Origin of the sequence: Comamonas sp. 7D-2, assembly GCF_022749555.1 — a bacterium.
GTDB lineage: Bacteria > Pseudomonadota > Gammaproteobacteria > Burkholderiales > Burkholderiaceae_C > Comamonas > Comamonas thiooxydans.
The window spans coordinates 2171879-2229549 of sequence record NZ_CP094238.1; the positions used below are offsets into that span (position 1 = coordinate 2171879).

General features: G+C 59.3%; 49 protein-coding genes, 1 pseudogene and 1 riboswitch (2 of these 51 running past the window's edge). Of the genes and pseudogenes, 35 read left to right on the forward strand and 15 right to left on the reverse strand.

Going from position 1 to position 57671, the window contains the following annotated elements:
- The 3 genes from ccoG to MPZ60_RS10050 all read left to right on the forward strand — a co-directional run.
- A protein-coding gene (ccoG, locus tag MPZ60_RS10040) for a cytochrome c oxidase accessory protein CcoG (protein ID WP_034351807.1) crosses the window boundary here: on the forward strand, positions 1–1210 show its 3' portion. 233 nt of this gene lie to the left of the window's left edge; the window shows 1210 of its 1443 coding nt (coding positions 234–1443); the start codon falls outside the window, past its left edge; the stop codon is at positions 1208–1210.
- Between the two features lie 126 nt (positions 1211–1336).
- Positions 1337–1642 (forward strand): FixH family protein, encoded by a 306-nt coding sequence (locus tag MPZ60_RS10045; protein ID WP_003063123.1) that lies wholly within the window; start codon positions 1337–1339, stop codon positions 1640–1642.
- A gap of 257 nt (positions 1643–1899) precedes the next feature.
- Positions 1900–2163, forward strand: coding sequence for a hypothetical protein (locus tag MPZ60_RS10050; protein ID WP_003063120.1), 264 nt, complete (start codon positions 1900–1902; stop codon positions 2161–2163).
- Positions 2164–2226: 63 nt separating this feature from the next.
- On the opposite strand, the gene fnr is transcribed toward MPZ60_RS10050, so the two are convergent.
- Complete coding sequence (fnr, locus tag MPZ60_RS10055) at positions 2227–2949, reverse strand: fumarate/nitrate reduction transcriptional regulator Fnr (protein WP_034351808.1); 723 nt, start codon at positions 2947–2949, stop codon at positions 2227–2229.
- A 268-nt stretch (positions 2950–3217) separates the two neighbouring features.
- On the opposite strand from fnr, the gene hemN reads away from it, so the two are divergent.
- The 5 genes from hemN (at position 3218) to MPZ60_RS10080 (ending at position 10591) form a co-directional block, all read left to right on the forward strand.
- A complete protein-coding gene (gene hemN / locus MPZ60_RS10060) occupies positions 3218–4600 on the forward strand; it encodes an oxygen-independent coproporphyrinogen III oxidase (RefSeq protein ID WP_034351809.1) in 1383 nt (460 codons plus the stop codon).
- A gap of 3 nt (positions 4601–4603) precedes the next feature.
- Complete coding sequence (locus MPZ60_RS10065; RefSeq protein WP_034351810.1) at positions 4604–5317, forward strand: sulfite exporter TauE/SafE family protein; 714 nt, start codon at positions 4604–4606, stop codon at positions 5315–5317.
- 92 nt (positions 5318–5409) lie between these two features.
- Positions 5410–6672 carry an HD-GYP domain-containing protein gene (locus MPZ60_RS10070; RefSeq protein WP_242881754.1) on the forward strand — a complete coding sequence of 421 codons (1263 nt, stop codon included), beginning with the start codon at positions 5410–5412 and terminating at the stop codon, positions 6670–6672.
- Positions 6669–9158, forward strand: a complete 2490-nt coding sequence (locus tag MPZ60_RS10075; RefSeq protein WP_034351812.1) for a bifunctional diguanylate cyclase/phosphodiesterase — start codon at positions 6669–6671, stop codon at positions 9156–9158. The genes MPZ60_RS10070 and MPZ60_RS10075 overlap by 4 nt, the downstream gene beginning before the upstream one ends.
- Positions 9159–9340: 182 nt before the next feature.
- Positions 9341–10591, forward strand: a complete 1251-nt coding sequence (locus MPZ60_RS10080) for a helix-turn-helix transcriptional regulator (protein ID WP_034351813.1) — start codon at positions 9341–9343, stop codon at positions 10589–10591.
- A 1175-nt stretch (positions 10592–11766) separates the two neighbouring features.
- Here MPZ60_RS10080 and MPZ60_RS10090 read toward each other — a convergent pair.
- The 4 genes from MPZ60_RS10090 to MPZ60_RS10105 all read right to left on the reverse strand — a co-directional run bounded on the left by MPZ60_RS10090 (position 11767) and on the right by MPZ60_RS10105 (position 18283).
- Positions 11767–12732, reverse strand: coding sequence for an SDR family NAD(P)-dependent oxidoreductase (locus tag MPZ60_RS10090; protein WP_242607144.1), 966 nt, complete (start codon positions 12730–12732; stop codon positions 11767–11769).
- 277 nt (positions 12733–13009) lie between these two features.
- Entirely contained in the window at positions 13010–14083 is a 1074-nt protein-coding gene (locus tag MPZ60_RS10095) for a linear amide C-N hydrolase (RefSeq protein WP_034351815.1), read from the reverse strand.
- A gap of 555 nt (positions 14084–14638) precedes the next feature.
- Positions 14639–15559 carry a GGDEF domain-containing protein gene (locus tag MPZ60_RS10100; RefSeq protein ID WP_034351817.1) on the reverse strand — a complete coding sequence of 307 codons (921 nt, stop codon included), beginning with the start codon at positions 15557–15559 and terminating at the stop codon, positions 14639–14641.
- Between the two features lie 1845 nt (positions 15560–17404).
- A complete protein-coding gene (locus tag MPZ60_RS10105; RefSeq protein WP_034351819.1) occupies positions 17405–18283 on the reverse strand; it encodes a LysR family transcriptional regulator in 879 nt (292 codons plus the stop codon).
- A gap of 88 nt (positions 18284–18371) precedes the next feature.
- Here MPZ60_RS10105 and MPZ60_RS10110 point away from each other — a divergent pair, with 88 nt between their 5' ends.
- Positions 18372–19172, forward strand: coding sequence for a glutamine amidotransferase (locus MPZ60_RS10110; RefSeq protein ID WP_242607145.1), 801 nt, complete (start codon positions 18372–18374; stop codon positions 19170–19172).
- Positions 19169–19864, forward strand: a complete 696-nt coding sequence (locus tag MPZ60_RS10115) for an aspartate/glutamate racemase family protein (protein WP_034351821.1) — start codon at positions 19169–19171, stop codon at positions 19862–19864. Before MPZ60_RS10110 ends, MPZ60_RS10115 begins: the two co-directional genes overlap by 4 nt.
- Positions 19865–20118: 254 nt before the next feature.
- On the opposite strand, the gene MPZ60_RS10120 is transcribed toward MPZ60_RS10115, so the two are convergent.
- From MPZ60_RS10120 to MPZ60_RS10135, 4 genes are all read right to left on the reverse strand, one after another.
- Entirely contained in the window at positions 20119–21018 is a 900-nt protein-coding gene (locus MPZ60_RS10120; protein WP_034351822.1) for a PhzF family phenazine biosynthesis protein, read from the reverse strand.
- Between the two features lie 232 nt (positions 21019–21250).
- Complete coding sequence (locus MPZ60_RS10125) at positions 21251–21736, reverse strand: thermonuclease family protein (RefSeq protein WP_034351823.1); 486 nt, start codon at positions 21734–21736, stop codon at positions 21251–21253.
- A gap of 411 nt (positions 21737–22147) precedes the next feature.
- Positions 22148–22528, reverse strand: coding sequence for a cell division protein ZapA (locus MPZ60_RS10130; RefSeq protein ID WP_034351824.1), 381 nt, complete (start codon positions 22526–22528; stop codon positions 22148–22150).
- A 40-nt stretch (positions 22529–22568) separates the two neighbouring features.
- The gene (locus MPZ60_RS10135) at positions 22569–22778 is read right to left on the reverse strand and encodes a hypothetical protein (protein WP_003063053.1); all 210 of its coding nucleotides are present in this window, start codon (positions 22776–22778) and stop codon (positions 22569–22571) included.
- A gap of 241 nt (positions 22779–23019) precedes the next feature.
- Positions 23020–23261: riboswitch (cobalamin riboswitch) on the forward strand.
- 67 nt (positions 23262–23328) lie between these two features.
- Here MPZ60_RS10135 and MPZ60_RS10140 point away from each other — a divergent pair.
- The 15 genes from MPZ60_RS10140 to cobT all read left to right on the forward strand — a co-directional run bounded on the left by MPZ60_RS10140 (position 23329) and on the right by cobT (position 38066).
- Positions 23329–25239, forward strand: a complete 1911-nt coding sequence (locus MPZ60_RS10140) for a TonB-dependent receptor domain-containing protein (RefSeq protein WP_034351825.1) — start codon at positions 23329–23331, stop codon at positions 25237–25239.
- A 6-nt stretch (positions 25240–25245) separates the two neighbouring features.
- Positions 25246–26658 (forward strand): cobyrinate a,c-diamide synthase, encoded by a 1413-nt coding sequence (locus MPZ60_RS10145; protein ID WP_034351826.1) that lies wholly within the window; start codon positions 25246–25248, stop codon positions 26656–26658.
- Positions 26659–26705: 47 nt separating this feature from the next.
- On the forward strand, positions 26706–27287 hold the full coding sequence (locus tag MPZ60_RS10150; protein WP_034351827.1) for a bifunctional adenosylcobinamide kinase/adenosylcobinamide-phosphate guanylyltransferase: 582 nt from the start codon (positions 26706–26708) through the stop codon (positions 27285–27287).
- On the forward strand, positions 27284–28195 hold the full coding sequence (locus MPZ60_RS10155) for an ABC transporter substrate-binding protein (protein WP_034351828.1): 912 nt from the start codon (positions 27284–27286) through the stop codon (positions 28193–28195). Before MPZ60_RS10150 ends, MPZ60_RS10155 begins: the two co-directional genes overlap by 4 nt.
- The gene (locus MPZ60_RS10160; protein WP_187771870.1) at positions 28192–29235 is read left to right on the forward strand and encodes an iron ABC transporter permease; all 1044 of its coding nucleotides are present in this window, start codon (positions 28192–28194) and stop codon (positions 29233–29235) included. Before MPZ60_RS10155 ends, MPZ60_RS10160 begins: the two co-directional genes overlap by 4 nt.
- Entirely contained in the window at positions 29232–30029 is a 798-nt protein-coding gene (locus tag MPZ60_RS10165; protein ID WP_034351829.1) for an ABC transporter ATP-binding protein, read from the forward strand. The genes MPZ60_RS10160 and MPZ60_RS10165 overlap by 4 nt, the downstream gene beginning before the upstream one ends.
- A 60-nt stretch (positions 30030–30089) precedes the next feature.
- The gene (cobO, locus tag MPZ60_RS10170) at positions 30090–30659 is read left to right on the forward strand and encodes a cob(I)yrinic acid a,c-diamide adenosyltransferase (protein WP_003080011.1); all 570 of its coding nucleotides are present in this window, start codon (positions 30090–30092) and stop codon (positions 30657–30659) included.
- 36 nt (positions 30660–30695) lie between these two features.
- A complete protein-coding gene (gene bluB, locus MPZ60_RS10175) occupies positions 30696–31448 on the forward strand; it encodes a 5,6-dimethylbenzimidazole synthase (RefSeq protein ID WP_034351830.1) in 753 nt (250 codons plus the stop codon).
- Positions 31445–32527 carry an adenosylcobinamide-phosphate synthase CbiB gene (gene cbiB / locus MPZ60_RS10180; protein ID WP_034351831.1) on the forward strand — a complete coding sequence of 361 codons (1083 nt, stop codon included), beginning with the start codon at positions 31445–31447 and terminating at the stop codon, positions 32525–32527. The genes bluB and cbiB overlap by 4 nt, the downstream gene beginning before the upstream one ends.
- The gene (locus MPZ60_RS10185; RefSeq protein ID WP_034351832.1) at positions 32520–33527 is read left to right on the forward strand and encodes an aminotransferase class I/II-fold pyridoxal phosphate-dependent enzyme; all 1008 of its coding nucleotides are present in this window, start codon (positions 32520–32522) and stop codon (positions 33525–33527) included. The genes cbiB and MPZ60_RS10185 overlap by 8 nt, the downstream gene beginning before the upstream one ends.
- Positions 33528–33592: 65 nt before the next feature.
- The gene (locus MPZ60_RS10190; protein ID WP_034351856.1) at positions 33593–34378 is read left to right on the forward strand and encodes a HipA family kinase; all 786 of its coding nucleotides are present in this window, start codon (positions 33593–33595) and stop codon (positions 34376–34378) included.
- Entirely contained in the window at positions 34365–34766 is a 402-nt protein-coding gene (locus tag MPZ60_RS10195) for a DUF3037 domain-containing protein (protein WP_034351833.1), read from the forward strand. The genes MPZ60_RS10190 and MPZ60_RS10195 overlap by 14 nt, the downstream gene beginning before the upstream one ends.
- Positions 34767–34769: 3 nt before the next feature.
- Complete coding sequence (locus MPZ60_RS10200; protein WP_034351834.1) at positions 34770–36236, forward strand: cobyric acid synthase; 1467 nt, start codon at positions 34770–34772, stop codon at positions 36234–36236.
- Between the two features lie 105 nt (positions 36237–36341).
- On the forward strand, positions 36342–36770 hold the full coding sequence (locus tag MPZ60_RS10205) for a hypothetical protein (protein WP_034351857.1): 429 nt from the start codon (positions 36342–36344) through the stop codon (positions 36768–36770).
- A gap of 183 nt (positions 36771–36953) precedes the next feature.
- Positions 36954–38066, forward strand: coding sequence for a nicotinate-nucleotide--dimethylbenzimidazole phosphoribosyltransferase (gene cobT / locus MPZ60_RS10210; protein WP_034351835.1), 1113 nt, complete (start codon positions 36954–36956; stop codon positions 38064–38066).
- 55 nt (positions 38067–38121) lie between these two features.
- On the opposite strand, the gene nth is transcribed toward cobT, so the two are convergent.
- The 3 genes from nth to MPZ60_RS25170 all read right to left on the reverse strand — a co-directional run bounded on the left by nth (position 38122) and on the right by MPZ60_RS25170 (position 42249).
- Complete coding sequence (nth, locus tag MPZ60_RS10215) at positions 38122–38778, reverse strand: endonuclease III (protein ID WP_034351836.1); 657 nt, start codon at positions 38776–38778, stop codon at positions 38122–38124.
- Positions 38779–38865: 87 nt separating this feature from the next.
- Positions 38866–40575 carry a ShlB/FhaC/HecB family hemolysin secretion/activation protein gene (locus MPZ60_RS10220; protein ID WP_242881752.1) on the reverse strand — a complete coding sequence of 570 codons (1710 nt, stop codon included), beginning with the start codon at positions 40573–40575 and terminating at the stop codon, positions 38866–38868.
- A 132-nt stretch (positions 40576–40707) separates the two neighbouring features.
- On the reverse strand, positions 40708–42249 hold the full coding sequence (locus tag MPZ60_RS25170) for a collagen-like triple helix repeat-containing protein (protein WP_034351838.1): 1542 nt from the start codon (positions 42247–42249) through the stop codon (positions 40708–40710).
- Between the two features lie 299 nt (positions 42250–42548).
- On the opposite strand from MPZ60_RS25170, the gene MPZ60_RS10240 reads away from it, so the two are divergent.
- Together MPZ60_RS10240 and MPZ60_RS10245 are read left to right on the forward strand one after the other, a co-directional pair.
- The gene (locus MPZ60_RS10240) at positions 42549–43745 is read left to right on the forward strand and encodes a PLP-dependent aminotransferase family protein (protein WP_003063017.1); all 1197 of its coding nucleotides are present in this window, start codon (positions 42549–42551) and stop codon (positions 43743–43745) included.
- Positions 43742–43963: a SlyX family protein gene (locus MPZ60_RS10245; RefSeq protein WP_003063015.1), complete on the forward strand. Its 222-nt coding sequence runs from the start codon at positions 43742–43744 to the stop codon at positions 43961–43963. Before MPZ60_RS10240 ends, MPZ60_RS10245 begins: the two co-directional genes overlap by 4 nt.
- Positions 43964–44088: 125 nt before the next feature.
- Here MPZ60_RS10245 and MPZ60_RS10250 read toward each other — a convergent pair whose 3' ends face one another.
- The 3 genes from MPZ60_RS10250 to MPZ60_RS10260 all read right to left on the reverse strand — a co-directional run bounded on the left by MPZ60_RS10250 (position 44089) and on the right by MPZ60_RS10260 (position 46918).
- Positions 44089–44232 carry a DUF3149 domain-containing protein gene (locus tag MPZ60_RS10250; RefSeq protein ID WP_012837967.1) on the reverse strand — a complete coding sequence of 48 codons (144 nt, stop codon included), beginning with the start codon at positions 44230–44232 and terminating at the stop codon, positions 44089–44091.
- 215 nt (positions 44233–44447) lie between these two features.
- Entirely contained in the window at positions 44448–45875 is a 1428-nt protein-coding gene (locus tag MPZ60_RS10255; protein ID WP_034351839.1) for a M20 family metallopeptidase, read from the reverse strand.
- 74 nt (positions 45876–45949) lie between these two features.
- Complete coding sequence (locus MPZ60_RS10260) at positions 45950–46918, reverse strand: tripartite tricarboxylate transporter substrate-binding protein (RefSeq protein WP_034351840.1); 969 nt, start codon at positions 46916–46918, stop codon at positions 45950–45952.
- 87 nt (positions 46919–47005) lie between these two features.
- Between MPZ60_RS10260 and MPZ60_RS10265 the strand changes: the two genes are divergently transcribed.
- The 8 genes and pseudogenes from MPZ60_RS10265 to MPZ60_RS10300 all read left to right on the forward strand — a co-directional run.
- Positions 47006–48093, forward strand: a protein-coding gene (locus MPZ60_RS10265) for an IS3 family transposase (RefSeq protein ID WP_122974783.1) whose coding sequence is annotated in 2 segments (ribosomal slippage) — positions 47006–47258 and positions 47258–48093 — 1089 coding nt in all. Because the reading frame shifts where the segments join, the coding sequence is not laid out codon by codon here.
- A 43-nt stretch (positions 48094–48136) separates the two neighbouring features.
- Positions 48137–48523: a hypothetical protein gene (locus MPZ60_RS10270; protein WP_131324745.1), complete on the forward strand. Its 387-nt coding sequence runs from the start codon at positions 48137–48139 to the stop codon at positions 48521–48523.
- Positions 48524–48687: 164 nt separating this feature from the next.
- Complete coding sequence (locus MPZ60_RS10275) at positions 48688–49917, forward strand: AAA family ATPase (protein ID WP_242881750.1); 1230 nt, start codon at positions 48688–48690, stop codon at positions 49915–49917.
- A 300-nt stretch (positions 49918–50217) separates the two neighbouring features.
- Entirely contained in the window at positions 50218–53970 is a 3753-nt protein-coding gene (locus MPZ60_RS10280) for an ATP-binding protein (RefSeq protein ID WP_034359709.1), read from the forward strand.
- On the forward strand, positions 53957–54646 hold the full coding sequence (locus MPZ60_RS10285) for a hypothetical protein (RefSeq protein WP_052057706.1): 690 nt from the start codon (positions 53957–53959) through the stop codon (positions 54644–54646). Before MPZ60_RS10280 ends, MPZ60_RS10285 begins: the two co-directional genes overlap by 14 nt.
- The gene (locus MPZ60_RS10290) at positions 54643–55890 is read left to right on the forward strand and encodes a hypothetical protein (protein WP_034359710.1); all 1248 of its coding nucleotides are present in this window, start codon (positions 54643–54645) and stop codon (positions 55888–55890) included. Before MPZ60_RS10285 ends, MPZ60_RS10290 begins: the two co-directional genes overlap by 4 nt.
- A gap of 20 nt (positions 55891–55910) precedes the next feature.
- Positions 55911–56693 (forward strand): hypothetical protein, encoded by a 783-nt coding sequence (locus MPZ60_RS10295; RefSeq protein WP_242607108.1) that lies wholly within the window; start codon positions 55911–55913, stop codon positions 56691–56693.
- Between the two features lie 752 nt (positions 56694–57445).
- Positions 57446–57671, forward strand: a pseudogene (locus MPZ60_RS10300) (hypothetical protein); its annotated part runs 460 nt beyond the window's last position; the annotation flags it as partial.

Below are 57671 nucleotides of genomic sequence, written 5' to 3' on the forward strand. Positions count from 1 at the left end.
GGCCCGGCGCTTCTATCTGTTCGGACTGGTGCTGTACCCGCAGGACTTCATCTATCTGACGGGGCTGCTGATCATCAGCGCACTGGGGCTGTTCCTGTTTACCGCCGTAGCCGGGCGTCTGTGGTGTGGCTTCTCCTGTCCGCAGACGGTCTACACCGAGATCTTCATGTGGATCGAAAGCAAGGTCGAAGGCGATCGCAGTGCCCGCATGCGTATCGACAAGAGCGGCTGGACTTTGGAGAAGATCTGGAAAAAGTCGCTCAAGCAGTTTCTCTGGATCGCTCTGTCTCTTTGGACAGGTTTCACCTTTGTCGGCTACTTCGTGCCCATCCGTGAGTTGGGTGTGGAGTTGATGGCCTTCCAGGGCAGCTGGCAGATTTTCTGGGTGGCGTTCTACGGCTTCGCCACCTACGGCAACGCCGGCTATATGCGCGAGCAGGTCTGCAAGTACATGTGTCCCTATGCACGCTTTCAGAGTGCCATGTTCGACAAGGACACCATGATCGTCAGTTATGACGCCGAACGTGGTGAAGCTCGCGGCCCGCGCAAGAAAGACGTTGACTACAAGGCTCAGGGCCTGGGGGACTGCATAGATTGCAAGCTTTGCGTTCAGGTTTGCCCCGTGGGCATCGATATCCGCAAAGGATTGCAGTACGAGTGCATTGGCTGCGGTCTGTGCATCGATGCCTGCAACTCCGTGATGGACAAGATGGAGTATCCGCGTGGCCTGATCCGGTTGACCACTCAGAATGCCGTGGCGAAGGCCTGGAAGCAGGTGCAGGTGATTCGCCGCATTTTCCGCCCGCGTGTGCTGATCTACTCGGCCGTGCTGGTGGCCCTCAGCGCTGCCATGATCGCCAGTCTGGTGCTGCGCGAGCCGCTCAAGGTCGATGTGATTCGCGACCGTGCTGCGCTTTCGCGCATCGTGGCGGGCGGCAAGCTGGAGAACGTCTACCGTCTGCAGATCATGAACGCCACCGAATCCGAGCAGCGCTACCGTATCAGCGCCGTGGGCCTGGAGAATCTGGAAGTCGCATCCGAGCAGGAAGTGAGCGTTGGCCCTGCAGAGACGCGCGGCATTGCGGTGCGGCTGCAGATTCCGTACGGCTCAGCAACTCCCGGCTCGCACCCCGTACACTTCAATGTGGATGCAGTGACTGCCGGAGCAGGGCGTATTTCCGAGAAGACGGTGTTCCTGGTGCCGCGTTAATGCCAGGTCTTGACGGTCTTCGTGAGCCATCACGGAGGCCGGACAAGGGCACCGCCAATCGGCAACAATTTATGCCACCCTGCCGTGTGTGCCTGGGTGGTCAGAATTTTGGAAAGAGGTTTCATCATGTCGGCAGCACAAGCCAAGGTCTCGCAAACGGCCAAGATCATCCACCCCGAGGACGGCAAGCCCTGGTGGAAGTTTGCCCATGTCTGGCTCATCATCGCCGGCCCGGTGATCGTGGTGATTGCCGGCTTTGTCACCGCATACATCGCACTGAGCAGGCCTGATCCCGTGATTGACCCTGACTACTACCGCCATGGCATGGAAATCAACCAGCGCCTGAGCGAAAGTGAAAAAAGCCTGGCCCCAGCAGTCACCGGCCGCAATCATGCGGCCACGCCAGCCAAGGACCATCCGCTGGATCGCTGAGTGCTCTGGCGCTTGCTCCGCCAAGGTCGCTTTTGCGGCCTTTTTTGTTGCCGATATCAAAATCAGAGCGTGTTGCGCATGTTCTGTCTAACGTTGATGTAGAAGTAAATGGTTTTTTGATATCCAGATGGCGCAGGATGCTCCTGAAAAGAGAGTAGTTCAGGGTTTCCCGCCACGGTGCATGCCCGCAGTCCTGCATGAACGGTCACCACTGTTGTGCAAAATATGACCAAGCCCACAGCCCAAGGAGAATCAGGATGGATGCTCGACGCTGGATGTGGATTGTCTGGCCGGCCTTTCTGGCGGCAGCAATCATGGAGATGGTGGTTTTCGCCTTTGTGGACCCGCTGGATGTGCACTGGCTGGGCTCCCCCCTGGACTGGTCGCGCCAGGCCATCTATACGGTCGCTTTTTTTGCCTTCTGGGTCGTGACCCTGATCGGAGGTGCGATGACGGTGATGCTGGGTCGCTCCGTCAGCGATCTCAATGGCGGCATCGTTTCCGAGCCTCTGCCCGATTAATTCGCACAGACAAAAAAGCCCGCTGTCCGCGGGCTTTGTCTTGAGAGTGTCTGTCGACTCGGTTCAGTTCTGGCATTGCTGGCTGTTGACGATGCGTTTGAGCGCCTCGGTATCCAGGATGCGCAGGTGGCGCTGCTTGACTTCCACAATACCTTCCTCTGCAAATTTGGAGAAAGTGCGGCTCACGGTCTCGAGCTTGAGGCCCAGGTAACTGCCGATTTCTTCGCGCGTCATGCGCAGCACCAGTTCCGACTTGGAAAAGCCGCGTGCCGACAGGCGCTGGACCAGGTTCAACACAAAGGCCGCCAGGCGCTCTTCGGCACGCATGCTGCCCAGCAGCAGCATCACGCCATGCTCGCGCACGATTTCGCGGCTCATGACCTTGTGCACATGGTTCTGCAGGGCAGTGACCTCGCGCGAGAGCTGCTCCAGTTTGTCAAACGGCATGACGCAGACCTCGGCGTCTTCCAGGGCCACGGCATCACAAGTGTGGTGGTCGTTGACGATGCCGTCCAGACCAATGATTTCGCCAGCCATCTGAAAGCCTGTGACCTGATCGCGCCCGTCTTCGGTGGCCACGCTGGTCTTGAAGAAGCCGGTTCGAATGGCATACAGCGAGGTGAACTCTTCGCCATTGCGAAACAGCAGCCCACCGCGCTTGACCTTGCGGCGCGTGGCCACAATCTCGTCAATGCGCTCCATTTGTTCATCGTCCAGGCCCATGGGCATGCACAGTTCACGCAGATTGCAGTTGGAGCAGGATGCTTTGATGGTCTGAAGATTCATGGGCTTTTAGCAACGGCGCAGACAGACACAGAGTGGAGAGTCGCGCTGGTCATTGACCTCGTGGTTGAAGATGAGATGGATCAAATTGTCGCAGCACTTGCCTTGAGGTCTCTTGATTTTCATCAAGGACAGGGTGATTGCCTTGGGGCACATTGCCTGTATTCGTTCAAAAACATGCGCTTTTGCCTATTTTGGGCATGATTTTCAGGATCTGATTTCCATTGAAATCTGCTCTATACAGAGTGTGGGCGCACCCTAACTCCCAGTTATGACCGCAGTCACGCCTGAGTTGCTGAGCCGCTTTGATATCCCCGGCCCACGCTACACATCGTTCCCAACAGCCGACCGTTTTGTTGAGGCTTTTGGTGCAGACGACTACATACTGGCACTCAAGCAGCGCAAGACGCATTCTGGCTCGCGCGCTTTGCCCCTGTCCGTTTATGTGCATGTGCCGTTCTGTGAGTCGCTTTGCTATTACTGCGCCTGCAACAAGATCGTGACCAAGCATCATGAGAAGGCTGCCGAGTATCTGGACTACCTGAGCCGCGAGCTGGCCATGCATACCGAGCATTGCGGCAAAGGTCAACTCGTAAGCCAGCTGCATCTGGGCGGAGGCACACCGACCTTTTTCAGCGATGCCGAGTTGCAGCAGCTGATGGTTTTGATGCGTGAACATTTCAAGCTGGATCCCGCGGGCGAGTACTCCATCGAGGTCGATCCGCGCACCGTCAGCAACGAGCGGCTGAGAGCTCTCAAGGACATGGGGTTCAATCGCCTGAGCTTTGGCGTGCAGGACTTTGATCCCGCGGTGCAGAAAGCGGTGCACCGCGAGCAGCCCGCCGAGCAAGTCTTTTCGTTGGTGGCCGAGGCGCGCCGCCTGGGCTTTGTCTCCATCAACGTGGACCTGATCTACGGGCTGCCCAGGCAGACGCCCGAGTCTTTTGCGCGCACGCTGGCACAGGTCAATGAGCTGCGCCCCGATCGCATTGCACTGTATGCCTATGCGCATCTGCCCGAGCGCTTCAAGCCGCAAAGGCGCATCGAATCGGCAGACCTGCCCATGGGACAGGACAAGCTGAACATGCTCTCCGGCGCAATTGACGCATTCATGGATGGCGGCTATGTCTATGTAGGCATGGACCACTTTGCGCTGCCTGACGACTCTCTGGCCATTGCCAAGCGCCAGGGGCGCCTGCATCGCAACTTTCAGGGCTACAGCACCCAGCCTGATTGCGATCTGATTGCACTGGGCGTATCGGCTATCGGCAAGGTGGGTGCGACCTACAGCCAGAACGTCAAGACTCTTGAAGAGTATTACGATGCCGTCGATGGAGGCATGCTGCCCGTGCAGCGCGGACTGGCGCTTTCGCGTGACGATCTGGTGCGCAGAGCCGTCATCATGTCCATCATGTGCCAGGGCTCCGTCCTGTATGAGCCCATGGAGCAGGCCTGGCTTATCAATTTCCGCGAGTACTTCGCTGCGGAGCTGGATGCGCTGGCAGAGATGCAGCGCAATGGCTTGGTCGAGCTGTCCGTCGAGGGCTTCAAGGTCACTGGCCTGGGCTGGTTTTTTGTGCGCGGAGTAGCCATGCTGTTTGACCGATATTTGCAGGCCGACCGGAACCGCGCCCGCTTTTCGCGCATCATCTAGCACATGTTGTTTTCGCTGGTCTGGACTGCTTTGATCATGGGGCTCGTGGGTGGGCCCCATTGTCTTGTGATGTGCGCTGCCCCCTGCAGTGTGGTCACAGCAGCGAAGCCTGTCGGCGGCGGGCAGCCAGTTGTCGTGCTCGGCCTGCAAAAACGCCAATGGCTGCGTACCAGCCTGTTTCATCTGGGGCGCATCGCTGCCTATGCCCTGCTGGGCGGGATCGCGGCCGTGGCCATGGAAAGTCTGGCCTGGCTGACCAGTCAGACAACGGCATTGCAGAGACTTTGGACGCTGATGCATGTGGCGGTCATGGCCTGGGGGCTGGCCATGGTGGTGCAGGCGCGGCAGCCAGCCTGGCTGGAGCGGGCGGGGCGTTCCGTCTGGGCCAGGGTTCAGCCCTGGGTCACCGCGCCGGGCGGCAGTCTGGCAGCGGGCTTTGCCTGGGCACTGATGCCTTGTGGTTTGCTGTATTCGGCGGTGTTGGTGGCGGCCTTGAGTGGCGGCGCCTGGCAAGGTGCTTTGTCCATGGCAGCCTTTGCCGTTGGTGGTGCACTGTGGTTGCTGGCGGGGCCCTGGCTGTGGCAACTGGGGCAGTCGCATGTCAATGCATTGCGGGCCAGGTGGGGCACCAGAGTTGCAGGTCTGATGCTGATTGGCGTTGCGAGTTGGGCTTTGTGGATGGACCTGGTCTACAAACCCAGTCTTTGGTGCCGATAAGTCACACAAGAGGGGGTTGTTGACGCTGTTTGCATCCCAACAGACCCTAGTCATGCTTGAGCAGTCATGGAACTGCGGAATAATGTCTCATCTTGTGTGTAGCGCTCAAAGTGAATCGTTTCGTTGCTATTGATATCGGACAACTGCGTATCGGCATGTATGTCCATCTGGAGACCGGCTGGTTGCGCCATCCGTTTCCCGTCAGCAGCTTCAAGATTGTCAATGACGAGCAGTTGCAGACACTCAGGACCCTGAAGCTCAAGGCAGTTCAGGTCGATCTATCGAGAAGCGATCTGGAGGAAGCGGCAGCGCCTCCGACAGCAGACCCTCAACCCGCTCCTGCCCCCCCCGAGAACGATGCGCATGCCTGGCGTAACAGTATTTTGGGCGTGCAGTCCAGGTTTCTGGGCGCGGTTTCCGTATTTGATGACGTGCAGGCCTTGTTGCCTGTCAACCCCGAGAAGGCGCGGACAACGACGGATATGCTGGTTGCACAGCAAGTCGTCAAACTGGCGCAGGCTCGTGATCTGAGTTTGCATCTGCTCGCGGATACGGGGGGCGCCACCTTTGGCGTACATGGTGTCAATGTCTCCGTGCTGAGCCTGTTGCTGGGTAAGACGCTGGGCCTGTGCGATGACGTATTGAAGGATCTGGGCACGGCGGCCCTGTTGCATGACATCGGCAAGCCGGGGCTTGAGATTTCCGCATCGGCCAATGCACTGAATCAGGGCACGGGCCGCACGCCTCTGCGAGAGACCGTGTATGCGCGTCATGTCGGAGAGTCGGTGGCATTGGCTCTATCCATGGGCTATCCTCCTTCCGTCACGACGGCCATCGCCCAGCATCATGAATGGGCCGATGGGTCAGGCTTTCCACTTGGCTTGCTGGCCGAAGATATGGACATTGCCGGACAGATCCTGGCGCTGGTCAATAATTTTGAGCGCTTGTGCAATTTGCCACTGCAAGGCAACGAAATGACGCCTCATGAAGCCATGGCTGCACTGTACGGACAGTATCGCCAGCGATATGCGCCCGATGTGCTCAAGGCATTCGTGCAGACCTTGGGGGTCTATCCACCGGGCTCTTTGGTGGAACTAAGCGATGGGCGGATGGGCGTGGTGGTGTCTGTCAACACCAGCCAGTCGCTCAAGCCGAAGGTGCTGACCTATGACATGCAGGCGCCGCAGAAGCTGCGGTTCGTAGATTTGCTTGAGTATGTGGGTTTGGGTATTCGCCGGGGCTTGACGCGAAATCAGCTTTCTCGAAATGCGTTAGAAGCTTTACAGCCGCAAAGGCGTCTTTGCTACTTTTTTGACAGTTCTGCAGCACCTGCTGCCGAGAAAGACCTCGCGTGACTTTGCAGCAGAGTTTTCTGATTGACCCTCTGCTTGCCTCCATGCTCGATGGTTTGCAGGAGGCGGTCTGGCTGCTGGATGCGCAGACATTGCGTGTCGTGCATGCCAATGCAGCCAGTATGCAGCTCACGGGCTACACGCCCGAGCAGGCGCAGGAGCAGTATGTCGATGTGCTGTGTGCCTCCCTGGTGCAAAAGGCGTTCTGGCAGGATGCCTCAAACTGGGTGGGTGGGGCGAAATTTCTCACAGAAATCTGTACAGCCAATGGTTCATTGACAGCTGTGGAGATGGGGGTGGGCTCCATCGCCCTGAATCCGCGCTGGTTGATGCTCACCATGCTCGACCGCAGCGAGCAGTTGCGGCACGAGAGCGAACTGGACATGCTGCTTGCAGAGTTGCGGGCGACGCTTGAGTCCGCTGCAGATGGCATGCTGGTCTGTGATCTGCGCGGCGGCATTCGGGCATTCAATCACCGTTTCGCGGAGCTGTGGCAACTACCCGAACCACTGCTCGTGCAGCGAGATGATGCGGCCGTCTTTGCCCATCTGGAAGCGCAGACCATCAGCAGCGAGAGTCAGTTCACTCTTCTGCAGGATGCGCAGGACCTGTCGGCTCCTGAAACCTCGGAGGTACTGCAGCTGCTCAGTGGCAGGGTGCTGGAGCGCCGCTCCGTGCCTCAGCTCAGTCGCGGTGTGGCGATAGGGCGTATCTACTCCTATCGAGACATCACGGTGGAATCCAGCTCGGCGACAGAACTACGTCTGGCTGCAAGAGTGTTCGAGTCCAGCCTGGACGGTATCTTCATTGCCGATGCCAATGGTGTCATCGTTCAGGTTAACCCGGCCGGCGGGCAGTTGCTGCATGGCAAGGCGGTGCTGGGGCTCGCTGCCTGGACTCTGTTCGAGTCCGAGGGAGGGCCTGTGTCCGACCTGCTGGAGCTGGCCGCTGCGCGCTGGGATGTGGGCAGCTTCTGGGAGGGCAATCTTTGGCTCAAGCAGAGTGAAGGTCAGCGCTGCGCGGTCTGGCTGTCCTGGGTGGCATTGCGTGACGGCTATGGGCGCCTGGTACAAAGCATTGGCTTTATGCGCGACATGACCATGCAGCGCAGTGCCCAAAAGCAGATTGAGCAGCTGGCTTACAGTGATGCGTTGACAGGGCTGCCCAATCGCCTGAGTCTGAGCCGTCACGTGCAAGCCGCAATCACTGCTGCGCGCTTCACACAGCAGCCCTTCAGCATTCTGTTTCTGGATCTGGATCGTTTCAAGATCATCAACGATTCATTGGGCCATGACTTCGGCGACCGGGTGCTCAAGCTGGTTGCTCAGCGGCTGAGCGGACTGCTGCGCCCTGCGGATGTGCTGTGCCGTCAGGGCGGGGACGAATTTGTTCTCTATCTGCATGATTGCACGGGGGAAGGGGCTTCGGCCGTGGCTGCCCGTATTCTGGACGAAATGCGCCAGCCCTTCATGCTTGACGGCCTGGGCTTTTCCGTTCAGTGCAGCATTGGGGCTGCGCAATTTCCGGCGGATGGTTTGACGCTGGACGAGCTGATTCGTCAGGCCGATATCGCCATGTATCGTGTCAAGGAGCGTGGACGCGGCAATTTCAGTTTCTACCAGCCGCAAATGAGTGCGGGTCTGCTCTCGCGCATGAAGCTGGAGCATGCCATGCGCCAGGCGCTGGACAAGGGGCATATGGCCGTGCACTTTCAGCCACAGGTACATATCCGTTCGGGTCGCATTGTGGCGGCAGAGGCTTTGCTTCGATGGACGGACCCCGAGCTGGGGGTGATCTCTCCTGCAGCCTTCATTCCCTTGGCGGAGGAGTCCGGCTATGTGGTTGCGCTGGATGCCTGGGTGCTGGAGCAATCAGTACAAGAGGCGGCGCGCTGGCTGGCTATGGACATGCCTGTCAAGGTATCGGTGAATGTCTCCGCGCTGGAGTTCAGGCAGCCGGACTTTGTGGATCGCCTCAAATATGTGCTGGAAGCCAGCGGCTTGCCGGCACAGTGGCTGGAGCTGGAGCTGACCGAGAGCATTTTGCTGCAGGAGGCGCAGGAAATGGCTTTGCGCGTGCATCAGATCGCAGAACTGGGTGTGGGCCTGGTCATTGACGACTTCGGTACCGGCTATTCGAGCTTGGCTTATTTGAAAAAACTGCCGATCTCCAAGATCAAGATCGACCAGAGTTTTGTGCGCGGCCTGCCGCACGATGCGGGAGACAAGGCCATTGTGGGCGCCATCATCAGCATGGGGCAGGCATTGGGCGTGGAACTTGTGGCAGAAGGTGTGGAAACGCAGGAGCAATGCCAGGCAATTGAGCAGTTACAGGGTGACTACTTTCAGGGCTATCTGTGCTCGCCAGCCTTGCCTGCGGAGCAATTCCGAAAGCGCTTGGAGCAGGGTGCATCCGAGCAGGAGCCGAGAGTTCAGCCGTATTCGTCGGGTGACGATGCCAGTGGCATTCATATTGCAGGTCTGCAATAGTTGGAGGACATGCTTTTTTGCTAGGTTTCCTATCGTCTGATTTGACGATGCGCAGTTTGTGGGGGCTCAGCAAAATCAAGGCATTTCTTGGGCCGACTTCCGGGTGCGTGCATCAATGAAGAACGCGCGCAGAGTTGAGTAACTGTGCGGTATTTGATGGGCCGGATTTTTTGAGACAGCAAATGCCCAAAAGCGATTACGCAACTTTTGATTTCTACAACTATCGCTCGGATGCTCTTCAGGCCGTCACCGGCTTTCCCGTCCCGTATGCTGTGGAGCCTGAGGCAGCTTCTTCGCCGGAACAGGTCCCGGTCATCGGTACCGAATCCCTGAGTCAACTGATTACTGCGCTGTACGAGTCAGCCATGGACCCGCAGAACTGGAAGGTATTTCTGGAGCTGCTGCGCTCAAGCGCCAATGGCAACTACGCCTCGCTTGTGGTGCGCGACCCTCATGGTGAGAATGTGGGCTGGGTGATTTCAGCATCGAGCGGTCGCTCCGAAGTCATTCCTTACGACCCCTATGCGCAATGGAGCCCGTTTCTCGGTATCGCCAAGGACAAGGTGCTCACCCTGTTGGATGTGATGACGGAAGCCGAATGGCATTCCTGTCGCTACTACACCGACTGGTGCAAGGGGGTGGACATCGAGCACATTCTGGCCGTGGATGTCATGACCGATAACGGCTGCTCCTATGGTTGGCGTATCACGCGGCCTGCGGCGGCGGGAGCATTCGAGTCAACACATCTGGACGTGGTGCGCATGTTGGTGCCGCACCTCAAGCGGGTGTTGAACATGCAGCTGAATCTGCATCGTGACCGGCAGGTCATTTCGCTATACGGGCGTGCCACTGCGCAGCTGATGATGGGCGTGGTCATTCTCGATCAGACGGGGAAAATGATCGAAGCCAACCCAGCAGCCACCACCATTTTGAACGTGGGCGATGGAATACGGGTCAACAACGGTGCGCTCGAGGCCGTCTATGCCAATGACAATCGCCGGCTGCAGCGTCTGATCCGCGATGCCTTGCTCTCTCCCAAGCTGGAGAGCGTCTCCATGACCGAGGGCATGTCCATCACTCGCCAGTCCGGCCAACTCAACTGGGGCGTGGTGGTGCAAAGCATCTCTCCCGATGAATGGACTGAAGGCAAGCAGCGTCCCAGCGTAGCGGTTTTTCTGCGTGATACGACGGGCAAGGCAGAGCCGCCCGTCAAGCTCACGCAGCAGCTTTTTCATCTGACTCCTGCAGAGACAGCAGTGGCCACGCATCTGAGCAACGGCATGTCTTTGGAGGAGGCGGCCGAGGCTTTGGGTATCAAACCCAATACCGCCCGCGCCCATTTGCGCGCCATCTTCTCCAAGACCGGGGTACGTCGTCAGACCGAACTGGTGCGACTCTTTCTCAACAGCGTGGCCTGGTTGGGCAATCATTGATTCCAGCCCGGAAAGCAGGCAAAAAAGGCCCGGCAAGCGGGCTGTTTCTTGTGCCTGGCTGGAAGCTGTTGTCAGCGTGGGGCTTGCATCCGTCATCGCCTCGTGGTTGTTGGAGTCGCAGTCATGGCGCTTGAAGTCGTCATTCACTGGCTGGGTCATGCCTTAAAGGTTGGCACTATCACGGCGGAGACGCTGCCTGCAAGGTTGAAACCAGGTTTGAATGCGAAGGCAGATGCGCCACCGACGTCTGGAGCTGTCGAATGCCGGTCGCAGCCTTCCTGTTAGTCGCTTAGTACGCTTGCTGCAGAGGCGAGAGCATCGAGCACTGTCGGCTGAGTTTCCTGCGCAGGCTGCATGCAGGGGAACAGGGTGGCAGTTGTTTGCAATGCGTTGCGGCATGGTCGGAGATCCTGCTTTCCATTTCGGCTCCTCGAATGAGAAAAGCACGCGACGGGCAGGGGTTGCAGGGCGGCGCTCGTCCCTGGCCTTCTTGAAAGCTGGAGGAGATTGATGAATGGCAACTGCCGCAGCGCTTACCAGATTGAGTGTTGAGGGCAGGACTCCAGAAAGTAAAAGCCACATAGCGGATAGCTATGGTTAAACTATGGCTGATTAATTCAGTGAGGCATGTATGGATCGAATGGATGCCGGCGCAACGTATGAAATGAGCCCGCGCAGGGTTGTGTTTGAGTACAGGACCAATGGTGAGGCTCGATCAGCAGCTATCAGTGGCGATGCACTTGAGCGTCTGACGAGAGCCAAGGAACTTGCTGGAGCGGGGCAGAACCTGGCGGCATACAGAGCCCATTGGCAAGCAATTCATGGGCTGGCTGCGACAAAGCACGATCAAGGTCAGGGGCCTGTCGTCATTCGCGTCGGTGATATTCAAGCTCGATAGAGTGATGTGAGACCTGTGCCAGGCTCTCTGTGCTCATGAAGGAGTCGGGCGGCAACCTTTCTTGCTTCTTGAATCTGGACGTCAAGCCATTCGGCCTTGGCGGCTGCAGCGGCCCGCTCTGTACCTTGCGAAGCGGCTGTAGAGGGTATGGGGCTTAATGGTGCAGTGCGCATGGCGTTTCTGGAAGCAAAAAGCTCGCGCGATGGCGAGCCTGTTTGTTGCTTGAGCTGGCTTGTCAGAGCCCACTCATGCGACTCACGGTTGGAGTGCAGTTAATTCATGCTGGGCGTCGTGGCGTTGGCAGATGGCCGCCGTCGACGTAGATGTTCTGACCGGTGATCCATTCGCCTTGGTCGCTGCACAGGAATGCGACCAAGTGGGCGATATCTTCGCCGGTACCTGCTCGACCCAGAGAGATGTAGCCGGCGATCATGTCGTCCCACACTTTGCCGCGAGGCACATCATCCAGGCGACTTGTTTCCACGATGCCTGGAGCCACGACATTCACGCGAATCTTCTTGGGGCCAAGCTCTCGCGCCATGATGGTGGTCAGGCCATTGATGGCCACCTTGGTGGTGGCGTAGGCGCCAGTGTCAGGTGCCAGCAGCTGCGCTGCCAGCGACGAGATATTGATGATGGCGCCGCCTTCTCCCTGTGCCCCCATATGTTTTGCGAACGCACGAGACATATAGAAGGTTCCGTTCAGGTTGACATTCATCACCCGATGCCATGTATCGATGGATAGCTCCGTCACCGGGATGCGGTCGTCGCCGCGGGTTGCGCCCGCGTTGTTGATCAGAAAATCCACACGTCCCCATTCTGCAATCGTGCGTGCAAGCAATGCGTCGATGGACTCTGGATTGCTGACATCGGAGACCACAGGCAGGGCGCGGCGCCCGAGCTGACGGATTTCATCCGCCACCGATTCGATATCTCGCCAATGCGCTTTGCGCTCATCTTCCGGATAGGTGTCGGGGGCGCGGCCCGTGCCCGTCAGGACAACATCACAACCCGCTTGCGCCAATGCCAGTGCAATGGGGCGACCGATGCTGCGCATCCGGCCTGCACCGGTGACCACGGCCACTTTGCCTTCAAAACCAGTCAACGTATACGACATGCCACTTCCTTGCGATAGGGATCCTGAACATTCAGACGAATCAAGATTCTTCGGTCTGGCTTGATGCTCCTGCACTCCAATCTGCGCATCAAGGACGATGCAGCGGTTGAAGATCGAGCAACTCATCAGCCAGATTCTTGAAGTGGTGGAGTTGAGGAAAATCGTCTGATGGGACTAGGGATACGCGCCCATTGAAGGGTTCCTGCTTGCTGGTCAGTCAGGGGTCTTTTGGGGTGCGCTGAGTGCAAGTGGATGGGGTCGGTACGCCTTTTCGCGGTAGGACAGTGGCAACTCGGAAGCAGGGTTGGCGGACCGCCAGCATTGGCTGATACATCGCGCTCCAGAAAGAAAAACCCGCACGGTGCGGGTTTGTATCAGGGCAGAATCATTGGCTGAGAAATGATCAGATGCCTTGAAATTTAAACGGCTCGGATGCCTTGAATTGGCCAGTGGCATCCCCTGAATAAGTGTGATTCTGGTCCGGTCCCAGATCGATCTTCATGACCTTGCCTTTTTCCTTGCTGAAGTCCAGTGCCTTCAGGTCTACCCAGAAGGTGTTGGGTGTCAGTGCCGACTCAAAGAAATACAGCTTGCGCTCGTGATCAAACACGGTGCGCCAGCGTGTGGAGGAAATATTGGGCTCCTGCGGCGTATTCAGACCATAAGGAACAGAGGCATTGCGAATCACACTGAACACGCTGGCGAGCGCCTTGTTCGGGCTTTGATCCTTGGGTATTGCGTTCACGTAGAACGAAGCGCGGGCGAAGCGGTCTGCTGCACGGTTGGTGCCAGGCAGCATTGTGGTGCCTCCAATCTGTTTCCAGTATGCATTGAGCGCCAGTTGCTGGTCGAAGGTTGGCGAGTTTGTCATGACCTGGTATTGGCGACCATGATGAATGACTTGCTTGCCCGCGATGTATTCCACGATCGCGCTATCGCCGCTGGCGTCGGAGATTGAAAGGTGTACGGTTGTCAGCCGGTTTTCACCGGGCATGGTGTCGGATACGAGGGTGAATGGTTCCTTACTTAGCGCGGCCACTGCCTGCTGCACTGTCGCAAAGTTGTCCAGTACATATTGAGCCCAGGCGGCAATCGATAGGCCTGGCTTGCTATTGGTGCCAAATGCAGGGTATTGCGACTCGACGAGCCATAGAAGGTTGGCATTCAGACCGGCTTCGTTGACCCCGTCGGTAGTGGAAATGTCATAGCCTGAAGTGATGACGCTGCCGTACTTGGACGTCCAGCGCACAGTATTGGGGCCGGTTTCGCCAGTGCGCTGCATGCCTCGCGGCAGTACCCAGAGGTTGCTGACGATGTCACTCTTCCAGTCCATGGATCGTGCAGTGATCACTTGGCCGTTGGCTCCGTGAAATACCAGCCGTGTGCATGCCCAGGAACTGGACATGGCTGCTAGACCTGAAACTCCAAGTAGCAAGGCTGCTACACGAGGGCGGATACACGGCATATTCATCTTCATTGAGCCTCCATGGTTAAAAAATGTGAATGGTGCCAAGCATGCCACATGCATCGGTAGTGAGATATTGATCGAGCTCCAGCGACGTAGATGCCAGGCCATAAACATTCAAACTGCCTCAGTACCTGCTCTTGCAATAAGTCCAGCAAGGCAGTGGCGATTCATGAGCGTCGGGAGCATGTGCTTTTCCAAGCACAAAATTCCGCTGCATGGCAGGAAGGGCTCGATAAGTGGATGTTGAAAACGGCTGTGCGCATGGCACGTTTTATCTCCGGGCGCGGCCTTGGCGCCGGTGATGCTGGCGCTGCTCGGAAAGAATGCAAGAGCATTGCGGCCTTCGCATCCCTTCGCCTCAATCGGATCGGTAGTCAGGCGCGAAGGCTTGGCCCTGGCAATGGCGCCTCCTGTATCAAGGAAAGCTGCGATCGTGAAGGCTCTCGGCGTCCATGACCGCATCAAGAAGTGCAATGTGCTTGATAGCGGTAGGCAGTGGGCGGGAATGATCACTCACAAGGAAGTGATCTGACGGCTCAGGGTCTTGGCTAGCGAAAGTTTGATCTATGCGAGAACTACGCGATTGCGTCCAGCGGCCTTGCCTCGATACATAGCAGCATCAGCGCGCGAGATGAGGGCTTCTGTGGTTTCTCCCTGTCGATACTGAGTCGCACCCAACGTACATGTCACTCGCAGATCTTTGTGCACTAACTGTGTCCACGGGAGTGCTTCTGTGCTTTCGCGAATTCTCTCAAGCAGCACTCCTGCCTGGGCCAGTTGTGTGTCACAGAGCACCAGAAGAAATTCTTCTCCGCCGTAACGGCCAGCGCAATCGGCTGCACGAATCTGCGAGGACAGAAGTTGTCCAAAGGCTCGAAGTACTTGATCTCCTCCTTCATGACCGTAACGGTCATTGACCTGTTTGAAGAAGTCAATGTCAAGCATTGCGATGCAAAACGGGGCGTCTCTGCGTTGAGCCGCATGAATACATTGTTGCAGTCGATCCATGACCCCTCGGCGGTTTTCCAGTCCCGTCAAGTCATCGTTGCGCACCAAGTTTTCAATCTGCTTCAGCGCGATGGCCAGTTTTTCATTACTCGCACTGAGTCGATATTGCATGCCACGAAAGTAGGTGACCAGCACGCTGCATCGGACGACTGCTCCGAGCATGACGCCGACAGTGAGGAACTGCCCGATGAGGGTGTCGGTGGTCATGCGCATCTGTGGCCCTACCCAGTAAACAGCCAGTGCAATTGCAATGAGCGTGCAGCTCCAGGTCATCCAGAAACTTGTACGCCGCGGTGCAAGAAAGCCGTCGGTACTGAAGACCAGAAGCATAACCAGTGCCTGGAACGCAACCTGAGGCGCTGCGACAAGCAAGCCCAGCACCCCTGTAACCGAGACCAGTTGGTGCCAGAAGAATAAGCCAGGGTCACTCTGAGTCTGGCTCCAGCCACTGGCGTAGGCCCAGGTGATAAAGGCCATCCCTGCACCTATCCAGAGCCCATACAGCAGCACTGCATGCAACGGTAGCCTGCCCAGCAGTGGCCGAGAAATAGCATGAAGGCATATAGATGGCTCAATAGGACCGAAGCGTGCAACTGCCAGGTGCGCTTGCGCCAGCGTTCGAAATGCTGAGTTTCATTGGCAAGAGGCGATGAAGACTTAGGGCCCCACAAGGGTGGTCCGCGTGTTTTTTCAGGGGAGTGAGCCATTGCCGGTTAATGGTCGCCAAGGTGCGATTGGTTGTTGCAAACAACAGTTTGCCCGAATTCCGGCCCCGGAAAATTACGGTGAGTGACCTGACAAAGTTTGGGTCGAACTGATCGCTAACGGTGCATACGGCAAGGTGACCCAGAGCCATTGGAAGGCTATATCGGTAGAAGTGTTTCCTGGCGCCTTCAACTCGACATGCCGACCTACAACACTGCGGTAAATGCTCTTGAACATTGCGATCCAGAAACAAAAAAAGCCCGGTTGAGCCGGGACGGTGCACAAATTGGGTAGGCAAACAGGAAGTTCAACAAGAACTTACATGCAGCGCGCGCGGCAAGACTAGCCTGCAATGCTCCACGTTCTTAAGGAGTTGCTATGAAAGCGCTACTTTTAATCGCGGCACTTGCCAGCATGCTGGCAGGGTGCTCAATGATGCCGGGACGTAGTTCCGGGTCTATGCCTGCCGAGAGTTCCAGCCAGACGATGGGCGGAATGAATATGAGCGGCGACCGGGATCGCTGGATGCATGACGACAATGGACGTCCTTGGACCGGAGGTGATGGTGCCTTCTATGGCGCTCAGAACATGTAGGTGAATGGCAGGGTCAAGCTTTTGCTTCGAGGCACTGCACGGTCCTTTCGTCCAGCCGCTCGGCATACGTGCCTGGGCACACGAATTCGTCGCGCAGTGCCTTCACTGGAACAAAGGGCTCATCAGCCTGCCAGAAAGAGCCGATCAGCCTCGACCTCAAGTAGACAGCCAAGTTTTATGGCTTCAAAGCTTCAAAAAACAGAGCGCATCAATACTGACTGTTGTATGAATTAGGTAAGCAAAGTAGCCGTTCAACAAGAATTTACAGCGGACGCACGCCTCAGGAATAGCCTTGAAGACTCCTTCTTCTCAAGGAGTTGTCATGAAAGCGCTACTTTTAATTGCAGCAGTAGTCAGTACGCTGGCGGGTTGCTCGATGATGCCGGGGCGTGATGCCGGACACATGCCAGAGCAAGGTGCCCAGCGGACGATGGGAAGCAGTGATATGCGCTATGAATGGGGGCGTGGAGCGTATCAAGGTCCAGGCAGCATGCCGCTGTGGGCAGGCGGGGATGACACTTCTGGAGGCCTTGGCTGGCGCCGTGATTAAGCAGTAAGAACCACATCCTGTGCGAACGCCGCTATTTCCTACCTGGCACTCCAAGGACCTTCCTGTAGACACTGCGCGCTCGTGTCGCCCAGCCACTCCGGGAGGTTCCGATCGCATAGTATTGACTGGGTAAGTCCAGCATCCTTCAACCAAAGGCATTTCCCAGTCATCGACCGCAATCATCACGCCTGTGGCGTTGGCGTCTATTTCAATAGGGAAATCATTGGGCTTGTCGAAGGAGTTGACGTGGTTGGCCTGCCTCAGTTCTTCCTGCGGCACTTTGATGAGCTTGGGCTAATCGTTGTTGTGGGACTTCAGGTGCTGCAAGAAGTTCGGTAGATGCGCTTGTGGACGATTTTGATCGGCGGCCCATCGGTCAGGCGAGAGTGACTCGGAGCAGGCCGCTGCGGCTGCGGCATGGTGTCTGGTCGGAAACGACCAGAAGCGGCTGCTTAAGCTCAAAGAGCTTAAGGTCAACTCTTTAGGCGGTTGGCGGCCAGCATTTGCCTCAACGCCTCCGTGGAGGCTGACTCCTGCTGTGGCAACCAGACCAGATGCGTGGTCACTTCTGCATAGTGTCTGGGCAGGGGAAGCACTTGCAACTGTGGTTCGGCATGTACGGCCCTCAAGATGGAGCGCGGCATGATGCCAACGCCCGTACCGGCTGCAATGCAGGCCACGATGGCGTGGTAGGACGCCATCTCCAGAACGCGGTGAGGGGCAGTTCCGATGCTGGCAAACCATTCCTCCAGGATTCGACGGTACGAACAGCCTGCAGGGAATGCAATCACTGTGCAGCGTGACAACTGTTCCGAATCCAGCACACCGGTAGCCGAGCGTGCGGCGATGAGCACCAGTTCCTCATCGAATGCTTTCTGGGTCGCCAGTCCCGGTGCCGTAAACGGCTCAGAAATCAGCGCTGCATCCACTTCATAACGCTGAACCATGTCCAACAACCGTGATGTGGATCCGGTAACCAGTTCGATGAATACATCCGGGTAGCGCTCATGAAACCTGGATAGAAACGGAGGTAGTCGCGCCGCAGCCGTGCTCTCCAGTGTGCCCAGTCGCAGCGTACCCTGCGGCGCCCGAAGCAGCATTGCGGACTCGGCCTCTGACGACAGTCGCAATATCCGTTCGGCGTAGCCGCGCAGTACCTCGCCTTCGGCCGAGAGCTTGAGCCGGTTGCCATGCCGCAAAAAGAGTTGCACGCCCAGACGCTCCTCCAGATTGCGGATGCGCGTGGTGACATTGGACTGCACGCGGTTCATCTGCCTGGCAGCCTGGGTGACACTACCGGTATCCACAACAGACTTGAAGAACGCCAACGATTCCAGATCGATCTTTCTCATTTGGAGATTTTCTCATCATTGAAATTCAGTATTCATGATGGATTTGTTTCACTAAAGTGTGAGGTCTTGCCACCTTCCTACATTTCTCGTGGACTCTCAATCTTTGCTGCTGATCCAGGCGGGCACGCCGCCCGAGGACATTCGAGTCATCGCAGGCGATCTTCCCCAGTGGTTTCTGGCAGCTGCCGGCTGCAGGCCCGAAACCATGGACATAGTGAAGGTGTATGAAGGAGAACCTCTGCCCGAGCCCGGGCAGCACCGTGCGGCGATCATCACGGGCTCGTGGTCCATGGTGACCGATCAGCATCCCTGGAGCGAAGCGACCGCCATATGGATACGGCAGGCTGTGGCACAGGGGATGCCTCTCATGGGAGTTTGCTATGGGCATCAGCTTATGGCTCATGCACTGGGAGGAGCAGTGGACTACCACCCTGACGGCAGAGAGATGGGGAGTCTGGAAATCGAACAACTGGCGGTTGCTGAGCCGGACGACTGGCTTGCCGGATGCCCACCTCGCTTCCTGGCCCACCTCACACATCTTCAGACCATCCTGCGCCTGCCCAATGGAGCCAGGGCATTGGCTCGCTCAGCTCACGATCCCCATCAGATAGTCCGATACAGCCCCACCGCGGTGTCCGTGCAGTTTCATCCAGAGTTCACATCGGAAGTCATGGCAGCCTGCATCAATGCAAGAGCGCAAGTGCTGCGCGCGGAAGGTCTGGATCCAGCAGCCATGCTGCAAGGTGTTAGTCCGACACCAACGCCGTTGATGCTGCTAAGGCGCTTCATCGAAACACATGCTGGCACCGTTTCAGCAGGCAATTCAGCGGCCTCGCTGAATGTCGCCATGGGCAATCACCCGGAATTACCTCAAGGAACAGCGAAATGAAGAAACTCGGCCTCATTGGTGGCATCGGCCCGGAGTCCACCGTGGCCTATTACCGAAAGATCATTCACGGCGTTCAGACACAGACGGGCAAGGAGAATCTGCCTCGCCTGTCCATCGAAAGCCTCAACGCTTTCAAGGTGTTCAGCCTTTGTCGTGAACGCGAGTTCGAGCAGCTTGCCGACTATGTGCTCGGGGCAATTCACAGCCTGGCCGCCGGTGGTGCGGACATGGTGGGTTTGACTGGCAATACGCCCAACATCGTTCTGGACCGCATACTCCCGCTGTCGCCGGTTCCCATAGTGAGTGCCATTGATGCCACCTGCAACGCGGCACAGGAGCGAGGCGCGCGAAAAGTCGGTTTGCTGGGTACCGTGTTCACCATGACGAATACATTCTTCAAGACACCTTTTGAAGATCGGGGCATACAAGTTATCGTGCCCAGTGAGCATCAGATTGCGCAAATCCAGGCCAAGATCGAGGCCGAACTTGAGCATGGCCTTGTCAAAGAGAACACTTGCCGGGAGTTCGTTGCCATCATTCGGGATTTGCAGCAACGTGAAGGTATCGACCATGTAGCACTCGCCTGCACTGAACTGCCGCTGATCCTTGGTGACCACAACAGCCCTGTTCCCTGCCTTGATACCGTTGAAATCCACGTAGAGGCATTGGTTCGTGCGGTGCTTTCGAGCTGAGCCTACTTCAGGCCCAGCTACCAACGTTACTGCGGTCTTCTCGACCGAACAGCGACAGATTCAATCGGCCCAGCCGTTCAGACGCCGGTTCGGCGTCTGCAATGCCACCTTGTACATTGCATCTCACTTCAAGGGGACTTCAAGCTTGGTCAAGTTGCCAGCCAACTTGTACAAGTCGCTATTGGTGCCCACGAGGCGCTGCTGAAGTTGGCTGCATTGCTCGTCGGTGCACGCCTCATGGATCGGGGGCGCTCTTATAGTTGGACCGTGCCTTGCATGCAGGTGACTGTGTGGCCTCCAATCCACAGTTGTTGCTGTGCATCCTGCTGCACGGACACTCGGCCGTTGCGACCCACACGGATCCCTTGGCTTGCCACGTAGGGCGCCTGCATATGTTTCTGGGCGATTAGCCACTGAGCCAGGCTGCCATTCAGGCTGCCGGTAACCGGGTCTTCCACACCGGTGGTGGAAAAGGCGCGCACTTCGAGCTGTGCCTGTGTCTCCTGACAGGCATTGCCGATCAGTGGCATCGCATTGGTGGCTCGATACAGAGCAGCCACCCCTACCTTATGGCCCAGGGCCTTGATGCGTGCCAAGTCGGGCTCCAGGCCGAGAACGCTGTCGGTATTGTCCAGCAGCAGGCACAGCCACTGTGCTCCATTGTCCAGGTGGGCGGCATCCTGCACCTGGGCTGCGTCTATGCCCAGAGCCTCGTAGATCAGGTGCAAATGGTCAGGCAGGGGCAGGGCCTGGTGGGCCGGAGTGGCGAATGCCAGGCCGTGGATCGAGCGCTGGATGGGGATCAGACCCTTGGCGCACTCTTGCACGATGCGCTCTGGATGCTTGGGGACCCCGCCCTGGGCGAGCCAAGCGTGGCAGGTGCCCAGCGTCGGGTAGCCGGCAAACGGCATTTCGGCAGTCGGGGTGAAGATGCGCACTCGATAGTCGGCGCCCTGGGCGCGGCCCGCGTCCGTCGGGGGCAGGACAAAGGTGGTCTCGGACAGGTTGGTCCAGCGCGCAAAGTTTTGCATCTGTGCATCGTCAAGGTCGCGCCCATCGAGCACTACAGTCACGGGGTTGCCGCGGTAGGGCACGGCCGTGAAGACATCCACGGTCATGAAAGGGCGGGGCTGAAGGGCGATGGCGGTGCTCATGGCGGAGGGATGTTGGTGTGGACAGCGGCAAACAGGAAGGCGCACAGCCTGCGAGACGCTGCGCGCGGGGCAGGGTATGCCTGCGACGAGGGTGACGCTGAATCATGTCATACGCTTGCTGGCGTTTTCACTTCGGAGCGGCTGCTTTGTGTTGCATCGACCGGTTGAATCCGCCCTGTGCAGCGGGCAATAACATGAAAATCCTGATCTGCTCGCTAGGGCGACAACCGACTTAGGGTTTGCAGAAAACCGCGCGAGTGCGCCGACTGCAAGGCACAGCCGGCTCTGGATCACGCCACAGCCCGACTTTGCGTGCCATGGCCTCTTGCTCGGCAAACTCATACTGTCCCCGCGCCTGGGGAGACTGTTCGTGGCCACGGGCGCGGTACCACCGGGCCATGCCTTGGGTGATCATGGCCAGGCCGGCATCGAGCGTGCGCGGCCCGCTGGGTGCCGATGCAGGCGTCACCCAAACAGAGCAGATCTGTCGCTGGTACCGATCTGTCTTGGTGCAGCGCAGTTCGGCCTCCTTAAGAAATGTCAGCTCAGCCAATGCTTGTCGGGCTCTCTCGCCGAATGGCTGCTTGCGCTCGGGTGCATCGATGCCCTGCAGCCTGACCGTGACCTGCTCATAAGCGCCAGGCTCACCGCAGCGCACGGTCAGGGTGCGACCGTCGGAGATGCCGATGACGAGGCAGAGAAGGGTGGCTGCAAGCATGGCTTCAGTCTATTGGGCAAGAAAAAGGCCCGCAACGCGGGCCAATCATCAATCCAGATAGATGCACAAGTTGTTGATTTCAATTGCCTGCGATTGCTCGGCTTTGTTTGATTCTTCAGGCCATCTTCATGGCTGGAAAGCAAGCAAATCAACAGCTTGTATGTGTAAAGGTGTCTGCAAATGCCACCGGCTCGTCATCCTGAACCGGGGGTTCAGGTGGGCAAGAGCAACCTATCGTTGGGTTCATCTGACGCGAGACGATCACGCTCAATAGGTGATTTATCAAGCCCATGCTCGTTGAGCATTGGTTCAAGGAAATATAAAAACCGGCAGATTTGCAGACGGTTTTATTCTAACGGGTATTGGCAGTCGCGCGGAGGTCATGACTGCTTTGCTGCTGAGGTTACCCAATCAGAGCAGCCTGGCGTCAGCATCCAGTGCCTGATCGAGCTTGAGCACCAGTTGCTCGGCAAGCTCCTGCTGGCGCTGCAGCTCAGCCTGGGCGGCCTCATTGATCTCGTGGGGCGCGAACTGCTCCTGAGCATGCGCCTGCATTTCTGCCTGGGCGTTGGCCATAAGGGCTTGCTGGGCATCGCGGTCAAGCACGTCGAAAGCCATATTGAGGGCTGCCAGCACTGCCACGCGCTCGCGCGAGCGGACCTTGCCGCTGTCGCGGATGCGGGTCATGGCTTCATCCACGCGGCGAACGGCTTCCTGCACACGTTCTTCTTGACCATCGGGGCAGGTCAGCACATAGCTTTGCTGCATGATTTGCACATCGATCTGCTTCATGGGCGTCAGTGGCGGGTCTGGTGATGGAGGGTGACGACTGTCACTCTCCCTGGTTGGCGGGCAGGCGTTCGATCAAGGCATCGACGCGCGCACGTGCGGCCTGCAGGCGCAGACGCAGCAAATCGCGCTCTTGCGTCAGAGCGATGACCTGATCGGTGAGCAGGGTGTTGGTGCGCTGCAGTTCCTCGTGGCGCACCAGCAGACGCTCTACGCGCTCGGCAATGAGATCAAGAGAGGGCTGGGTGGTCATAGACTCTGCCATTGTAGGTCTTGCAGTCCGTGGGTGAGTATAAATGTGCAGGCAAATTCAGCAGTTTGCGCTGGAGCACAGGCTGCTGGACTGCCGCAATCGTAAAACTGCAATATTTCTCTCAAAATCGTAGCGTGCTGCACAAGTTCTGTGTACCTCAAGTGCATATTTAAGGTAAAAAATCGTCACCTGAGCCGCGCTCGGTTACTCCGAATGAAGGATTTGCGCCGCGTGGCGCTCATTACAATGGGCGCCTGTTGGTGCTCGAGGTCGCTTTTCTGTGGTCTCAGTTCAACGGGAAGCAGGGAGGTGCTGGCCAGACACACTGGCACACCGAACCTGCGCTGCCCCCGCAACGGTCGGCGAATGGAATGCTGCGGCATTCCACCTTTTTCCCCATGGCCACTGGCGCTGCGCGCTGGGAAGGCCGGCAAGAGGATGATTCGCCTAGCCCGGATACCGGCCAACATGGGTTGCCTGCATTCTGTGCAGGTATGTTTGCTCAATGTCGGCGGGTAGGCTGATGTGGGCGTATTCAAGTGTGCTTTCCATGAGTCCGCAATCTTCGTCCCTGCGCATGGCGCAGGTGGCTTCGCGCGCACGCGCATCGTTTGTTCTCCGTCCCACTCTTCTGGCATCTGCGTTGGCCGTGGCGTTTGCCGCACAGGCTCAATCAGCTGCACAGGCCGATGCGGTGCACATGAAAGAAACCGTGGTCACCGCCAATCGCATCGAGCAGCCTTTGTCCGATCTGGTGGCCGATATGTCGGTGGTGGGCCGTGAAACGATTGAAACTGCGGGTGCCGTGGGTGTGGCCGATGTGCTCTCGCGTCTGCCGGGTGTGCAGATGGTGCGCAACGGCGGCGCCGGCTCGACCACCAGCGTTTATCTGCGTGGTGCCGACACGCGTTTCACAGCCGTCTATATCGATGGTGTGCGAGTGGATTCGCAGTCCACGGGCGGAGCCTCCTGGCAGGACATCCCACTGGAAGCGATCGACCGAATTGAAGTGTTGCGTGGCCCGGCTGCGGCTGTTTACGGTTCTGACGCCATGGGCGGCGTGGTGCAGATCTTTACCAAAAAGGGTGAGGGCAAAGCCAAGCCCTATGTGGGCCTGGGCTGGGGCAGTCGTGGCACGGTGAAGGCGCAGACCGGCGTCAGCGGCGGTGTGGCCGGCTGGGATTACAGCCTTGGTGTTTCGCATGCCAGCAGCAACGGCTTCAATGCCAAGACCTCTGCGGGCTTCAATCCCGATGCCGATGGTTATCGCAGCAACGCCTTCAACGGGCGGGTGGGCTACCAGATCAACAGCAATCACCGTGTTGAAGCCACGGCTCTGACCAGCTATATGAACGCGGGTTATGACGCCCCTGTCTCCAAGGCCAGCCCCATGGCCGACGACCGCAGCATCTACAAGATGAATGCGGTAGGCCTGAACTGGCTGGCCAAGTGGAGCGATGTCTACAGTACGCGCCTGCAGTACACGCAGTCGCGCGATTTTTACCAGACCAAGCCCAGTGTCTATGAAACCGATACGCGTTTGCACAACTATCTGTTCCAGAACGAATGGCGGCTGGGAGCGCAGACCGTGACGGCTGCGCTGGAACGCCGCGAGGACAAGCTGGTCAACAACGGCCTGGATATCGGCAGCCGCAATCGCTCTCAGAACGCACTGGCGCTGGGCTATGGCCTGCATGCTGGCAAGCACACACTGCAGCTCAATGCCCGTCATGACCGCGACAGTGAATTTGGCGGCCACACAACGGGCAGCGCTGCATACGGCTATGAGTTTATGCCCAACTGGCGCGCAACCGCATCGGCCGGCACTGCCTTTCGTGCACCTACGCTCTATCAGCGCTTCAGCCAATATGGCGATGCCAGTCTGTCGCCGGAAAAAGGCCGCAATGTGGAACTGGGCCTGAAATGGGGCAAAGGCAGCGACAGCTTCTCGGCTACGCTTTATCGCAACAATGTCTCCAATCTCATCAACTATGTAGGCAATACCGGCTCCTGTGCGGGCAATACCGGCCCTTACGGCGGCTGCTATGCCAACGTGGCCAAGGCTCGTTACGAAGGCATCACCCTGGCCGCGACCACCCGTTTGGCCATGGTGAATCTGCAAGGTTCGGTGGACCTCCAGGATCCGCGCGATACCGATAAGGATCTGCAACTGGCTCGCCGCTCCAAGCGCTACGCCAATCTGTCTGCCGACACCACGCTGGCCGGCTGGAGGCTGGGTGCCGAAATGCAGGCTGCCGGAAAGCGCTTTGACGATGCCGCCAACAAGACCGTGCTGGGCGGTTACACGCTCTGGAATCTGAGTGCGCAAAAGCAGCTGACGCGTGAATGGAGCCTGGTGGCACGCGTCAACAACCTGGCCGACAAGCGCTATGAGCTGGCCCGAACCTATGCCACCGAAGGCCGCAGCGGCTATATCGGTGTGAAGTGGGAAGCCAGGTAAGAGGCCATGACAGTCATCGCAATGCATGAACCCGGCCTGCGTTGCCCGGCGTTGCTGATCAGTGCTCCGGCCTCCGGCCAGGGCAAGACCACCATCACGGCTGCCCTGGCTCGCCTGCATGCGCGCCAGGGACGCAAGGTGCGCGTATTCAAGTGCGGGCCGGATTTTCTGGACCCTTATTGGCACGAGCTGGCCAGCGGTTCGCCCGTGCATTCGGTGGATTTGTGGATGACGGGCGAGGGGGATGTGCGCCAGCGTCTGCATGAGGCGGCCCAGGAAGCAGATCTGATTCTTGTCGAAGGCGTGATGGGCTTGTTCGACGGCAATTTCAGCGCTGGCGATCTGGCGCTGCTGCTGGGTCTGCCTGTGCTGGCCGTGGTCGATGCCTCGGCCATGGCGGGCACTTTCGGGGCGCTGGCCTATGGCTTGCAGCATTACCGTGACGGTCTGCGCTGGGCCGGCATGCTGGCCAACCGCGTGGCCACGGCCCATCATGCCGATCTGCTCAGGCAAGGCCTGCGCGAACAGTCGCTGTGGCTGGGCGCCATGCCCGGTGTGCAACTGGGCGATGCAGCGGTCAAGGCCAAGTCTGCGGCGCTGCTGCCGGAGCGTCACCTGGGCCTGATCGCCGCCCACGAGCTTGGCGATGCCCTGCAGCGCCTGGATGCTGCGGCCGACGCCCTGGCCCAGACTCCCCTGGGGCAACGGGCCTGGAGCTCGGACGACGGTCAGCCCAGCTGGCAGGACTGGTGCGTGGACTTTGCAGCGCCGGACATGTCCGGCGATCAAGCTCGGGTGGAGCATTGGCTGAGCGGCCGCCGCATTGCCATTGCGCGCGATGCGGCGTTTTCCTTTATTTATCCCGCCAATCTGGACTGTCTGCGTGTCATGGGGGCCGAGTTGTGCTTTTTCTCGCCGCTGGCTGGCGATGCGCTGCCGCCCTGCGATGCGATCTGGCTGCCCGGCGGCTATCCGGAGCTGCATGCCCGGGCCCTGCATGAGAACCGGCAGTTGCGCGACGGCATTGCAGAGCATATGGCGCAGGGCAAGCCCGTCTGGGCCGAGTGCGGCGGCATGCTTGCCCTGTGTGATGGAGTAACTGCCCTGGACGGCAGCACCCAGCCCATGTGGGGGCTGCTGCCAGGTCAGGTTGTGATGCAGAGCCGGCTTGGCGGTCTGGGCATGCAGCAGCTGGCGCTCGATATGGGCTTGCTGCGCGGCCATACCTTTCACTACACAAGGCTGGAGACGGCCATGCCGGTGCTCACGCGCAGCAGCCGTCCCGGCGCAGCCGTACAGGCAGACCGTGGCGAGGCACTTTATCAATATGGCAGTGTGCGGGCCAGTTACTTTCATGCCTGGTTTCCGTCCTGCCCATCGGCTGTGGCGGCGCTTTTTGGCGCAACAATCGAAGACTGAACCTTTAGTCCATCACCATGAGCCCTGCAAGCACAGTCTCCTTCGTCATGCCGCGTACCCAGCTGATACTGGGCGGGCAGAAAAGCGGCAAATCCCGTCGTGCAGAGCTGCTGGCGCGCCAGTGGCTGCAGACGGATGCCGGGAATCAGGCTGCGCTGGTGGCGACCGGCCAGGCCTGGGATGCGGAAATGAGCGAGCGCATTGCGCGCCACCAGCGCGACCGCGCCGAGCGCGTGCCAGGCATGCTGACCATAGAGGAGCCTCGCGAGCTGGCCCAGGTGCTGGCCCAGCACGGCAGCCCGCAGCGGCTGCTGGTGATTGATTGCCTGACCTTGTGGCTGACAAACTGGCTGATGCCGGTGCAGACCGGGAACTCCGAAGACAGCCAATCTCCAGCTCCCGACTGGCAATCACAGCTAGCACTCTTTCTGAAAGCGCTTGATGAAGCAGCCGGCCCCGTCATTCTGGTCGGCAACGAAATCGGTCTGGGCGTGATTCCCATGGGGCGCGAAGTGCGCGCCTTTGTCGATGCGCTGGGCTTGCTAAATCAGCAGGCGGCAGCGCATTGTGAAAGTGTCACGCTGATGTGCGCCGGCTTGCCTCTGGCATTGAAAGGGCCGCAGGCATGAGGGCCACCGTAAAACAGTTTGCCGCTGCTGCGCTGCTTGTTTGCGGCCTGGCTGGGGCTTTGTCGGTGGCGGCGCAGTCCGTGCAGATCACCGATGCACGTGGCGCGCAGGTGCAATTGGCCAAACCGCCGCAGCGTATCGTCAGCCTGCTGCCCTCGCTCACCGAGAGCCTGTGCGCACTGGGCGGTTGCGAACGTCTGGTGGGGGTGGATCGCTATTCCAATTGGCCAGCCCATGTGAAGACCTTGCCCGTGGTGGGTGGCGGGCTGGATCCGAATATCGAGGCTATTGTGGCGCTAAAGCCAGATCTGGTGCTGGTTTCCATGGCATCACGGGCCATTGCGCGAATGGAGGCGCTGGGCCTCAAGGTGGTGGCGCTGGAGCCGCGCACCCACGAGGAAGCGCGTACCGTGATGCAGAAAATAGGTCAGCTGCTCGCCTTGCCGCCCACACAGGGCGCAGACCGCGTCTGGGCCGGAATCGAGGCCGACCTGAACAAGGCCGCTGCAAGCGTGCCCGAAGCCATGCGCGGTCAGCGTGTGTACTTTGAAGCCAGTCGCGGCCCGTATGCCGCCGGTGAAAAATCCTTTATCGGCCAGACACTGACGCGGCTGCATCTGCGCAACGTGGTCGACGCCAGGCAAGGGCCGTTTCCGCGCCTGAATCCCGAATATGTGGTCAAGCTGGATCCTGACATTCTGATGGCTGGCGAGCGAGCCTGGAAAACCGGTGTGCCGGAATACCCGGGCTGGGCCCAGATGCGGGTGGTGAAGCAGGGCGCGATCTGCGCCTTCACGCCCGAGCAATCCGACATTCTGGTGCGCCCAGGCCCCCGCATGGCCGAGGGGGCGCAAATCATTGCCCAGTGTCTGCAGCGTCTGGCGGCGAGGCAGGGCAATAGCCCATGAAGGCCTGCATCTCCAGTCGTCATCGCAGGGGGCAGCGCGGGCTGGCCGCTGCTTGGCTGCTGCTGTGGCTGACGCTGGCTGCTGCTTTGCTGGCGCTGCTGGGCGCGGGTATCGGCAGTACGGGTTTTGAGAGCGTACTCAATGCCCGCCAAGACCCGCTAGCCTGGCAGATCGTGATGGATATTCGCCTGCCACGCACGGCGGCGGCCTTGCTGGCCGGAGGCCTGCTGGGGCTGGCCGGAGCGGTGGCGCAGGGCGTGTTTCGCAACCCCCTGGCTGATCCTTATTTGCTGGGCAGTGCCTCGGGCGCATCGCTTGGGGTGGCGCTGGCCATGGCCGCCCTGGGTGTCTCTCCTTTCGCTTTGGCCGGCCTGGCGCGCTGGGGCGTGACGGGCGCGGCTTTTGCGGGTGCCGTGCTTGCCGTGGTGCTGACCCTGGTGCTGGCCAAGGGCGTGCAGAACACCATGCGCCTGCTGCTGGCCGGCGTGGTAGTGGGTGTGGTGCTGGGCGCCGCCGCATCGCTGGTGTTGCTGATGAACCCCGACATCATGCAGGCCATGCAGTCTTTCATGCTGGGCAGCACGGCGTTTGCGGGCTGGCCTGCCTGCAGGCTGATGCTGTGGGTGCTGTTGCCCACGCTGGTGCTGTCATGGAGCCTGAGCCGCGTGCTCGACGGGCTGGCACTCGGCGAGGCCACGGCCCATAGTCTGGGTCTGCAGCTGGCGCCGCTGCGCCTGCTGCTGATCGTGCTGCTGGCGCTGGCCACGGGCACCGCCGTGGCGCAGACCGGTTTGATCGCTTTTGTAGGCCTGGCTGCGCCCCATCTGGTGCGTTCCATGGTGCGCGCGCTGCACCGCTGGCTGCTGGTGCTCAGCAGTCTGATGGGGGCGGTGCTGCTGCTGGCCGCCGACCTGCTGGCGCGATGGTTGATTGCGCCTCAGGAACTGCCGGTGGGCGTGCTCACCGCCGTGCTGGGCGGCAGCTATCTGCTCTGGCTGATGCACAAGCGTGGCGCCATGCCGTCTGGAGAGGGCTCATGAGCAGCAATATCGAGACCGGAATCGCGTTGGCGACCGAGACTCTGAGCGTGCAGCTGGGCGAGCGCGAGGTGCTGCGTCAGATCAGCCTGCGCATTCCCCAGGGCCGCTGGACGGCCATCGTTGGCCCCAATGGCGCGGGTAAATCCACGCTGCTGCGCGCCATGGCAGGCATGCGTGCCGCCAACCAGCGGCAAGGCGGCGCGGTGCTTTTGCAGGGCCGTGAGCTGGGCGACTGGAATGGCCGCGAGCGTGCCAAGGCCCTGGCCTGGCTGGGCCAGAATCAGCCTGTTGCGGCCGATATGGCCGTGTATGACGTGGTCATGCTGGGGCGTTTGCCCCACCAGGGTTGGCTGGCTCCGGCCTCGAACGCCGACCGGCAGGCCGTGGAGCAGGCGCTGCGCCAGACCCATGCCTGGGACTGGCGCCAGCGCAGCATAGGCCAGCTATCGGGAGGTGAACGTCAGCGCGTGCTGCTGGCAAGGGCCCTGGCCGTGCAGGCACGGACTCTGCTGATGGATGAGCCACTGGCCAATCTTGACCCGCCGCACCAGACCGACTGGATGCTGGCGGCCCGCAGTCTGGTGCAGCAAGGCGCGACCCTGGTCAGCGTGCTGCACGAGTTGTCCTTCGCCTTGCTGGCTGACGAAATGGTCGTCATGCAGGCCGGCCGTATCACCCACCAGGGCGCTTGCAGCGATCCCGCCACCCATGCCGCGCTGGAGTCCGTGTTTGACCGGCGCATACAGGTGCGCGAACTCGATGGCCTGTGGCTGGCCTTGCCGCGCCTGAGCTGAGTCCGGCTGAAATTCTTGATTTTTTGCCCTTTAGCCCTTGATAGACAAGCGAGATTAGCTATGAATATTGAAACTCCTCCCACCGAGAAGCCTTACGAAAAGCCCGAGGGCGAACGCCGCGGTCTGATCATCGTCAACACCGGCAATGGCAAGGGCAAGAGCACGGCCGCCTTTGGTCTGGCCTTCCGAGCCACGGGGCGGGGAAAGGCCGTCAAGGTCTATCAGTTCATGAAGGTGCCAACGGCCCGCTTTGGCGAGCACCGCCTGGCCGAGCAGGTCGGTCTGCCCATTGAAGGACTGGGCGATGGCTTCAGTTGGAAGAGCAAGGATCTCGATCACTCCGCCCAGCTGGCGCGTGACGGCTGGGAAAAGGCCAAGGCCGATATTCTCTCGGGCGAGCTGTTTCTGGTCGTGCTCGACGAGATCACCTATCCGTTGATCTACGGCTGGCTGCCGCTGCAGGAGGTGCTGGACACGCTCAAGGCGCGTCCCAAGGATGTGCATGTCTGCCTCACGGGCCGCCGCTGCCCGCAGGAGATCATCGACATCGCCGACACGGTGACCGAGATGACGCTGATCAAACATGCCTTCCAGGCGGGTATTCCCGCTCAAAGAGGTATCGAAGACTGATGGCTTTTGCCATGTCTGTGGCGCGACAATAGTTCCATGACCGAATCCAAGACCAGCTCCTTCGCGACGATTGCCGCAACGCCTTTCACCGAGGCCGAGCGGGCTGCCGTCTACCGCGCCATCTATGAGCGCCGCGACATGCGTCATTTTGCGGGCGGTAAGGTCCCCGACGAGGTCTTGCTGCGCCTGTTGCGTGCAGCGCATCACGCGCCCAGCGTGGGGTTCATGCAGCCCTGGCGCTTTATTCGGGTCAAGAGTGCCGAATTGCGCCTGCGGATCCACGGTCTGATCGAGGAGGAGCGCGTGCGCACCGCCCATGCCCTGGGCGAACGTGAAGAAGACTTCATGAAGCTCAAGGTTCAGGGTGTGCTCGATGCGGCCGAGGTGCTGGTTGTCGCCATGCCGCCGGGACGCGAGGCGCATATCTTCGGTCGCCGCACCCTGCCCGAGATGGACATCGCCAGCAGCGCCTGTGCCATCCAGAATCTCTGGCTGGCCGCGCGTGCCGAAGGTCTGGGCATGGGCTGGGTCTCGATCTTCGATCCGCTGGCGCTGGCAAGGCTGTTGCAGATGCCTGAAGGTGCCCACCCGCTGGGCGTGCTCTGCCTGGGCCCAGTCGATGCCTACTATGCCGAGCCCATGTTGCAGCAGGAAAAATGGGCCTGCCGTGCGCCTCTGGAAGACATGCTGATGGACGATGTCTGGGACGACTCGCGTGTGGTGGCCGCGGCGACCAAGGGCAAGCCGGGCAGCGGGCCGTGCGCCGCGAAGGACAAAACAGACGCATGACAAGTTTTGGCTGGACTGAGCTGATCGGTCTTTCTCTCAGTCCGCTGGCATGGCTCTATCAGACATTTACCGCCAGTGATCTGGCGGCGCCCAACTGGGCTGCCAATGTGCAAGCCGGCTTGCTGGCCTTGCTGGTTGCCTTGCTGCTGGACCGGCTTTGGGGCGAGCCGCCGGTGTGGCTGCACCCCGTGGTGCTGATGGGCAAATTGCTGGGCTGGTCGGGGCAGGCGCTTGCACCGCGTGTTGAGGTGCAGAGTGACTATCTGCGTTTTGGCCTTGCAGCGATTGTCTGGTGTGCGCTGGCAGCTCTGTTTTTCATGGTTTATGGCCTCGCCCAGTTCATGCTGGGTTTTGCACCCTGGTGGCTCTGGGGGCTGGTGATGGGGGTGTTGCTCAAGCCGCTGCTGTCCTGGCGCATGCTCAAGGATGAGGTGCTTGCCGTGGAGGCCGCACTGCAGCAATCGCTGCCCGCAGGGCGGGAGCGTCTGAGCTGGCTGGTGAGTCGCGACACGACACAGCTGGACGCAGCCACCGTGCGCGAAAGCGCCATCGAGACGCTGGCCGAGAACCTCAGCGACTCCGTGATCGCTCCGCTGTTCTGGTTTGCCGTGGCCGGCTTGCCCGGGGCGGCCGTCTATCGTTTTGCCAATACGGCCGATGCCATGTGGGGCTACCCCGGCTGGCGAGGCCAGGGCGAGCGCCGCCGCCACTGGCAATGGGCGGGCAAATGGGCGGCCCGCGCCGACGATGTGCTGAACTGGATTCCGGCGCGCATCACTGCAATGTGGCTGGCGCTGCTGGCCGGCGGCCTATCCTGGAGCGATTTGAGGCGCGATGCAGCCGTGACGCCATCGCCCAATGGCGGCTGGCCAATGGGAGCCATGGCGCAGGCACTGGGGGTTCAGCTTTCCAAGCCCGGCGTCTATCGACTCAACCCGCAGGGACGGGCACCGCAGGCGGCTGATCTGAAGCTGTCTGTAAAATTGGCATCAAAAGTGATCAAGTTGCATGTGCTGCTTGCATTGATTGCTATGATTTTGATGTTTCTGTGGAGAGGAAGGCTGCTTGCCAATGTTTGATGTGAATGCGGCAGCCATGCATGGCGGTACCGATGCGCTGGGCGTTCCGGCGCATGATTTTTCGACCAATCGCAATGCCTGCGGGCCTTGTCCCATGGCCGTGAAGGCGTTGCAGGCCGCCCATGTAGCGCAATACCCCGATCCGCAATACGGGGCATTGCGCGCGCAGCTGGCGGCTTTTCATGGCGTGGCGGTAGAGCGCATCCTGATCGGCGGCAGCAGCAGCGAGCTGATTCATCGCCTCACGTTGCACGCTGTGCGCAGCGGTGCCAAAAGCGTGCAGTTTCCCCAGCATCACTATGGCGACTATCTGCAGGCCGCGCGGGTGTGGCGGCTGGCGCTGTGCCGCCGTACAGAAGCGGTCGTGGCGCCGGTGGCCAGCTGGGCCTGCGAGCCTTCAAGCCCGCTGGGGACGATGGAAGACATCTGGCCTGCCTGGCAGCAGCCGCCGGCGCAGAAGGAATGGCGCGTGCTGGACTGCGCCTACCGTCCGCTATGGCTGGAGGACCAGCCACCCGAGCGCAATCTCGACACGGTCTGGCAGTTGTGGACGCCGAACAAGGCGCTGGGCATGACGGGTGTGCGCGCTGCCTATGCGATTGCGCCCATGCAGGCCGCAGCGGCAGAGCTGCAGGCGCTGAATGCGCTGGCGGCCTCCTGGGTGGTGGGCTCGCATGGAGTGGCCATGCTGCAGGCCTGGGTGACGGACGAGGCGCAGCAATGGCTGGCCCATAGCCTCATGACTTTGCGCCGCTGGAAGGCGCAGCAGCTGGCGCTGTGCGAGAAGCTGGGCTGGCAGGTCGTTCCCGGTCATCAGGCCAATTACTTTGTCGCAGGTCTGCCGCAGGCAGAGCTTGCGGCGCCTCTGGCCGGCCTGCGTGCCCAGGGCATCAAGCTGCGGGACTGTGCAAGCTTTGGTCTGGCTGGCCATGTGCGGTTGGGTGTGCTGCCGCCCGTGTCGCAGGCCGCGCTGGAGCAGGCCTGGAAAAGCATCCAATGACCTTGCCGATCAGACCTGATGGGCGCAAGGCGCTACCATTTCCCATGGACACTGAAACCTTGAAGCTGCGCTCGGTGCTGGTGGAGCGCTATGTCACGCCGCTGCGCGAAGGCGGCTCCATGCCGGCAATTGTCGAGACCGACGATCTGGGCACCTATGTGCTCAAGTTCCGGGGCGCCGGGCAGGGCGTGCGCGCGTTGATGGCCGAGATCATCTCTGGCGGCATGGCACGTGCGCTGGGCCTGCCGGTGCCTGAAATCGTGCTGCTGCACTTGAACGGCGACCTGTCCCGCACCGAATCCGACCCCGAGATTCAGGACCTGATTCGCGCCAGCGACGGGCTGAACGTGGGGCTGGACTATCTGCCGGGCTCCATCAACTTTGACCCGGCGGTGGACGTGGTGGACGACGACTTTGCATCGCGCCTCGTGTGGTTCGACACCCTGGTCAGCAATGTGGACCGCACGGCGCGAAACACCAATATGCTGATGTACCAGAAGCAGCCCTGGCTGATCGATCATGGTGCGAGTCTGACCTTTCACCATGCCTGGAACGGAAAGGTTGCCGATCCGGCCAAGCCTTTTGCGCCCAGTGCCGAGCATGTGCTGCTGCCGCAGGCCAGCCAGCTGGCGCAACTGGATGCGCAACTGGCCGCCAAGCTTGGGCCCGAAGTGCTCAAGAGCATCGTGGACGAGGTGCCCGACTGCTTTCTGGAGCAGGCCGCCGCCGACAAAGAGGGCGATGTGCTCAGGAATGTGCAGGCCCATCGCGCGGCCTATGTGAATTATTTCGTGGCCCGGCTTGCCGAGCGTGGCCGCTGGTTGCAAGGAGTGATCGATGCACGCGCATGAGGTCTACGACTACGCCATCGTGCGGGTAGTGCCGCGCGTGGAGCGTGAGGAATTTGTGAACGCGGGTGTGATCCTCTCCTGCCAGCGCATCGGTCATCTGCAGGCTGCCGTGGCCCTTGACGAACAGCGTCTGCTGGCGCTGGACCCGAATGTGGATCTGGAGGCCGTGCACCGTCACCTGGGCTCCATTGTGGCCATCTGCGAAGGTCGGGTCGATGGTGGGCCGATTGCGCAGTTGCCCATGCGTGCACGCTATCACTGGCTCACGGCCAAGCGCAGCAGCATCATCCAGACCTCGCCCTCGCATATGGGCATGTGTACCCATCCCGGCGAGGCGCTGGCCAGAATCCTGCAGCGCGTGGTGCTGCCGATCCCAACAGAGACTTAAGACATGACAGCACGTTGCATCATGGTGCTGGGCACCAGCAGTGGCGCGGGCAAAAGCTGGGTGGCCACGGCACTGTGCGCCTACTACCGCAGCCAGGGCCTGAAGGTTGCGCCGTTCAAGGCGCAGAACATGAGCAACAACGCGCGCGTTGTGGCCACGCCCGAGGGTCGCTGGGGCGAGATCGGCACGGCGCAGTATCTGCAGGCCCTGGCGGCGGGGGCCGTGCCCGATGTGCGCATGAACCCGCTGCTGCTCAAGCCCGAGGCCGACACGCGCAGCCAGGTCGTGTTGTTCGGCCAGGTCAATGAGGAGCTGAGCGCCATGCCCTGGAGAGGTCGCAGCCTCAAGGTCTGGCCGCAGATCGCGCAGGCGCTGGACGAGCTGCGTGCCGAAAACGATGTGGTGGTGATCGAAGGCGCCGGCTCCCCGGCCGAAATCAATCTGCATGCCAGCGATGTGGTCAATATGCGTGTGGCCAAACATTGCAATGCACATTGCCTGCTGGTCTCGGACATAGACCGCGGCGGCGCCTTTGCCCATCTCTACGGCACCTGGGCACTGCTGCCCGAGGATGAGCAAAAGCTCATCAAGGGCTTTGTGCTCAACAAGTTCCGGGGCGATGCAGCTTTGCTGGCACCGGCGCCCCAGATGCTGGAAGAGAAGACGGGGGTGCCCACGGTGGCCTGCATTCCCATGCAGTTCCAGCACGGTCTGCCTGAGGAGGACGGCGTGTTCGATGATCGCGGCAGCACAGGAGCCGGGCGGGCCGTTCACACCACGATTGCCATCATCGCCTATCCGCGCATCAGCAATCTCGATGAATTTCAGCCCCTGCTGCAAGTGCCGGGCGTGCGCGTGGTATGGGCTCGCTCTCCCGCGCAACTCGCCGAGGCGGACTGGGTCATTCTGCCGGGCAGCAAGGCCACGGCTGCCGACCTGGCCTGGATGCGTGCACAAGGGCTGGATGCAGCCGTCGTCGCTCATGCCGGACTCGGCAAGCGCGTGCTGGGCATTTGCGGCGGTCTGCAGATGCTGGGCGAGGCGCTGATCGATCTGCATGGAGTGGACGGCAATGCCGCAGGCCTGGGTCTGCTGCCGCTGGCGACCCTGTTTGCGCAGGACAAGACCGTGCAACCCACGACCCTGCAACTGCCTGCGTTGCAAGCCCCATGGAATGCCCTGAGTGGCGTGCCCGCACGTGGCTACGAGATCCACCACGGCCAGACCCAGCTGCGTTCCGACATGCAGACGGCCAGCGTGCGACCGGCTCAGGAGCTGTTGCCCGGCATGCTATGGCAGGGAGGCAACAGCGCTGTCATCGGTACCTATCTACATGGCCTGTTTGAAAACGCCGAGGTAATTCATGCGCTGTTCGGCCACGATGCACCCAGCCTGGAGCAGGTGTTTGCGCGGCTGGCGCAGGGCGTGGGGCAATGGTTTGAGCCGACCGCGCTCCAGGCTTCGGTCTGATTTGTAGGACTGTTCCTGCGGACGCATAGCCGCTGAGCCGATAAGTCCTGCCTGAGAGTGAGTGCAAGCTGACCGAGCTATTTACTTTTCGGAATGGAGTTGCGTATGGCTTTTTTCAAGGTTCAGACTCTTCAACTAGCTTTGGGTGCAGCGGTTTTGTCGCTGGCAGGCATGGCCTGCGCACAAGTGGATGCAGCCAAGCCGGCGGCTGAAGCAGCTGCGATGGATGCGGCCAAGCCTGCGATGAAAAAGCACCACCACCGCCATCATCACAAGGGCCAGCGTCCCATGCGTGAGAGCAATTCGTCTTCACGCGAGGCGATGGCGGCAAGTGCCGAAGCCAAAAAGGGCAAGCTCGACGACGGCCAAGGCCTCAGCCAGTACGAGCGCAATGCCTACGCCCGCTGCGGTGTGTTCAAGACCGAAATCGACCAGCAGGCCTGTATGGCACGTGTCAAGGACGGCGCTGTCAGCGGCTCGGTCAAGGATGGCGGCATCCTGCGCGAAATCACGGTTGAGGAAGTCATTCGCTGAGGCTTTTGCCGCGTCTTCAGCCAAGGCCCTTAGGGGCCTTTTTCATGCCGCTCCTGAGCAATCGGCGAACTTGGCGTTTCGGTGCCGATGAAAGCGCGATACTTGCAGGATCGCAAAAGCGTGCCTTCTGCATCCCGGTGGTGGATGGCACTCAGGCCTGATGCACCGGGAATGACTGCAAGCATGAGTTCCGCTTCTTTTTCCGAATTCCCACCATCCACCCTCTGGTCCTGCCCGCAGGTGCAGGATATCCATGACGCGGCGCTGCAAGCCCGTGTCCAGCATCGCCTGGATTTCAAGACCAAGCCCCAGGGATCGCTGGGCGTGCTGGAGCAACTGGCTTTGCGCATTGCCGGCATCGTGGGTTGCGAGACTCCCAATCTGTATGCACCGCAGATGGTGGTGTTCGCTGCGGATCATGGACTGGCTGCTCAGGGTGTGTCGGCCTATCCGGTCGACGTGACCTGGCAGATGGTGGAGAACTTCCTCGCTGGCGGCGCGGCCGTAAGCGTGCTGTCTTTGCAGAACGGAATTGATCTGAATGTCGTGGACTGCGGCGTGGCCCGCGACTTTGAGGTGCGCGAGCAGGATCCTGCGCACAAGCTTCCCAAGGCTCATGAGCCACGCCTGTGGCGGCGCAAGGTGGCCTATGGCACGGCGGACTGCAGCCAGGGCCCGGCCATGAGCGAAGCGCAATGTGCGATGGCGCTTCGCAATGGCGGGGAACTGGTCAAGAAACTGCCGGGCAATGCGCTGTTGCTGGGCGAGATGGGCATAGGCAATACATCCAGCGCTTCATTGCTGCTGGCGCGTCTGTGCGGCGAGCCGATAGAGGAAGTGACCGGGGTGGGCACGGGCCTGAGCAGCGAAGGCCTGGCGCGCAAGATCGCAGTGCTCGGGCGGGTGCTGGATTTTCACGCCGACGTGCAAGATCCACTGGCTGTACTGGCAGCTATGGGCGGACTGGAGATCGCCACCATGACTGGAGCTGTGCTGCAGGCCGCTGCCGAACGCCGCCTGATCGTGGTGGACGGCTTTATCACCACGGCCGCCGTGCTGGTGGCCAGCCGCCTGCAGCCCCATGTGCTGCAGCGCTGCGTGTATGCGCATCGATCGGGTGAACCGGGTCATGCCCGCCTGCTGGCCCACCTTCAGGCCCAACCCATGCTGGACTGGCAGTTGCGCCTGGGTGAAGGTTCTGGCGCGGCGTTGGTCTGGCCGCTGCTGCGCTCGGCCTGCACCATGCTCAATGAGATGGCCAGCTTTGAATCGGCTGGCGTCAGCGGCAAGAGCTGAGGAGCTTGAAAAGATATAGCTGAAAGCGCTTTGTGGATATGCATTTGAGGCGTTTTCAGCTCTTTTTCCCAGCTGCCGGTGCCGGGGTTTTGGGTGTGAAATCGCAGTATTTTGAAGCCACGCATTCCCAGCAGCGGGGCTTGCGCGCCTGGCAGACATAGCGGCCCAGCAGGATCAGCCAGTGATGGGAGTCCACCGCGTATTCGTCGGGTACGCGCTTGAGCAGCTGCTTTTCGACTTCCAGCGGATTCTTGCCAGGTGCCAGCCCCGTTCGGTTGCTGACGCGGAAGATGTGCGTGTCCACGGCCATGGTGGGCTGACCGAAAGCCACGTTGAGCACCACATTGGCGGTCTTGCGGCCTACACCGGGAAGGGCTTCCAGCTCTTCGCGGGTTCTGGGTACTTGGCCGCCATGCAGCTGAACCAGCATGCGGCAGGTTTCCATCAGATGCTTGGCCTTGCTGCGGTACAGGCCTATGGTCTTGATGTAGCTCTCCAGCCCCTCAAGCCCCAGATCCAGAATGGCCTGCGGAGTGTTGGCAACAGGAAAAAGCTTGCGCGTGGCCTTGTTCACCCCTACGTCGGTGGCCTGGGCAGACAGCAGCACGGCGGTCAGCAACTCGAACACCGTGGTGTATTCCAGCTCGGTTTGTGGCGTGGGGTTGGCGGCCTTGAGCGCAGCAAAAAACGGCGCTATATCGTTTTTCTTCATGGGCGATATTGTGGCTTGTCGTTCAGGGGGCAACAAAGAAAAAGCCGCTGCGTTACACAGCGGCTCGGCAGGCGGAATCGCAGCAAGTCAGGGATCCAGGTTGTAGCTCAATACAAGGCTGTAGCGCAGTTCCCTATCGGGATTGTTGACAGAGCGATCGCCCAGCGGCTTGCTCATGGCAAGGTCCAGTGCGTAGTGGCGGCTGTCGGAGAGGCGCAGCCCCAGGCTGGCAGAGCGCAGCGTATTGCCGCTGACGCCGCTGGTCTGCTGATGCGTACGCGCCCATTCGTAGAGCAGATAGGGCTCGGCCGACTTGATCCAGGCCTGGTTGATGAGGAATTGGTAGTTGAGCTCGGCACTGGCGCCTACGCCGGAATCGCCTGAGAACTCGCCAGCCTGATAGCCGCGGCCAAAGCGGGTGGATCCAAAGGAGATTTTCTCCGGGATGGGAAGAATGTCGGCACTGTATTGCCCGCCCACGGCAAAAGCGGCGCCCATCTTGTTCGCGAAGCGATGGCGCTGTGCATAGTCGGCGGTGATGCGTGTGAAGTCCAGCTTGGCAGGGCTTTCAAGCTTTTGCAGCAAGCCCTGCCGATAGTAGAGGTCCAGAATCTTGTAGGCCCCCAGGCTGTCCAGGCCGTGGGCCAGCAGTACCGAAGCCGAGCGGGTAGTGTTCTTGCCAAAGGACGCCCAGGCCATTTGCGCATAGAGCGTGCGAACCTTTTCCTCGCGCAGCAGGGAGGCCTGGCTATCGGCCAGTTCACGGCTGTAATTGATGGCATACAGACCTGCCGTGGTGCTGAGCTGGGTGGTATTGCTCAAGATCCATGGGTGGCTGATATTGAAGTCCAGCTTGCGCTGCTGTGTCAGGTCATCAATACCGGGAATGCGCGTTGCCGGCGGGTTGAAGCTGCGGTAGTCGGAATAGCTGACACGTGCCTGCGTGCCCTCTGGTGTCAACTGCTGAGTGAAACCGATGCTGCCGAAACGCTCCTTGTCGGGGTTTTGCAACATCGCCGAAGCCTGAAGCTGGCTGCCTGACCACAGAGGGTCGTTCAGGGTGAGGGAGGCAATGATGCGCGGCGTGGGCTTGCGCGCCTCGCCCCCAACGGTGACGGCAATGGGCTTGTGCTTGGATTTGATGACCAGGGGCACCGCACCATCGGTGGTGGTCGGCAGATTTGCCGACGCGGTGATCTGCACTCCGGGAAGGCGTGCCATCAGCTGGGTCTGGTGCTGAAAGGTCTTGGTGGTCAAAGGCCTCTCATTGAGCAGCGGCTGGGCAATTTCGCGTATCTGGTCCTCGGAGCGGCCGAAATTTCCCTCCAGATTCAAGCTCTGCACATAGCCTTCGACCACGATGACCTGCACCGCGCCATTGGCAAAGTCCTGCGGAGGAAGGTAGGCAAAAGAAAGGGCGTAGCCATGGCGTTGATACAGCTCGCTGACCTTCTGGGTCGCGGCGTTGAGCTCGCCCACCGTATGCGTGCCATTGATGAAGGGCGTGAAAAGCGCGCTGACCTCCTCGAAAGGAATCGCCGTGCTTCCCTGCACATTGACGCCACGTACTGCGACCCGGAGGTTGATGAGATCCTGAAGACTTGGCTGGGGCTTGTCTATCTGCACCGGTACCTGCCTGGGCTGCTGCTGCAGATTCTTTGCAGCTTCGGGTGTCTGGGGCAGGCTGTTGAGCGGGTTGCCAGCCTGCTGTGACCAGGCCAGAGGAGCCCAGGCTGCAAGTGCCAACGCCTGAATCCTGGAGCCGATGCGGCCCTGTGGTTTTGCTTTTGACTGCAAAAGTCCCTCCTGTTCTATTTTTATGACTCTCATTGTTCCCTACATCCCCAGAACTGGGTATGGGGCTGTCGTAAAAAAGCCCGCCTGCAGGCGGGCCAGGCTCAAGCGGTGTACAGACCACCGCCGTTCCCCTTATTTGCTGGTGGCTACCGCTCCACCGCCCAGGCCGAGCGCCAGATTGCCGCCCAGCAGTCCACCCAGCAGGCCGCCCGAGGAGCTTGCACTACCTGCTGCTCCTGCGCCTGCAGCGACATTGGTCACGCCGCCAAGTACACCGCCCACAAGGCCGGTGACTGCGCCAACGGTGTTGCCGACCAGGCCAGTCACCGCAGTGCCTGCACTGCCGCTGCCTCCTGCTGGAGCGCCTGCCGATCCCGTGACACCGCCGACAAGCCCTGTGACGCCGCCCAACACGCCTCCGACCAGATTGCCTGCTCCTGCGACAGGGCCACCGGCATTGCCGCCACCGCTTGCTCCACCGGTCACACCACCGACCAGGCCCGTAACGCCGCCCAGCACGCCGCCGACAATATTGCCTGCTCCACCAGCGGAGCCGCCTGCGCCGCCCGTGACATTGCCAAGTACGCCACCGAGCAGGCCGCCGCTAGGTGTGCCGGGGCCTGTCACCACGCCGCCCAGGCCGGCCACGGTCTGGCCGACGCCCGAGACCACACCGCCCAGCGGAGCAACAACGGGAACTCCGGTGCTGGTGACGGAAGCTCCCGCATGATTGACGACTCCGCCCACGGTACCCAGCAAGCTGTTAACCGGCTGGCCCAGGCCAGTGGTCTGAACCAGATTCTGGGTGGTACCGAGCACGGTGCTCAATACCGGTGTGGCGACCTGGCTGACCTGAGTCGTAAGGCCCGAGACCAGCGGGTTGCCGGTCAGCTTTGCCACCGTGCCCTCGACGCCGGAAACGGTGGTGCCCAGGATTTGCACCGTGCCGCCCGCCAGGCCCGCCACATCGCCGACTACGCCAAGCTGAGGAGTGTCCAGCGCACTGACCGTCTTGCCTGCCGAAGTGACCGCAGCGCCCAGATAGCCGACAGCAGGAGCCACACCTTGCAAGGTGGTGCCGATGGGGTCGGCCGTCTTGCCGATCTGGCCCAGGCCTGCGCTGACGCCGCTACCCACGCTGTTGACGGCATTGTTCACATTGCCAAGTATGCCGCCGGCCGGCTGGGCCACACCGCTCAGAGGCGTGCCGTTGGTGGCCGTGCCCAGAGTGGAGGTCACAATGTTGTTGACGTCGCTGATGACGCCGCCTGTTCCGGAAAGCGTTCCTGTGACATCCGCCACGGTGTCGCGCACCGGCGTGAGCGGAGTGCTTGCCACAGGCGGGTTGCCCGTGCCGCCATCACCGCCACCGGTGTTGCCACCACCAGTACCGCCGCCTGTGCCTCCACCTGTTCCACCGCCAGTTCCACCTCCGGTACCGCCACCAGTGCCACCGCCGGTGCCCCCACCAGTGCCCCCACCAGTGCCGCCTCCGGCAACAACATCTCCACCGCCGGTGCCGTCGGGTCCGAGGTCGCTGCGCAGAGAGCCGCTAGAGCCACAGGCAGCCAGACTGGCAACCAAGGCTACGGCACACAGGCTGCGCAGGCTCAACGGGGTCTTGCCGTCAATGGCAACAGACAGTGCCTTGCCGGTAAAAGTAGTAGTACGCATAAATCCTCCATCCCAAAAACAAGTGAAAAAATCCGTCAAATACGCGGTCCGTTGATCGGTAGGCGTATGTTCTTGTCAGAGCCTTGGCGCTGTCCAATTCAAAGTTTGAGACACGAAGTTATGCGCAATTAACAATTGCTATCAACTTTTGTTGTTTGGTAGGAGTTTGATTACTTGCAGCATGGAATAGCGCCTACATAAAAGCCACTTCCTGTCTCTGGGGCGATTCGCGCGCCACAATGGGCATCTGCCGCTCAAGCAGCGACGAGATTCCCGTAGCGCTTTAACCAAGAAAACGTATGCAATTTGCCAAACGACTCGATAACGTAGAAACCTCTGCGATCCGCGAACTCTTCAAGCTGCTGGGCAAGCCAGGCATCATCAGCTTTGCGGGCGGCTTTCCGGACAGCGCCATGTTTGACGTAGCGGGCATCAGCGCTGCCTCCGCGGCAGCCCTGCAGCAGGAGGCAGGAGCCGCATTGCAGTACGGTGCGACAGAGGGCTACCAGCCGCTGCGCGAGCAACTGTCGTCCTTTATGGCCGGCAAGGGCGTGCCCGATGTGGCGCCCGATCAACTCATCGTCACCACCGGCAGCCAGCAGGCACTGGACTTGCTGGGCAAGACCATGGTGGGAGAGGGTGACAAGGTCATCGTCGAAGGCCCGACTTTCCTGGCCACGATTCAGTGTTTCCGCCTCTATGGCGCAGAGGTGATCTCCGCCCCTGTGGACGAGCATGGCGTGAAGACCGACGAACTGGAAAAGCTGATTGCCGAGCACAAGCCCAAGCTGGTCTATCTGATCCCGACCTTTGGCAACCCCAGTGGTGCCATGCTGAGTCTGGAACGACGCAAAAAGGTGCTGGAGCTGGCCGTCAAGTACCAGACTCTGGTGGTGGAAGACGACCCCTACGGCGATCTGTACTTCAATGAAGCGCCTCCTGCCAGCCTGCTGTCGCTGACACGCGAAGTTCCTGGCAGCCGAGAGTGGCTGGCTCACTGCGGTTCATTGTCCAAGGTGCTCAGCCCCGGTCTGCGTATCGGCTGGCTGATTGCACATCCCGAATTGCTTGCTCGCGCCGTGATGTGCAAGCAGTTCAGCGATGCCCATACCAGCACCTTTGCACAGGCCACTGCAGCCCAGTATCTGAAGTCCGGCGCCATGCCCAAGACCCTGGCCCATGTGCGCGAGGTCTATGCCAAGCGTGCCGAGACCATGGGCGATGCGCTGCGCGAGCAACTGGGCGATGCCGTCGAGTTCGTACAGCCTGCCGGCGGTCTGTTCATGTGGGTGCGCCTGACGGGCGCGCGTGGCCAATTGGCGGATGCGGCCGTGCTGGCCAAGAAGGCCATTGAAGAGGGCGTGGCCTTTGTACCGGGCGCTCCGTTCTATGCACAGAACCCCGATACGGCGACCTTCCGCCTCTCGTTTGCCACGGCTGACGAGGACAAGATTCGCGCAGGCATTGCTCGTCTTGCCAAGGCGCTGAAGTCATGAGCGACAGTCACGAAGCCTTGCAAGAGCGAATCATGGAGCTGGAGATCAAGGCCAGCTACACAGAGGATTTGCTTGAGCAACTCAATATGACGATCTACCGCCAGCAGCAGCAGATTGATCTGTTGATCAACGAGGTGAGGGAACTCAAGCGCCAAGCGCCAGAAGGCGGGGGCGCGATGGTGCGCAATCTGCGCGACGAGTTGCCACCGCATTACTGAGCACGCTGGGCGATGCGGTCAAGAAAAAGGCCGGAGTGAAAGCTCCGGCCTTTTTTGCACTCAAACCGTGTCATATCGCCAGCAACCCAAGGTAGTGCATGCGCAGCGTGCTATGAAGCCTGGATTTACTCCAACGGGGTGCTGGCAACGTTCTTCATCTTGCCCAGGAAGAGGCGCGTAAAGAAAGCGGCCATGACGATGATCAGCAAAATCACGGCCAGGCTCATCAGCCCGTAGTCGGTGGAAAAGAGATCGATCATCAGCTTCATGGTGCCTCCCTGTTGAGTTTCCGCAGTCTTGCGGCATGTCTCACTATGGCCGCTCGGCCTGGCCGGGGGCTTGTGTTGCATCAAGCTTTGACTGCTGCCGCTTTGAGGCAGAGCAAGCTGGCGCGCATGGCGAATCCTCAATCCTGGCGGGCGTTTTCAGGGACTTTTGCTTTGAAGTTACCGAAATTCCTTTCAGAGGAGGAACCGTTGCCAACTTACTTTCGCAAAAAGGGCAGGGCTACCTCTGCAGGAATGGGGCAGACATAGGGCTTGCCCTCGCGGCGTTGCAGTAGTTCTTCCTTGGCGCGTTCCAGCAACTCGGGTTGTGCGAACAGCTCCACGGCGGTGGCTGTCAGAATTTTTGCGGCGTGCACCATGCCGGTGTGAGCCAGGCCGGACTGCCCTTGCGACACCATCTGCCAGGAGTGCAGCGGCGTGCCGAAAGCATAGCAGGCCACCCAGGCCTGAACGGTGGGCGTGATCCAGCTCACATCGGCCACGTCGGTGGAGCCGAACATAATGTCTTTGGCGTTCGGGTCGTAGGGCGTCAGACCTTCAAAAATGGCCGGCACCTTGCCGCGCAGCACGCTCGCCAAAGGGCGGCTGACGGCATCGACATCGTTTTTGTCCAGCGTGGCCTGGAACTGGCCGGCAACAGCATGCGCTTGTGCATCGGCTTGCAACTGTCCCAGTGCCTGCATCTGCGCATGCATCACGCTGTTCAGCGTGCTGTTTTGCAGCAGATTGGAACAGGCCTTGTCGAAGACGATTTCGAGCTTGCAGTCCGTCATCAGCGCGGCACCACGCGCCACGTTCTGAACGCGCTCATAGAGTTCGGCGGCTTCGTGGTTGCGTGCTGCCCGCACCAGATACAGCACTTCGGCGCGCGCCTGCACGACATTGGGCGACAGCCCACCGCTATCGGTAACGGCGTAGTGCACGCGGGCGTCCGAGGGCATGTGCTCGCGCAAATAGTTCACCCCCACGTTCATCAGCTCCACTGCATCCAAGGCACTGCGGCCAAGGTGGGGCGAGTGCGCGGCATGCGATGCCTTGCCATGGAAGACAAACTTTGCCTGAATATTGGCCAGCGTGCTTTGGCTGAACAGACCGGTGTAGCTGGCTGGGTGCCAGGTCAGTGCTGCATCCACATCATCGAACACGCCGGCGCGGGCCATGAAGGTCTTGCCGGAGCCGCCTTCCTCGGCTGGACAGCCGTAATAGCGCACGCGTCCGCTCGTGCCGGTGCTTTTCAGGTGCTGCTGCAGCGCAATTGCGGCAAAGTGCGCAGAAGTTCCCAGCAGGTGGTGGCCGCAGCCGTGGCCGGCCAGACCGGGGCTGTCGGTAGACGGGGTGCAAACCAGAGCACCGCTTTGCTGGTTCAGGCCTGACAGGGCGTCGTATTCACCCAGCAAGGCAATGACCGGGCCTGCATCGCCCCATTCGGCCATGAAGGCGGTGGGAATGCCTGCTACATCGCGGGTGATGCGAAAGCCAGCCTGCTGCAGCGCGTCGATGTGCAGCTGGACCGAAGCGTTCTCGGCATAGCGCAGCTCGGCCAGAGACCAGATCTGGTCGGCCAATGCCGTCATGCGCGGTGTCTCGCGTTGAAAAAAATCCTGCAGGGCGCTCATCGCTTGCATGGCAAAAGGGTCCTTGAGCTGTGGTGAAGAAGATAGGGCATGAAGAAGCAACCGGCCGGCTGCAGGGCGGGCTCTTATTCGGGCTTGACGCCGGCCTTGTCGAGCAGGGCCTTGTTGCGCTTGAGTTCGGCGGCGATCTGGGCCGGGAACTGGGAGGGCGCTGCCTCGGTCGCCGTCGCGCCCAGATTCTTCAGATGCTTTTGCACCTCGGGTAGGTGGACTGCCTTGACAGCCGCATCCTGCAACTGCTTCACGATGGGGGCCGGTGTGTTGCTGGGGACGACCAGACCGAACCAGCTGATGCCCAGTTCGTTGAGTTCGTCGTAGCCCAGTTCCTTGAAGGTCGGCACATTGGGCAGGTCGGGCGAGCGGCCATGTGAGGCGACCACCACAGGCAGCAGCTTGCCGCCCTTGATCTGTGGCATTGCCGAGGGCAACTGGTCGGTCATGATCTGAACCATGCCGGCCAAGGCGTCATTGAGTGCAGGTCCGTTGCCGCGATAGGGCACGATCTGGATCTGGGTCTTCATGGTTTCGTTGAACGAGGCAACCATCAGGTGTCCCAGCGTTCCCAGGCCCGGCACTCCGGCACTGTAGGTGCCGGGCTGGGCCTTGACTTTGGCGAGAAAGTCCTTGAAGTTGTTCACGCCCATCTTGGGGTGGGCCATATAGACCGACGGCATGGTCACCAGATTGGCCACCGGCAGCAGCTTGCCTTCAATCTTGCTGGCGCGTTTGTAGAGCAGGGGGTTGATGGTGGCTGTGCTCACGGTAGCCATGCCAATGCTGTAGCCGTCTGGAGCTGCCTGGGCGATGGCCTCGCTGCCGATCAGACCCCCGGCGCCGCCCTTGTTGTCCACGATCACCGGTTGCCCCAGCGTGGTGCGCATGCCTTCGGCAATCACGCGGGCCACGATGTCGGTGGAGCCGCCGGTGGCAAAAGGCACGATGAGCTTGACAGGCTTGCTTGGATAGGCGTCAGCGGCCAGCGCCTGCGGTGCGGCCAGGGTCCACAAGGAGCTGGCAACCGCCAGCGAGAGCAGGCCGACGCGGCGATTGAGGCCATTTGGTAATCCCCCCGTAAAACCAACGTCTTGAGAAGTAGAGACCTCCCAAGGAGAATCTCTACTATGAAGAAGTCACGTTTTACAGACAGCCAAATCATCGATGCGCTCAAGCGTGCAGAAGCTGGCTTGGCAGTGCCCGAGCTGTGCCGTGAGCTGGGCATCAGCGCAGCCACGTTCTACAAGTGGCGTGCCAAGTTTGGTGGCATGGATGCATCTTTGATGGCCCGCATGAAGGAGCTCGAAGAAGAGAACCGCCGGCTGCGCAAGATGTACATCGAAGAAAAGCTCAAGGCGGAGGTCGTCTCGGAGGCGCTCGCAAAAAAGTGGTGAGGCCATCTCGCAGACGCGAGATGGCTCAACAAGCAGTGCAACACCGGGGCCTGACGATTCGTGCAGCGTGTCAGGCGTTTCAAATTAGCCAAGCCTGCTACCGCTACAAGGCGCAACGCAACACAGACAATGATGAGATTGCCCAGTGGCTGCTGCGCCTGACGGATAACAATCGCAGTTGGGGCTTTGGGCTGTGCTTTCTTTATTTGCGTAACGTCAGAGGTTTCAAATGGAACCACAAACGGGTCTACCGGATTTACCGCGAGTTGGAGCTCAATCTGCGTATCAAGCCGCGAAAGCGTTTGGAGCGAGCAAAACCTCAGCCATTGGCCGTACCAGAGCGCCCTGGTGCAGTTTGGTCTGCGGACTTCATGCACGACCAGCTTGAAGACGGTCGCAGCTTCAGGCTGCTGAACATCATTGATGACTTCAACCGAGAGGCGCTGGGCATTGAAGTGGACTTCTCGCTGCCTGCGCTGCGTGTCATTAGGGCATTGGAGCAAATCATCCAGTGGCGTGGCAAACCCCAAGTCATTCGCTGTGACAACGGCCCCGAATACATCAGCGCAGTCCTGCAAAACTGGGCGATTGCCAAAGGCATCCGATTGGAATACATCCAGCCTGGCAAGCCTGCACAAAACGCCTATGTCGAACGTTTCAATAGAACGGTTCGCTATGAATGGCTGTCACAGTACCATTGGCGCAATCTTGATGAAGTTCGAGATTACGCCACGCAATGGATGTGGCGGTATAACCATGAACGCCCAAATATGGCATTGGGCGGCATCACCCCCAAACAGCGGCTTGCCATGGCCGCATAGCTCTACTTCTCAGAGCAATGGTTTAAGGGGGGATTACCGTCTGATGAGTATTGCCGCAAGTACAGGTAAGCAAATAGATGTAACGGGCTATTCGATGGAAATGTGCCTGCGATATATTTTCGTTGAGTGGAAAGGAAAGATTATTGAAGTAGCCGCCGTTCTCGCAATTCGTGAAGATGATGAACAGTTATTCATTTCATTAGAAGAGATGGGGTTAGCGGATCAGTTGTTACGAGAGATGAAATCTGATCTGAAGGTGCATGCGTCTGCCACAAAGGTAGAGGGATTGCAGCGATTCATTACCAATGCTGGCATATCTTCGGAAAAATGTATTGTCAAGCCTGGTGTTCCCAAGCGTAAATCCAAAAGTTCAATTTCAGAAGCTCGTCTTATTAAAGAGGTTCTCACGCATCGTAGGTCATCTAAATGACAGGGTCTGGGATATCTCCTTGGCTTCAAAGGTTTGATGGCCTAGTCGATGCTAGTGTGCTTCGCACAAGGGTGGAGACTTGGCCAGGTGTTGAAACGAATCTACTGCAGTTGCCGGTTAAGCTAGCGGTTTTAACGCTCGAGAGTGCATTTAAGAGATGTATTGTGCTTTCAAATCAAGAGCTCCAGATCTTGCTCAAGCTGTTAGAGCGTTCCCATGCTTATGTAGCGGCGGCGTATCCTGATCATAAAGAATTTTTAAAGCAGATGCATCGTGAAGAGCTCGAACTTCCAGTTATTGCTCCTTTATGTTTGACTGGCTTAGCTGGAGTGGGAAAGTCAACGCTATTAACTGCATTTCAACGAGCCTTACCAGTATCAGGAGAAATCGATGGAGGAGCAAGGCTGATCAATGGTACGTTGCCGGTGGAGTCCTGTGTTCGGATTAAGGTAGACACGGTTAAAACTTTAACTGACTTACTTCAACCCTGGCTACCTCAGGAAGTCAATGTTTCTGGTAATGAAATTGGAAAGAAAAAACCAAAGAATAACTTGGATGTGGAAATTAAGAGGGCGGCTAAGTGGTCATATCGAATCGGGTTGTCTGCTAGTATTGTTGATGAAATGCAGTTTCTGAGCCTGGGGTCAGATGCTAATGCGCAGATCACTAAATTTCTGCTAATGTTGACTCATCTTAAAGTGCCATTGGTTTACGCTGCAAACTTTAGCCTTTGTCACAAGCTAATGAAGAGACACCAGGAGGATCGTGATCGGCTTCTTGCTGATGTAGTCGTTCTTAAACCACTTGAATTAAACGATCAGGGTCTTGGGCTTCTGTTGAAAGCATATAGTCGAATATTGGCTGAATACCTTGATAACGATCTCAGTGATTTCATCGAGGAATACTCAATATGGACTCTGGGTATCAGGCGTAAAGTGCAGAAACTTACTTTAGCTGGTTTTGAAGTGATGCTTAAAAGTGGAGAGCGTAGACTAAAGGTTTCTCACTTGAAAAAAGCGTACCAGGAGAGCATGTCTAGGTCATACCGGCTGGATATCGAAATCCTGTGTAGGCAGAGCGGAAACTCTGCTCCAGTCAGAGGTCATATGGATTTATGGTGTCCTTTCGGCAAGGAGTTCAATCAGCTGGATATTCCAGTTGTAAAGATGTCCAATGCTCGAGCCTCACAGATTTCAACTATGCTGCTGAAGCAGTCTTTGAATGCGAGGGAAAAGAGCTTGCTTGCTGCCTTTGAGAGTCCTTCTCGTCCCTCCCCATCGAGTGACTTAGATACGGGTGTCCAAGCTAAAATTCCCTCTAGCAAACGTTCCACAAAGAAGCCCGGCACAGCTGAAGAATTGCTTAGAAATACGATTAGGCATAGCAAAAAGTGAAAGGTCGATCAAAATATGGCTTTAATAAGTAGGTTGCATCGCTGGTGCTATGTTAGGGGCAAGTGTCACCGACTTCAGCGACAAGCTCGACTTCCTAGCTGATGCCGACGATTTGCGCTTCACTGAATCCGGATTTCTTCACGCAGAGATCTCAGTGGTGTGGATTCTCTACCTGGGAATAGAGAGAAGATACGAGAAGGCTTGACCTCAATTACAGTAACAAAACTTTCCAGGGAGGCTTGGCAATGTTCCAGGGCATAGTCCACCTTGCTGCATGGGGCTAACGGAGTAGGGGGATTCATGCCATATCAATTACGGCGTATCGTAGCGATCAATATTCGTAACTCGACAACTGGTCTGCCGTCCGGGATCGTGTCTGAACTCGACCCTCGCGGCAGCGTGCTGGCGGTAGGTCTCAACGGCGTCGGCAAGACGACCTTCTTGCGCCTGTTGCCGCTCTTCTACGGCGCAACTCCTCAGCAAATCCTGCGTGGCAGCGGCAAGAGCGCCATGATTGCTTACACACTGCCTGACGCGAGCAGTGCCGTCGCATACGAATACGAGCGTGAATCGAAAAACGACTTGCGATGCGTCGTCATGTACTGTGAGCCCGGAGAAGATCGTCCCCAATTCCGCATCATCGAGAACGGTGGTTTTCGGGAAGAGCTCTTCTACGATGAGGATGGCTATTTCGTCTCACGTGAAGAATTCCCTGCTCGTGCCGAAAGCCTGGGCGCGCGGCTCAGCCCAAAGCTTCCCTTACATCTGTACCGCAGCGTCATTCTCAATGAACGCTTGCATACCAAAGAGGGCGTGCGCATGCGAGAGCTGGCAGCCCGCCATTCTCTAGGTGCCCATGCGCTTACGCACTTGGACCAGATTGCAGCGGCCATGGCCAACGAAAAGATCTCGTTTCGAGACCTACAAAACATCGTCATCGACCGCGTGGCTGACATGGGGGCCACAGACCGCCCGAACATCAGTACCCGGGAGTTGCGCAAGAGCCGAAAGGACGTCGTCAAGTGGATCGAAGACCGCGACCACCTCGCGCGCGTTATGACCCAAGAGCCGCAAGCGAAGGCCTTGAGCCAGCGCATCGACCGCATTCGAACTTCGCATCATCAAATGTGCTCTCTGCACGTAGCTGCCAAGGCTGCATCGGTGCAGATCGAACGAGAGAAAACCGCATTGGCCGAGCATGAAGAGGCGGCCCGCTTGGCCTTTGACGGCCGGGCCGCGAGCATTCGAGAGCAGCTTGTGAGCTGGGAGGCGAGGCTCTTGAAAACACGCACTGAAAGCGATGCTGCTAGCCAAGCGTTCAGCAAGGCAACGGACCAGGCGGCTTACTTCGCCAAGATCAACGCTAAGCACTTATCCGAGCAGCAGGACAAGGAACATGTTTACAAGATTGGCAAGGCGAATTCGGAGAAGGAACTGGAGCGCCTGACAGGTGCAGCGGGCGCCTTGCAGAAGAAGGCGTCCGAGCGGAGGAGTGAAATTGAGCAAGACGCTTCGCGCCAGCAGCAGGAAATCAGCGAACGGGCTGCCGCCACTGCGCGAGAACAAGCAGAGCAGATCACGGCACTGCGCCAAGAAGAAGATGCTGCAATGGAGGCCTTGTCTGCGCCCACGCGACCCGCAGACATCGCAAAAGAGCGTGATGCTAATCTATCTCGCCTGGGCGAGCTCAAGGGCATCCTTTCTAATCCGACGCCTACGGCAGAATCCGCGCAGCGTTTGGAAGATGCTACACAGGATGAAAAGCGCCTCCGTTCGCAGCACGAAGAGTCAAGCAAGCACAAGCTGGACGCAGAAAAGGCTGAACGTGACGCCCTGGCCAGTCTGAGCAACGCTTTGCAAGACCAGGCTGCGGCCAAGTCCTTCATGGAGCGAGCTGAGCAAGAGCTCAATCGCCTGCAGGCGCAGCTGGAACCTGCCGCGGGCTCCCTTCTCGAATACCTGCGCAAGACCGATTCCAAGAGCTGGAGCCAAGCGGCACGGGTGCTTGATCCCCAACTGCTGGTGCGCACAGATCTTCATCCGACGGAGAACGCCGAGCATGTCGGCGATGCGCAGGGAGTGGTGCTTGGCTCCCTCATGCTGGATGTGTGCAACGTCGCAGAACCCGATTGGGTAGACATGGCCCAGCTGCGCCATGCGATAGCCAAAGCGCAGTCGCAATGCGTGCAGGAGAAATCCCGCTTTGAGCAGGCGGAAGGTCAGTCTAAAGCCTCCGCCAAAGTTCTCAATGCTATCAAGGAAGAGTTGGCAACCAAGACTGCAGCCGAGGGGCTTAAGCGAACGGCACTGGCCGCGGCGAACAAGGCCGTAGAGCGGCTCCGCAACGCTGTCGCTCAGGAAAAGCAGCAATGCAAAGACAATGCCGAGACCGAGCGTGTGAAGCTGGCCCAGACGAATGAGGCGCTCGAAAACGAAGCTCGTCAGATCGTTGAGGCCTACCAGGCTCAACAATGCGGCATTCGGGAGAGTTTTCGGGCTCTGCACAGCAGGCTAGACGCTGAGAATAGAATGGCTGAGACCCGATTCGCCGAGGAGCATGCGGCTGTTCTCGGACGCAAGGAAAAAGACTTGCAGCAGTTGGAGGAGGATGTCGCGCGCGAGCTCAAAGGGCTCGGCGTCGACCCGCATCGCATCCAGAGTGTCCGGCGCGAGCTCAGCGAGTTCGATGCCTGGTTGCGCTCCATCGCTGAGAACCGACACGAGGTTGCGCAATGGCGCCTGTTTGAGCGCGGGACATCGCCGAAGATGGAATTCCTCAAGGCGATGGCCGAAACCGCCAAGACCGACTTGCAACAGGCACAGAAGGGTCTAGCCCACGTGAAAGACCTCGAAGGCACGCTGAGCGAAGAAATGACGCAAGCGAAACGCTTGTTTGACGATCAGCGAGAAAGGATCAACAGGGAAGCGTCGGTACTGGCAGACCTCTTGGCCAGCTCGCTGAAGGATTTTGTGGCGTTTGGAGCGTCTGCGAGCGAAGATGTTGAATGGAGCGTGCCCGACCTGCAGAAGGGCGTGCACCAGTGCCGTAAGGAAATCAACGACGAAGCCGAGCAACTCACCAGTCAGGCTCGCCGGCTGCGCGATGTGATGGCCGAGCACGACAGTCCGGTCGCACACTGGGTTGAGCAGCGCGAACGTGAACTACCGGACGCCGCCACTATGCTGGATCACGAGTACCGCAGCCTCCGCGCGCGCGTGCTCTGTGACTGGTTCTTGCCAGAGGAAGAGGCTAGGGTTTCCTACATCACGCAGATGCATCAGGAGATGGACGGTTTCCTCGCCGTCGCGGGCAACTTCGTGCAGGATCTCGATGTCTTCGAAAAGCGCGTGGACTCGTTCAATAAGGAACTGCAGGCCGCACTCGGTACGGTCAAGGGATTCCGGCGCTTCCGTAATCTATCAGTCCAGGTCATTTCGTCGGTGGGGCAGATTGGTGCGGTGAGCACCCTGCGGCAGATGCAGAACGTGTTGGACAGCAAGACTTCGACCTATGGGGCCTTTGTCATACGCCGGCGCGAATTGCCAACCGAGGAGGAGGCCATCCTCATCCGCAAGTTCCGCGACATCATCCCTTCAGATGGGGCGCTGCGCGTGAACCTCAATGAGCAGGTGCGCCTGGAGTGTTCGCTCATGGAGGGGAATACCTCTAAGCTGATTAGCAGTGACGAGGAGTTCAAGGCGATTTCTTCTACCGGCAATACCGCACTCATCACAGCAATGTTTCTCATGGGGTTCGTTGAAATGATTCGAAAGAAGGACTCGAGCGTGCGTCTTGCTTGGGTGACGGATGAGGTGGGCCGATTTGACCCAGCCAATCTGCGCGAATTCCTGCACACGCTGGATGCACACAAGATTGACGTCATCAGCGCGTCTCCGAGCGCGGATCCGGCGCAGTCGCGCTTCTTCAGCCGTCTTTGCATCTTCGAGGAGTCTGGCGCTATTGAAACCACGGAGCTTCGGCCGCCGGAGACACATACCGGATCGCAGAGCGACGCCACAGCGCAGGAAGGGCTGATCTATGTCGGCGCTTGAATCAGCGCTGAAGCGCTTGGCCGAAGGCCAATTTGTCTGCCCGGTGCAATTTCCGGAAGAGTTCGAAGCGCTGGAAGCTCCCGATGGCCGCCGCCACGCGGATGAATGGCTTGGTGCCATTGGCTACCGTTTGGCACGGTTGCATGAAGAGGGCGCCTTCTTTATGGCCCACGCGATCGTGACCAATGAGATGCGGATGCGTTTCAGGGAAGAATTGCGAGCGGTCCGAAACCGTCTGGAACCTGTCGTCGGCTTCTTGGAGGCGCTGCGTCAGGCTCAGGGGCGTGACCCTCGCGTGCATGCGGGTGACATGGTTTGGGAGTCGGAGATCAGCGAAGCCGTGCGCAATTCGTCCTTGCTTGAGCAGCGCATCATGGAAATGCGTGACATAAACGGCTTGCGTCCGACCGACTCCGTGAACGACCGGGTGCGCCGCATGCTGGAGAACCTGCGTTCCGAAGGCTATCTGGTGGAGTCCAATCCGACCAACAGAGGCTACCAACTCACCGGTAAAGTGGACTACCTGTACCAGCTCATTGCGTTCATTGCTGCCAACACGCCACAGTTGTCGGAGGATGATGCGTCCGATCAAGTCGATGCACAAGCGCGACAGACTAGCATTGAAGATGGAGCCAATGCGTATCCTGATACGTCTGAAGGTGACGAGACGCGATGAGTAGCCGAAACTCGCCGATCAAGGACGTTCTGCAAACGCTGTCCAGGCATGCTGAGACCGTCGAGTACGCGTTGACGGAAGTGGTGACCCAGCAAAGTGGACCGTCGTCAGCAGCCATTATGGGTCTGCGCCAGGTGAGTGCGCTACGTGCAGCTGGCACCGATGGCTATCGCCTGCATCCGCGGCTGCGCGAGTACCTGCAAGACCATCTGCAGTTCTACCCCGCGTTTCAGAACCTCGCGGAAATCGGTTCACGCATCACGACGATGCTTTCTCTGTGGTCCGAGATGGACCAGATGATTGCGTTCAATGCGCTCGACCTGGATGCGTTGGATAGTTTGGAGGCGTCGTTGCGCAGCGGCGTGTTTGATATTGCCGACAGCATGGAGCGTAATCTGCTGCTGCTTCAGACGCGCGTGAGCACCCGGTACGGCAATGTGAAGTCGCTGGCACTGAAGAAGAGCCAGAACAGGTTCTATCAGCAACAGACGTCAGTGCTCGCTGCAGACATGGCTCGTCTTGCTAAGGCTGCACGGCGCATCGAGCGAGAGTCTGCGCAGCGGGGTGCAGAGGAGCTTGCGCAGTTCTTGCGGCAGCATTTGATCTCGCGCATGTTGCCCTGGCAGCAAGGTGTCTCAGAGATACAGACACTGATCCGCCATGAGATCTTCCGCACCCGTCAGATCGAACAGAACCACAAGCAACTCGCGCGCATGGACATGCTTTTGCGTCAGCAGCCGGCTTGGCGCGGCATCGATGCGGAGCTAGCCGATGACGTACCGGTTTTTCTGCTCGCTACTCGTTTACCCGGCTTGCACGCTCATGTTGAGCCGTTGGATTCGGACCGATCCATGGTCGATGAAATGCAGTTGTTGGTGCAGGCTCTGCCGCCCAGAAAGCCAGCGGCTGCTCCATCGGAGCCTCCGAAACGCTACAAGTATGTGGTGCCTGAGAAGAAAGCCCGGGTGGAGCTACCGGCAACACGTGCGCTTAACAGGTTGATATTGGACGTTGACAAGGCGGATAGAGGAATCTCTCTCGTCGAATGGCAGGCTCAGGACGAGGATGCGCGCACGATGGAGCCGGGTGTATGGTTGGTATTTGCTGTGATGGCTTTGCGTAGCAGTGGGGGCTACCAAGTCAATCTGGCCCTGGAGCCGCCCAGGCAGGGCGAGCATTTCTCGCATAGGTTTCATGATGCGTTTGCCTACACCCAAGCTCGGTTTGAGAAGGGGGCATTGTGACTCCGCATGAAGTCGCATTCTTGCGCCGCCTAGCGGCCGAGCAGCCACAGGCATTGCGCAACGACGGGATCGCAGCACGGATGCTCAAGGAGCATGGGCTGGGGGCCTTGCGCGGTGCTCGCGTGTTCTATGGTGCATTCGAATATACGCGCGCGGCGGACATGCTTCACAACCGCGGCTATGCGCTGGAGGCGATGAGGGAGCCCTTTGCTCGTAGTCAAGCGCCTGCGGGTGGGTCGGAGAAGCTGGGCGCGCTGCCTGTGCTGCATGAGATCGTTGCCGTTGTTCCACTCGGTGTTGCGGGGTTCACGGTTCCAGTCGGCACTTTCATGGGAATGCCATGGCGCGATGCGCTGGCGCTGAACTATGAGGTATTGCTGGTTTGCGAGAACCTCGAGCCAATGTTGTTGCTGCAGCACGGGTATCCATGGCTTGCGCGCTTCATCAACGGCCGGTCAACGCTTGCCCTTTTCCGGGGAAAGCCGGGGCTCTTCAGTACGGCAGCGGCAGCTCGGCTGATTGCAGAAGATGCGCGACCTACGCTGGCATTCTTCGACTTCGATCCGAAGGGACTTTCGATGGCAGCTAGTTTGCCGCGGCGGGAAGCACTGTGTCTGCCGGCGTGGTCCGCGTTGGAAGTGGCCACACGCCAGGCGAAACGGGAAAACCTATTCGTGCGCTCGCTGCATGGGAGTCAGGTGCATCTGAATCGGGTCGAGGATGCCGAGATCAGCGAAGCGTGGCGTCGGCTAAAGGAGTTGGCGATAGGGCTCAATCAGGAGGGATTCCCTCAAAATGAGTGAGTCATGTTTTGGGCTACTAGCGAGGTTCGGGATGCGTCTGTAGCGATTGCCCAGGCACGAAAAGGATGGAGCTGCTTTTTTGGGTTGCACAAATGAATCGTGCCAGTTTTTTCTAGATTGTTTCCGACTTCACGTAATTGCTTCGTCGCTTTAAATGAATGGCTGCTGCTCGGTAAAGAGCAGTCGTTTATGTTGCAGAGTCGACGGGTAGCAATCGCCGCAAAGCCGACCTTGGAGTCAAAAGTTAGCTATAGGCTGACAGCAGCCACTCAACCATCGGCAAAGAAGTGACAAGTCTGATCAGCAGCAGACCTTCAAAGGGGAAGGTTTCTTGGCCAAGGAGCCTGCCCCTGATTATCTTGCATATCTAGCAATGCAGCTCCCACATCCATTCACTGTCGTCGTAGAGGCCACCCATTATTGTCAATTCGCTGGTGGCACCAGTCACATTCGGAGTTAATAGCGTTATCCTCGTATCTGTTGTGTTCAGGCTCCCTGTATCCCTTTTGGTTTGATTGCAGAAGGCTCGTATCTGGCTCCGTAGCAAACCTTCCCCAGTTGCTGCACCATTAACCGCCATGGTGCTTAATCGTGCTTGCAGAACGGGCAAACCACTTGGCCATTAGCCACGAGTGTGTTGATTTCCACCCAGAAGTGACCCACTAGCCCCCGGTTTTTCCATCTCAATCTGACCCACGCATTAACCCTAGCCTGCTGCTTTCTTGTGCAGCAGGAGACCAGGAGTGATTGACGTGGCCACTTTGAGTGTCATCCGGCGCTGGGCTCTGCGTGAGCACCTGTCCATCCGAGAGATCGCCCGCAGAACTGGGCTTTCTCGCAATACCATCCGCAAGTATTTGCGCTCCGACGTTGTGCAACCTCAACTTGCACAGCGCACCATCGCCACCAAGCTCGACCCCTTCGCCAGCAAGCTGTCAGGCTGGCTGCGTACAGAAGTCAACCGCTCTCGCAAGCAGC

Bases quoted from the DNA above. Each gene is read 5' to 3' on its own strand.
- MPZ60_RS10045 (WP_003063123.1), top strand. From the start codon at position 1,337: ATGTCGGCAGCACAAGCCAAGGTCTCGCAAACGGCCAAGATCATCCAC.
- MPZ60_RS10050 (WP_003063120.1), top strand. From the start codon at position 1,900: ATGGATGCTCGACGCTGGATGTGGATTGTCTGGCCGGCCTTTCTGGCG.
- fnr (WP_034351808.1), bottom strand. From the start codon at position 2,949: ATGAATCTTCAGACCATCAAAGCATCCTGCTCCAACTGCAATCTGCGT.
- hemN (WP_034351809.1), top strand. From the start codon at position 3,218: ATGACCGCAGTCACGCCTGAGTTGCTGAGCCGCTTTGATATCCCCGGC.
- MPZ60_RS10065 (WP_034351810.1), top strand. From the start codon at position 4,604: ATGTTGTTTTCGCTGGTCTGGACTGCTTTGATCATGGGGCTCGTGGGT.
- MPZ60_RS10080 (WP_034351813.1), top strand. From the start codon at position 9,341: ATGCCCAAAAGCGATTACGCAACTTTTGATTTCTACAACTATCGCTCG.
- MPZ60_RS10090 (WP_242607144.1), bottom strand. From the start codon at position 12,732: ATGAGTTGCTCGATCTTCAACCGCTGCATCGTCCTTGATGCGCAGATT.
- MPZ60_RS10095 (WP_034351815.1), bottom strand. From the start codon at position 14,083: ATGAAGATGAATATGCCGTGTATCCGCCCTCGTGTAGCAGCCTTGCTA.
- MPZ60_RS10100 (WP_034351817.1), bottom strand. From the start codon at position 15,559: ATGGCCTTTATCACCTGGGCCTACGCCAGTGGCTGGAGCCAGACTCAG.
- MPZ60_RS10105 (WP_034351819.1), bottom strand. From the start codon at position 18,283: ATGAGAAAGATCGATCTGGAATCGTTGGCGTTCTTCAAGTCTGTTGTG.
- MPZ60_RS10115 (WP_034351821.1), top strand. From the start codon at position 19,169: ATGAAGAAACTCGGCCTCATTGGTGGCATCGGCCCGGAGTCCACCGTG.
- MPZ60_RS10120 (WP_034351822.1), bottom strand. From the start codon at position 21,018: ATGAGCACCGCCATCGCCCTTCAGCCCCGCCCTTTCATGACCGTGGAT.
- MPZ60_RS10125 (WP_034351823.1), bottom strand. From the start codon at position 21,736: ATGCTTGCAGCCACCCTTCTCTGCCTCGTCATCGGCATCTCCGACGGT.
- MPZ60_RS10130 (WP_034351824.1), bottom strand. From the start codon at position 22,528: ATGAAGCAGATCGATGTGCAAATCATGCAGCAAAGCTATGTGCTGACC.
- MPZ60_RS10135 (WP_003063053.1), bottom strand. From the start codon at position 22,778: ATGACCACCCAGCCCTCTCTTGATCTCATTGCCGAGCGCGTAGAGCGT.
- MPZ60_RS10140 (WP_034351825.1), top strand. From the start codon at position 23,329: ATGAGTCCGCAATCTTCGTCCCTGCGCATGGCGCAGGTGGCTTCGCGC.
- MPZ60_RS10145 (WP_034351826.1), top strand. From the start codon at position 25,246: ATGACAGTCATCGCAATGCATGAACCCGGCCTGCGTTGCCCGGCGTTG.
- MPZ60_RS10150 (WP_034351827.1), top strand. From the start codon at position 26,706: ATGCCGCGTACCCAGCTGATACTGGGCGGGCAGAAAAGCGGCAAATCC.
- MPZ60_RS10155 (WP_034351828.1), top strand. From the start codon at position 27,284: ATGAGGGCCACCGTAAAACAGTTTGCCGCTGCTGCGCTGCTTGTTTGC.
- MPZ60_RS10160 (WP_187771870.1), top strand. From the start codon at position 28,192: ATGAAGGCCTGCATCTCCAGTCGTCATCGCAGGGGGCAGCGCGGGCTG.
- MPZ60_RS10165 (WP_034351829.1), top strand. From the start codon at position 29,232: ATGAGCAGCAATATCGAGACCGGAATCGCGTTGGCGACCGAGACTCTG.
- cobO (WP_003080011.1), top strand. From the start codon at position 30,090: ATGAATATTGAAACTCCTCCCACCGAGAAGCCTTACGAAAAGCCCGAG.
- bluB (WP_034351830.1), top strand. From the start codon at position 30,696: ATGACCGAATCCAAGACCAGCTCCTTCGCGACGATTGCCGCAACGCCT.
- cbiB (WP_034351831.1), top strand. From the start codon at position 31,445: ATGACAAGTTTTGGCTGGACTGAGCTGATCGGTCTTTCTCTCAGTCCG.
- MPZ60_RS10185 (WP_034351832.1), top strand. From the start codon at position 32,520: ATGTTTGATGTGAATGCGGCAGCCATGCATGGCGGTACCGATGCGCTG.
- MPZ60_RS10195 (WP_034351833.1), top strand. From the start codon at position 34,365: ATGCACGCGCATGAGGTCTACGACTACGCCATCGTGCGGGTAGTGCCG.
- MPZ60_RS10200 (WP_034351834.1), top strand. From the start codon at position 34,770: ATGACAGCACGTTGCATCATGGTGCTGGGCACCAGCAGTGGCGCGGGC.
- MPZ60_RS10205 (WP_034351857.1), top strand. From the start codon at position 36,342: ATGGCTTTTTTCAAGGTTCAGACTCTTCAACTAGCTTTGGGTGCAGCG.
- cobT (WP_034351835.1), top strand. From the start codon at position 36,954: ATGAGTTCCGCTTCTTTTTCCGAATTCCCACCATCCACCCTCTGGTCC.
- nth (WP_034351836.1), bottom strand. From the start codon at position 38,778: ATGAAGAAAAACGATATAGCGCCGTTTTTTGCTGCGCTCAAGGCCGCC.
- MPZ60_RS25170 (WP_034351838.1), bottom strand. From the start codon at position 42,249: ATGCGTACTACTACTTTTACCGGCAAGGCACTGTCTGTTGCCATTGAC.
- MPZ60_RS10240 (WP_003063017.1), top strand. From the start codon at position 42,549: ATGCAATTTGCCAAACGACTCGATAACGTAGAAACCTCTGCGATCCGC.
- MPZ60_RS10245 (WP_003063015.1), top strand. From the start codon at position 43,742: ATGAGCGACAGTCACGAAGCCTTGCAAGAGCGAATCATGGAGCTGGAG.
- MPZ60_RS10250 (WP_012837967.1), bottom strand. From the start codon at position 44,232: ATGAAGCTGATGATCGATCTCTTTTCCACCGACTACGGGCTGATGAGC.
- MPZ60_RS10255 (WP_034351839.1), bottom strand. From the start codon at position 45,875: ATGCAAGCGATGAGCGCCCTGCAGGATTTTTTTCAACGCGAGACACCG.
- MPZ60_RS10270 (WP_131324745.1), top strand. From the start codon at position 48,137: ATGAGTATTGCCGCAAGTACAGGTAAGCAAATAGATGTAACGGGCTAT.
- MPZ60_RS10280 (WP_034359709.1), top strand. From the start codon at position 50,218: ATGCCATATCAATTACGGCGTATCGTAGCGATCAATATTCGTAACTCG.
- MPZ60_RS10285 (WP_052057706.1), top strand. From the start codon at position 53,957: ATGTCGGCGCTTGAATCAGCGCTGAAGCGCTTGGCCGAAGGCCAATTT.
- MPZ60_RS10290 (WP_034359710.1), top strand. From the start codon at position 54,643: ATGAGTAGCCGAAACTCGCCGATCAAGGACGTTCTGCAAACGCTGTCC.